The organism is Syntrophorhabdaceae bacterium, from assembly GCA_035541755.1.
Classification (GTDB): domain Bacteria; phylum Desulfobacterota; class Syntrophorhabdia; order Syntrophorhabdales; family Syntrophorhabdaceae; genus PNOF01.
Genome location: DATKMQ010000066.1, coordinates 1 through 57,671 on the forward strand (window position 1 = coordinate 1; position 57,671 = coordinate 57,671).

51 protein-coding genes, 1 tRNA gene and 1 riboswitch (1 of these 53 running past the window's edge) are annotated in these 57,671 nt (G+C 52.5%); of the genes, 33 read left to right on the top strand and 19 right to left on the bottom strand.

The window, feature by feature from the left end; translation table 11 throughout:
- The 8 genes from VMT62_05835 to VMT62_05870 all read left to right on the top strand — a co-directional run.
- A partial coding sequence (locus tag VMT62_05835; GenBank protein HVN95929.1) for an ABC transporter ATP-binding protein occupies positions 1-729 on the top strand: 729 nt, incomplete at its 5' end.
- 29 nt (positions 730-758) lie between these two features.
- The gene (locus tag VMT62_05840; GenBank protein HVN95930.1) at positions 759-1,997 is read left to right on the top strand and encodes a Glu/Leu/Phe/Val dehydrogenase dimerization domain-containing protein; all 1,239 of its coding nucleotides are present in this window, start codon (positions 759-761) and stop codon (positions 1,995-1,997) included.
- A gap of 84 nt (positions 1,998-2,081) precedes the next feature.
- Positions 2,082-3,464: a tryptophanase gene (locus VMT62_05845; protein HVN95931.1), complete on the top strand. Its 1,383-nt coding sequence runs from the start codon at positions 2,082-2,084 to the stop codon at positions 3,462-3,464.
- Positions 3,465-3,644: 180 nt separating this feature from the next.
- Positions 3,645-4,826 carry an HDOD domain-containing protein gene (locus tag VMT62_05850; GenBank protein ID HVN95932.1) on the top strand — a complete coding sequence of 394 codons (1,182 nt, stop codon included), beginning with the start codon at positions 3,645-3,647 and terminating at the stop codon, positions 4,824-4,826.
- A gap of 71 nt (positions 4,827-4,897) precedes the next feature.
- Positions 4,898-5,434 (top strand): (2Fe-2S)-binding protein, encoded by a 537-nt coding sequence (locus tag VMT62_05855; protein HVN95933.1) that lies wholly within the window; start codon positions 4,898-4,900, stop codon positions 5,432-5,434.
- Between the two features lie 3 nt (positions 5,435-5,437).
- Complete coding sequence (locus VMT62_05860; protein ID HVN95934.1) at positions 5,438-7,741, top strand: xanthine dehydrogenase family protein molybdopterin-binding subunit; 2,304 nt, start codon at positions 5,438-5,440, stop codon at positions 7,739-7,741.
- Positions 7,738-8,733 (top strand): FAD binding domain-containing protein, encoded by a 996-nt coding sequence (locus VMT62_05865; GenBank protein HVN95935.1) that lies wholly within the window; start codon positions 7,738-7,740, stop codon positions 8,731-8,733. Before VMT62_05860 ends, VMT62_05865 begins: the two co-directional genes overlap by 4 nt.
- Before the next feature lie 1,820 nt (positions 8,734-10,553).
- Positions 10,554-10,820, top strand: a complete 267-nt coding sequence (locus VMT62_05870) for a hypothetical protein (protein ID HVN95936.1) — start codon at positions 10,554-10,556, stop codon at positions 10,818-10,820.
- 296 nt (positions 10,821-11,116) lie between these two features.
- Here the strand turns inward: VMT62_05870 and VMT62_05875 are convergent, their stop codons facing one another.
- Positions 11,117-11,263, bottom strand: coding sequence for a hypothetical protein (locus VMT62_05875; GenBank protein ID HVN95937.1), 147 nt, complete (start codon positions 11,261-11,263; stop codon positions 11,117-11,119).
- A gap of 4 nt (positions 11,264-11,267) precedes the next feature.
- Positions 11,268-12,158 carry an IS1595 family transposase gene (locus VMT62_05880; GenBank protein ID HVN95938.1) on the bottom strand — a complete coding sequence of 297 codons (891 nt, stop codon included), beginning with the start codon at positions 12,156-12,158 and terminating at the stop codon, positions 11,268-11,270.
- Between the two features lie 1,597 nt (positions 12,159-13,755).
- Here VMT62_05880 and VMT62_05885 point away from each other — a divergent pair.
- Positions 13,756-13,831: transfer RNA gene (locus VMT62_05885), tRNA-Ala, on the top strand.
- 565 nt (positions 13,832-14,396) lie between these two features.
- On the opposite strand, the gene VMT62_05890 is transcribed toward VMT62_05885, so the two are convergent.
- Complete coding sequence (locus tag VMT62_05890) at positions 14,397-14,846, bottom strand: DUF3237 domain-containing protein (protein ID HVN95939.1); 450 nt, start codon at positions 14,844-14,846, stop codon at positions 14,397-14,399.
- A gap of 1,281 nt (positions 14,847-16,127) precedes the next feature.
- Here VMT62_05890 and sixA point away from each other — a divergent pair.
- Positions 16,128-16,595, top strand: coding sequence for a phosphohistidine phosphatase SixA (sixA, locus tag VMT62_05895; protein HVN95940.1), 468 nt, complete (start codon positions 16,128-16,130; stop codon positions 16,593-16,595).
- The gene (gene rmuC / locus VMT62_05900) at positions 16,592-17,962 is read left to right on the top strand and encodes a DNA recombination protein RmuC (GenBank protein HVN95941.1); all 1,371 of its coding nucleotides are present in this window, start codon (positions 16,592-16,594) and stop codon (positions 17,960-17,962) included. The genes sixA and rmuC overlap by 4 nt, the downstream gene beginning before the upstream one ends.
- A gap of 77 nt (positions 17,963-18,039) precedes the next feature.
- On the opposite strand, the gene ppdK is transcribed toward rmuC, so the two are convergent.
- The 4 genes from ppdK to VMT62_05920 all read right to left on the bottom strand — a co-directional run bounded on the left by ppdK (position 18,040) and on the right by VMT62_05920 (position 24,597).
- The gene (gene ppdK, locus VMT62_05905; protein HVN95942.1) at positions 18,040-20,814 is read right to left on the bottom strand and encodes a pyruvate, phosphate dikinase; all 2,775 of its coding nucleotides are present in this window, start codon (positions 20,812-20,814) and stop codon (positions 18,040-18,042) included.
- A gap of 11 nt (positions 20,815-20,825) precedes the next feature.
- Positions 20,826-22,898: a glycine--tRNA ligase subunit beta gene (gene glyS, locus VMT62_05910; protein ID HVN95943.1), complete on the bottom strand. Its 2,073-nt coding sequence runs from the start codon at positions 22,896-22,898 to the stop codon at positions 20,826-20,828.
- Between the two features lie 30 nt (positions 22,899-22,928).
- Entirely contained in the window at positions 22,929-23,804 is an 876-nt protein-coding gene (locus VMT62_05915) for a glycine--tRNA ligase subunit alpha (protein HVN95944.1), read from the bottom strand.
- A 280-nt stretch (positions 23,805-24,084) separates the two neighbouring features.
- Entirely contained in the window at positions 24,085-24,597 is a 513-nt protein-coding gene (locus VMT62_05920) for a GNAT family N-acetyltransferase (GenBank protein ID HVN95945.1), read from the bottom strand.
- A 414-nt stretch (positions 24,598-25,011) separates the two neighbouring features.
- Between VMT62_05920 and VMT62_05925 the strand changes: the two genes are divergently transcribed.
- The 3 genes from VMT62_05925 to hemW are packed head-to-tail and all read left to right on the top strand — an operon-like array spanning position 25,012 to position 28,275.
- On the top strand, positions 25,012-25,368 hold the full coding sequence (locus tag VMT62_05925) for a hypothetical protein (GenBank protein ID HVN95946.1): 357 nt from the start codon (positions 25,012-25,014) through the stop codon (positions 25,366-25,368).
- Positions 25,365-27,161 carry a translation elongation factor 4 gene (gene lepA / locus VMT62_05930; GenBank protein ID HVN95947.1) on the top strand — a complete coding sequence of 599 codons (1,797 nt, stop codon included), beginning with the start codon at positions 25,365-25,367 and terminating at the stop codon, positions 27,159-27,161. Before VMT62_05925 ends, lepA begins: the two co-directional genes overlap by 4 nt.
- Positions 27,154-28,275 (top strand): radical SAM family heme chaperone HemW, encoded by a 1,122-nt coding sequence (gene hemW / locus VMT62_05935; GenBank protein ID HVN95948.1) that lies wholly within the window; start codon positions 27,154-27,156, stop codon positions 28,273-28,275. The genes lepA and hemW overlap by 8 nt, the downstream gene beginning before the upstream one ends.
- Positions 28,276-28,353: 78 nt before the next feature.
- Here hemW and VMT62_05940 read toward each other — a convergent pair whose 3' ends face one another.
- Both VMT62_05940 and VMT62_05945 read right to left on the bottom strand, forming a co-directional pair.
- On the bottom strand, positions 28,354-28,791 hold the full coding sequence (locus tag VMT62_05940) for a DUF5661 family protein (GenBank protein ID HVN95949.1): 438 nt from the start codon (positions 28,789-28,791) through the stop codon (positions 28,354-28,356).
- Between the two features lie 62 nt (positions 28,792-28,853).
- Positions 28,854-31,040: a heavy metal translocating P-type ATPase gene (locus VMT62_05945; GenBank protein HVN95950.1), complete on the bottom strand. Its 2,187-nt coding sequence runs from the start codon at positions 31,038-31,040 to the stop codon at positions 28,854-28,856.
- 234 nt (positions 31,041-31,274) lie between these two features.
- Here VMT62_05945 and VMT62_05950 point away from each other — a divergent pair, with 234 nt between their 5' ends.
- Both VMT62_05950 and VMT62_05955 read left to right on the top strand, forming a co-directional pair.
- The gene (locus tag VMT62_05950) at positions 31,275-32,813 is read left to right on the top strand and encodes a methyl-accepting chemotaxis protein (GenBank protein HVN95951.1); all 1,539 of its coding nucleotides are present in this window, start codon (positions 31,275-31,277) and stop codon (positions 32,811-32,813) included.
- A gap of 159 nt (positions 32,814-32,972) precedes the next feature.
- Positions 32,973-33,617 (top strand): DedA family protein, encoded by a 645-nt coding sequence (locus VMT62_05955; protein HVN95952.1) that lies wholly within the window; start codon positions 32,973-32,975, stop codon positions 33,615-33,617.
- 54 nt (positions 33,618-33,671) lie between these two features.
- On the opposite strand, the gene VMT62_05960 is transcribed toward VMT62_05955, so the two are convergent.
- From VMT62_05960 to gatB, 3 genes are read right to left on the bottom strand one after another with little or no spacing between them, the layout of a single operon-like run.
- The gene (locus VMT62_05960; GenBank protein HVN95953.1) at positions 33,672-34,436 is read right to left on the bottom strand and encodes an SAM-dependent chlorinase/fluorinase; all 765 of its coding nucleotides are present in this window, start codon (positions 34,434-34,436) and stop codon (positions 33,672-33,674) included.
- Positions 34,437-34,442: 6 nt separating this feature from the next.
- Positions 34,443-35,471, bottom strand: coding sequence for an S-methyl-5-thioribose-1-phosphate isomerase (gene mtnA, locus VMT62_05965; GenBank protein HVN95954.1), 1,029 nt, complete (start codon positions 35,469-35,471; stop codon positions 34,443-34,445).
- Between the two features lie 10 nt (positions 35,472-35,481).
- Positions 35,482-36,933 carry an Asp-tRNA(Asn)/Glu-tRNA(Gln) amidotransferase subunit GatB gene (gene gatB / locus VMT62_05970; protein ID HVN95955.1) on the bottom strand — a complete coding sequence of 484 codons (1,452 nt, stop codon included), beginning with the start codon at positions 36,931-36,933 and terminating at the stop codon, positions 35,482-35,484.
- A gap of 376 nt (positions 36,934-37,309) precedes the next feature.
- On the opposite strand from gatB, the gene mtgA reads away from it, so the two are divergent.
- Together mtgA and VMT62_05980 are read left to right on the top strand one after the other, a co-directional pair.
- The gene (mtgA, locus tag VMT62_05975) at positions 37,310-38,137 is read left to right on the top strand and encodes a monofunctional biosynthetic peptidoglycan transglycosylase (protein ID HVN95956.1); all 828 of its coding nucleotides are present in this window, start codon (positions 37,310-37,312) and stop codon (positions 38,135-38,137) included.
- A gap of 49 nt (positions 38,138-38,186) precedes the next feature.
- Positions 38,187-38,462: a TIGR04076 family protein gene (locus tag VMT62_05980; protein HVN95957.1), complete on the top strand. Its 276-nt coding sequence runs from the start codon at positions 38,187-38,189 to the stop codon at positions 38,460-38,462.
- Positions 38,463-38,680: 218 nt separating this feature from the next.
- On the opposite strand, the gene VMT62_05985 is transcribed toward VMT62_05980, so the two are convergent.
- The 3 genes from VMT62_05985 to VMT62_05995 form a co-directional block, all read right to left on the bottom strand.
- Positions 38,681-39,106, bottom strand: a complete 426-nt coding sequence (locus VMT62_05985; GenBank protein ID HVN95958.1) for a single-stranded DNA-binding protein — start codon at positions 39,104-39,106, stop codon at positions 38,681-38,683.
- 232 nt (positions 39,107-39,338) lie between these two features.
- Positions 39,339-40,958 (bottom strand): radical SAM protein, encoded by a 1,620-nt coding sequence (locus VMT62_05990; protein HVN95959.1) that lies wholly within the window; start codon positions 40,956-40,958, stop codon positions 39,339-39,341.
- Positions 40,959-41,095: 137 nt separating this feature from the next.
- Complete coding sequence (locus tag VMT62_05995; GenBank protein ID HVN95960.1) at positions 41,096-42,640, bottom strand: sigma 54-interacting transcriptional regulator; 1,545 nt, start codon at positions 42,638-42,640, stop codon at positions 41,096-41,098.
- Between the two features lie 233 nt (positions 42,641-42,873).
- Between VMT62_05995 and VMT62_06000 the strand changes: the two genes are divergently transcribed.
- From VMT62_06000 to VMT62_06010, 3 genes are all read left to right on the top strand, one after another.
- The gene (locus tag VMT62_06000; protein HVN95961.1) at positions 42,874-44,430 is read left to right on the top strand and encodes a benzoate-CoA ligase family protein; all 1,557 of its coding nucleotides are present in this window, start codon (positions 42,874-42,876) and stop codon (positions 44,428-44,430) included.
- Between the two features lie 39 nt (positions 44,431-44,469).
- Positions 44,470-44,766 carry a hypothetical protein gene (locus VMT62_06005; protein ID HVN95962.1) on the top strand — a complete coding sequence of 99 codons (297 nt, stop codon included), beginning with the start codon at positions 44,470-44,472 and terminating at the stop codon, positions 44,764-44,766.
- A 284-nt stretch (positions 44,767-45,050) separates the two neighbouring features.
- The gene (locus tag VMT62_06010; GenBank protein HVN95963.1) at positions 45,051-46,217 is read left to right on the top strand and encodes a hypothetical protein; all 1,167 of its coding nucleotides are present in this window, start codon (positions 45,051-45,053) and stop codon (positions 46,215-46,217) included.
- Between the two features lie 25 nt (positions 46,218-46,242).
- On the opposite strand, the gene chrA is transcribed toward VMT62_06010, so the two are convergent.
- Genes chrA through VMT62_06030 form a run of 4 tightly spaced genes read right to left on the bottom strand, consistent with a single transcriptional unit; the run spans position 46,243 to position 49,200 of the window.
- Positions 46,243-47,394, bottom strand: a complete 1,152-nt coding sequence (gene chrA / locus VMT62_06015) for a chromate efflux transporter (GenBank protein HVN95964.1) — start codon at positions 47,392-47,394, stop codon at positions 46,243-46,245.
- Positions 47,395-47,396: 2 nt separating this feature from the next.
- Positions 47,397-47,957, bottom strand: a complete 561-nt coding sequence (locus VMT62_06020; GenBank protein ID HVN95965.1) for an isochorismatase family protein — start codon at positions 47,955-47,957, stop codon at positions 47,397-47,399.
- A gap of 50 nt (positions 47,958-48,007) precedes the next feature.
- Positions 48,008-48,520: a hypoxanthine phosphoribosyltransferase gene (gene hpt / locus VMT62_06025; protein HVN95966.1), complete on the bottom strand. Its 513-nt coding sequence runs from the start codon at positions 48,518-48,520 to the stop codon at positions 48,008-48,010.
- A gap of 23 nt (positions 48,521-48,543) precedes the next feature.
- Positions 48,544-49,200: an MBL fold metallo-hydrolase gene (locus VMT62_06030; protein ID HVN95967.1), complete on the bottom strand. Its 657-nt coding sequence runs from the start codon at positions 49,198-49,200 to the stop codon at positions 48,544-48,546.
- 87 nt (positions 49,201-49,287) lie between these two features.
- Here VMT62_06030 and VMT62_06035 point away from each other — a divergent pair, with 87 nt between their 5' ends.
- The 12 genes from VMT62_06035 to VMT62_06090 form a co-directional block, all read left to right on the top strand.
- Positions 49,288-49,560, top strand: a complete 273-nt coding sequence (locus VMT62_06035; protein HVN95968.1) for a hypothetical protein — start codon at positions 49,288-49,290, stop codon at positions 49,558-49,560.
- Positions 49,557-50,045: an MBL fold metallo-hydrolase gene (locus VMT62_06040; GenBank protein ID HVN95969.1), complete on the top strand. Its 489-nt coding sequence runs from the start codon at positions 49,557-49,559 to the stop codon at positions 50,043-50,045. Before VMT62_06035 ends, VMT62_06040 begins: the two co-directional genes overlap by 4 nt.
- Before the next feature lie 115 nt (positions 50,046-50,160).
- A riboswitch (cobalamin riboswitch) is annotated at positions 50,161-50,297 on the top strand.
- A gap of 41 nt (positions 50,298-50,338) precedes the next feature.
- Complete coding sequence (locus VMT62_06045) at positions 50,339-50,473, top strand: hypothetical protein (GenBank protein HVN95970.1); 135 nt, start codon at positions 50,339-50,341, stop codon at positions 50,471-50,473.
- Positions 50,466-52,004: a cobyric acid synthase gene (locus tag VMT62_06050; protein HVN95971.1), complete on the top strand. Its 1,539-nt coding sequence runs from the start codon at positions 50,466-50,468 to the stop codon at positions 52,002-52,004. The genes VMT62_06045 and VMT62_06050 overlap by 8 nt, the downstream gene beginning before the upstream one ends.
- A 74-nt stretch (positions 52,005-52,078) precedes the next feature.
- Positions 52,079-53,416, top strand: a complete 1,338-nt coding sequence (locus VMT62_06055) for a cobyrinate a,c-diamide synthase (GenBank protein ID HVN95972.1) — start codon at positions 52,079-52,081, stop codon at positions 53,414-53,416.
- A 14-nt stretch (positions 53,417-53,430) separates the two neighbouring features.
- Positions 53,431-54,426 carry a precorrin-8X methylmutase gene (locus tag VMT62_06060; GenBank protein HVN95973.1) on the top strand — a complete coding sequence of 332 codons (996 nt, stop codon included), beginning with the start codon at positions 53,431-53,433 and terminating at the stop codon, positions 54,424-54,426.
- The gene (locus VMT62_06065) at positions 54,423-55,175 is read left to right on the top strand and encodes an energy-coupling factor ABC transporter permease (GenBank protein HVN95974.1); all 753 of its coding nucleotides are present in this window, start codon (positions 54,423-54,425) and stop codon (positions 55,173-55,175) included. Before VMT62_06060 ends, VMT62_06065 begins: the two co-directional genes overlap by 4 nt.
- On the top strand, positions 55,172-55,495 hold the full coding sequence (locus tag VMT62_06070; GenBank protein ID HVN95975.1) for a hypothetical protein: 324 nt from the start codon (positions 55,172-55,174) through the stop codon (positions 55,493-55,495). The genes VMT62_06065 and VMT62_06070 overlap by 4 nt, the downstream gene beginning before the upstream one ends.
- Positions 55,492-56,247: a cobalt ECF transporter T component CbiQ gene (gene cbiQ, locus VMT62_06075; GenBank protein HVN95976.1), complete on the top strand. Its 756-nt coding sequence runs from the start codon at positions 55,492-55,494 to the stop codon at positions 56,245-56,247. Before VMT62_06070 ends, cbiQ begins: the two co-directional genes overlap by 4 nt.
- Positions 56,232-57,071 carry an ATP-binding cassette domain-containing protein gene (locus tag VMT62_06080; protein HVN95977.1) on the top strand — a complete coding sequence of 280 codons (840 nt, stop codon included), beginning with the start codon at positions 56,232-56,234 and terminating at the stop codon, positions 57,069-57,071. The genes cbiQ and VMT62_06080 overlap by 16 nt, the downstream gene beginning before the upstream one ends.
- Positions 57,064-57,582, top strand: a complete 519-nt coding sequence (gene cobO, locus VMT62_06085) for a cob(I)yrinic acid a,c-diamide adenosyltransferase (protein ID HVN95978.1) — start codon at positions 57,064-57,066, stop codon at positions 57,580-57,582. Before VMT62_06080 ends, cobO begins: the two co-directional genes overlap by 8 nt.
- Positions 57,579-57,671: the start of a cobalt-precorrin-5B (C(1))-methyltransferase gene (locus tag VMT62_06090; protein ID HVN95979.1), read on the top strand. The gene runs 1,002 nt beyond the window's last position; 93 of the gene's 1,095 nt are visible here — the first part of the coding sequence; the start codon lies at positions 57,579-57,581; its stop codon lies beyond the right edge, outside the window. The genes cobO and VMT62_06090 overlap by 4 nt, the downstream gene beginning before the upstream one ends.

A 57,671-nucleotide genomic window follows, 5' to 3' on the forward strand; every position in this document is an offset into this window, starting at 1 on the left:
TCCTTGAAGGGCGCGGCGCTTGAGGACTACCGCAGGGGCATCCAGGCCGTTCTTCAGAACCCTTACGCTTCCTTGAACGGGCGGATGAGGATCTGGCGCATCGTGGGCGAACCGCTCATCGTACGGGGAGAGCGGCTGAGCGCGGTCAAGAAAAAGGTAGATGAACTCCTGGATCTTGTCATGCTCCCTGCCTGTGGGGACCGTTTCCCGCACGAGATGAGCGCCGGACAGAGGCAGCAGGTGGCCATAGCGCGGGCACTTTCCATCAATCCGAAATTCATTGTGCTCGACGAGCCCACATCGCTCCTCGACGTCTCAGCCCAGGCCTCGATCCTCAACATGATCGTGGCACTCCAGAAGAAATTTTTTCTCACCTACCTGTTTATTTCCCACAACCTTGCGGTGGTCCGCTTTGTGAGCAATCGGGTAGGCGTCATGTACTGCGGGAAGCTCGTAGAACTGGCCGACAGCGAGGCACTTTATTCCAACCCCCTGCATCCGTACACCAACGCCCTGCTTTCATCCATCCCTGATCCAGATCCCGAGTCGGACAAGAAGGAGATGGTTCTCGAAGGGGATGTGGTAAGCCCAATCGACCCGCCGCCAGGCTGTCGATTCTATCTTCGCTGCAGTGAACGCATGGACCTGTGCAGGGAAGCTGAACCTACTCTGCTCCAAGCGGGACAGCGCCACCTCGTGGCGTGTCACCTGCGCAAAGCTAGCCCTTAGACCTGTACCGCAAAGGGAGGAACAAGGCTATGGAAGAGATGACGGTGAAAACGAAACTGGAGAGATACGAGAAAGAACCGCCGCTTGCGGTCTTTCATTGGAACGACAGCGAAACTGAGGCACGGGGCTGGGTGGTCATCAACTCATTGAGAGGAAACTCCTGCGGCGGGGGCACGAGGATGCGCAAGGGCTGTACCGAGCAGGAAGTCCTGGCACTCGCCAAAACCATGGAGATCAAGTTTACGGTCAGCGGTCCTCCCATAGGAGGAGCCAAGTCCGGCATCGATTTCGATCCCGCAGACCCTCGCAAGCGAGGCGTTCTCGAACGCTGGTATCGATGCATCAAACCGTTGTTGAAAGAGTACTATGGAACCGGCGGCGACATGAATGTGGACTCAAACACTGAAGTCATACCTGCAACCCGCGCCTGCGGCATCCTCGACCCTCAAGAAGGGGCGATCAGAGGGCACTACCATCCGGACGACGACCAGATGAAGGTTAAGATCGAGCAGATGGGTCGCGGGGTTCGCCTTCCTGTCACCGATGCGACTTTAGCTCCCCCCGGGAACCGGGTCTTTGAGACGGCCGACCTGGTCACAGGCTGGGGTGTTGCTGAGTCGGTGCGCCATTTCTATGATATATACGGCGGCACCATCAAAGGGAAGAGGGCCATAATCCAGGGCTTCGGAAACGTTGCCGCCCCGGCAGCATACTATCTTGCGCAAAGCGGCGCCCGCATCGTCGGAATAATTGACAAAGTCGGCGGCATCATTGAGCCTCAGGGCATCTCACTCGATGAGGTAGTACACCTTATGACGGCACGAACAGGTAACTTCCTTATCTCACCAGGTCTTATGAGCTATGATGAGGCAAACCAAAAGATCTGGTCCACCGGCGCCGAAATCTTCATACCCGCGGCCGCATCCCGGCTCGTAACCCAGGGCCAGGTGGACGAACTTCTGGCGCACGGTCTCGAGGTCATCTCAGCCGGAGCGAATGTGCCCTTCGCCGACCAGGCTATCTTCTACGGGTCCATCGCTCAATTTGCAGACGCTCGCGCGGCCGTCATCCCCGACTTCATCGCAAACTGCGGCATGGCAAGGACCTTCTGCTACCTCCAGGGAGACAATGTGGTGATGTCGGACCGGGCGATCTTCGATGACGTGAGCAAAACCGTGAGAATCGCCCTCGAGAAGACCTGCAAACGTAACCCCTCAAGGGTACGCCTGACCGAGACTGCGCTGGCAGTAGCTCTTGATAGAATGTGAAGACACACAGGGATTGATACATGCAGTATACACGCATACGTGGGATTTCGTCCGGCAGAAAAGCCTGACACAGGAGGAATTGGCATGGCCAGAAAGGCTGAACCTTATCGTATCAAGATGGTTGAACCCATTCGTCTGATTTCGAAAGAGCAGAGGATTGAGGCTTTAGAGATTGCGGGGTACAACCCTTTTGCCCTCAAGTCTGAAGATGTCTACATCGACCTTTTGACGGACAGCGGCACCGGCGCTATGAGCGACCGTCAGTGGTCGGCTCTGATGCTCGCCGACGAGGCTTACGCGGGGAGCAGATCATTCTACAAAGTCAAGGACGCGGTAAAAGACATTTTCAGCTACAACTATGTAATCCCCACCCACCAGGGACGCGGCGCCGAACAGGTGCTCTTTCCGGCCCTGATCAAGAAAAAGGGCCAGTATGTACTTGGCAACATGCATTTTGACACGACCATGGCCTGGATCGAGCTTTCCGGGGGGGTACCCGTGAATTTGGTGATTGAGGATGCCTTCAACACAGAAAAGGAACATCCTTTCAAGGGCAACTTCGACCTTAATCGTCTGGAGAGCTTTATCGTGGAAAAAGGCGCCGAGAATATCGCCTTTATTATACCCACCATCACGTGCAATTCAGCCGGGGGTCAGCCGGTCTCCATGGAGAATATACGGGGAGTCAAGAAGATCGCAGACAAATATGGGATAAGGATCAGCTTTGACTCTGCACGCTTTGCTGAAAACGCGTACTTCATCAAGAAGCGTGAGCCGGCCTTCTCAAACAAAAGCATCAAGGAGATCGTCCGTGAGATGCATGAGATGGGCGATTGTCTGACCATGAGCGCCAAGAAGGATGCTATCGTGAATATGGGAGGCCTGATCGCCATCAGGGAGGACGCGGAACTGCTCGCTGTGGCGAGCGCCACCTGCGTACCCAGGGAAGGCTTTATCACGTATGGGGGTCTCTCCGGACGCGATATGGAATGCCTGGCCGTGGGGCTTGAGGAGGGGCTTGACAACGATTACCTGGAAAGCAGGATCGGACAGGTCGAATATCTCGGGGAGGAGCTGCGCAAGCGGGGCATCCCCATTCAATGGCCGGTAGGGGGGCATGCGGTCTTTGTCGATGCCGGCAGAATGCTCCCTCACATTCCCGCAGAGCGTTTCCCCGCCCAGGCGCTCTGCAATGAGCTCTATATCGAAGCAGGGGTCCGGGCCACGGAGATAGGTTCGCTCATGCTCGGCCGTGACCCCGCTACGGGTGAGCAGAAGAAATCGGGCATGGAGCTTATGCGGCTCACCATTCCCCGCCGGGTCTATACGGACCTGCACATGGATGTGGTGATAGGCGCCCTGGAGAAAATCATGGAGCGCCGTTCCCAGATCGCCGGGCTCGATTTTGTGTACGAGCCTAAAGTGCTGCGCCATTTTCTTTGTCGGCTAAAGCCTCTTAATCGCTGATTAAGAGACCGTGGCCCCCTGACCCGCTTTTCGTACAGAATAAGAATCGTGCCGGAATGGCCGCGTGAGCCTCATCTCGACGACCCTTAAACGGCTGACTTCAAGCCCGCTTTGATCGTTTACGCTTGAGTAAAAACAAAAACCGTTTTATTATTGTCGGGGAAAAGGTTATCTGGCCGGATGAGCACGAACATCACATTGATTGTACTGCTTGCTGTCGTAGTAATTCTACTTATCGTCTATCGACGCGCCCGAAAGCAGAAGGTTAAGGCCCCGTCGGTTAAGACGGGAGCCGCAACTACGAGGCCGGCGCCCCCGCAGGGCGCGCAGAGAAGGGCTGAGCAAGCGTCAGTCAAGCCCGATCCTCCAAAGACGGGCGATGTTACATCCGATGGCAACCCGCAGACCACTGAAATCACCTACTCTCCCGTTCCGGAGGGGGTTTTACCCAAGCCTCTCAGTGAAATTGATAGCGGCGTAATGAGGGAGGTACAGGGAAAGATCTCGGGCGTGCAGCCCATACCCTCCAACTCGATGAAGCTTTTGGATCTCTTAAATAATCCCTTTTCAAGTTGGAATGAGATAGTGAAGGTCGTTTCCACAAACCCCATGTTCTCTGCGAGGGCCCTTCAGGCTGTCAATTCAGTATATTTTAACCTTCCGGACAAGGTAACTTCTATAGGAAGGGCCATAACTTTGCTGGGGTATAACAGCTTACGATCGCTCGTTATGGGCGATCTCCTCGAAGGATTGAAAGCGAGGGACAAGAACGACACGGCCGACGCATACGTTAATGCCTATACCCATTCGGCCGTTGTCTCTGCCTGTTCGGGATATCTTGGCAGGACCGTTTTTCAGAGTTCCGAGTATGACCTTGCTACCATAGGTCTTTTTCACGACATCGGGAAATATTTCATTGCCGAGCTTGATCCTTCCTCCGGAGCCCTGCCCAAGCCGCCGCTATACTGGCTGAAGACCATGCGGCCCAGACCTCCCCTCGTGATTCAAGAACAGATAGAGTTCGGCATAGACCATTCCATGCTGGGAAGCTTACTCGCCGAGAAATGGCAGTTGTCGGAGGAGATAAGGTATGGCATCGAGTATCACCACTATCCGTCGTTTGTCCCCCCCGAAAACATACCTGACGCCTATGTAACCAAGAGTTTTGTGGTTTGTCTGTCTGATCTTATCTGTAAAGCCCTTGGTTACTGTATGAACGATGCCGAGATACTGCCCATACGGCCGGAGTATTACGATAAATTTGGTCTGGACCACGACCCTACCAGGCTTATCACTCCCGGCCTCACGAAAGAGATCGCGAATGCATATTTCGCGGTCAGGAACTACATCGACACCACGTAGGGCGCTCGCAAGATTTCCTGAAAGGGACTTGAACTTTTCGTTGCATCCGATATGGACAGAGAGGAAAAGGTATGGCCACAACAAGAAAAGCCAGGCAGACTATACAGCATGGGGAGACCCAAAGCGTAGCACTGAAGATAAACGGTAACGATTACCAGTTTGCTGTAGGTTGCGGGTCGCTTGAGGTAGATCCCGCAGAGACGTTGTCATCTACCTTGAGAGACCGATTGGGCCTCACCGGTACCAAGGTTTCCTGCGATGAAGGGGCCTGCGGATGCTGCACGGTCCTGATTAACGGGAAGGCGGTTAATTCATGTATGACACTCACGGCTGAGTGCGGGGGCAAGGAGATAACGACCATTGAGGGCTTAAGCGATGCTCAAACCGGCTCACTCGATCCTTTGCAGCAATCGTTTATCGAACAGACTGCATTCCAGTGTGGGTTTTGCACACCCGGCATAATCATGAGCGCAAGGGCACTCCTCAACGAAAACCCCTCCCCTACGGACGAGCAGATTCAGGAGGGCCTGTCCGGAAACTTCTGTCGCTGCATCAGTCACTACCAGGTCATAGAGGCGGTTAAGGCCGCTTTCGGGAAAGGGAGATAGGGTATGGCTGAGCAGTACCGGTTTATCGGCAAACCCATACCCCGACAGGATGCTCGGCAAATTGTGACAGGCAAAGCCCGGTTTCTCGATGACATCACGCTCCCTGACATGCTCTATGGGGCGGTACTCCGAAGTCCACACGCCCACGCCTCGATCGTAAGCATAGACAAGACAAAGGCGTGTGCCCTGCCTGGGGTCAAGGCCGTGCTTTCATGGCAGGACATACCTGACTGGAAAGGTGGACAGGGCAATACCACCCGCGTTCTCGACCACAAGGTTCGATTTGTCGGTGATGCCGTGGCACTCGTTGCCGCTCAAACCAAAAAGATAGCAGAGGACGCGCTCCGTCTCATAGACGTGGAGTATGAGGTTATACCCGCAATCTTCGATCCTGAAGAGGCGGTAAAGCCCGGGGCGCCTCAACTCTACGAGACATGTCCGGGCAACATCATGCCCCCTGGTGTCCCCGCTTGGGGCGGACCGAAAAGCCTGCAGGGAATCATGATGGGAGATGTGGATCACGGGTTCGCGGAGGCGGACGTGGTCGCCGAAGGCACGTTCGTTTACGACAATATAGCCAATCCAACGCCGCCCGAGTCTCCCGGGGCCATCGCCCTGTGGGAGGAGCCAAACCTGCTGACGGTCTGGGTATCGGACCAGTCCTTTTACAAGCATGTGTTCTATCTCAAGAGGATTGTTGGAAAGGACGTTGAGGTCAGGACCTTTGGCGGGCCCTGCGGGGGAAGTTATGGTTCGAAATCCATGTCATGGCAGGTCCAGTTGTATGCGGCGCTCTTGAGCAGGGCTACTGAGAGACCCGTAAAGGTTATTTTCAGCAAAGAAGAGCACCTTGCCGCTTTTGTGCTTCGGCCCGCTTCACGCATGTGTGCAAGAGTTGGCATGAAGAAAGATGGCACGGTCACGGCTGTCTCGGGTGAGTGGATGCTCGATACGGGTTATTACTCTCAGACGACTCAGGCACAGGTTGCGGTCGGTTGTGGTGAGGCACAGCTCGCCGTTAGGTGTGCGAACTGGAACCTCAAGACTTCCATCGTATGCACCAACAGAAGCGCATCAGGTATTGTCCGTGGATTCGGGGGGCAGGAGCTCAAATGCACGCTCATCCCTGTCTTAAGCCTGGCAATGGCAAAGGTTAATCTGGATCCTGTGGAATTCTTCAAGAAAAACTATGTGAAGCCGGGCGACGGGTATTTCTGGCGCGATGGGCTATGGTATACGTACAGGGGCATCGATTATGCGGAGGCCATGGAAGAGGGCGCTCGCCGGTTCAAATGGAAAGAAAAATGGAAGGGCTGGCTCAAGCCGACCTTAGCCAATGGCGCGAAGAGAAGGGGTATCGGGGTGGGCATTCACGGCAATGCCGATATCGGTGAAGATGCTTCAGAGGCATATGTCCGTCTTGATGCAGACGGGAGCGCAAAGATTTTTACGTGCCTTGCAGAGCACGGAACAGGCCAAAAAACCAACATCACCCGGATGGCGGCGGAGGTGCTTCGATTGCCGCTCGCGCGCATCTTCCAGATTCCATCAGATTCTCTGATCAGTCCGCACGAGCGTGGGCCCGGTGGAAGCCGCATGACCTATGCAGCCGGTTCTGCCGTGATAAAAGCAGCCGAGGACGCAATACGAAAGCTTCTGGACATGGCTCAACCCCTGCTTGGCGCGCCATCGCATGAGTTAGAGACTGAAGATGGCATGATTTTTTGCAAGGACAAACCCGAAAGAAAGGTACCCTGGGAGGCGGTGCTCGGTGCAAGCCACACCTGCATGGGCTATGGACGGTTCGAGCAGGACTTCACTCTTGCCAATTGCATGATCTCCTTTGTAGAGGTTGAAGTTGACGTGCAGAGCGGCAGGGCATCTCTCGTGCAAGTTCTCAACGCCACGAATGTGGGGCAGATCATCGACCCGCCCGGTCTCAGAGGACAGATGAACGGGTGTCTCGGGTCCGGAGGCATCGACAGCGCTCTTTTTGAGGAGACTGTCCTTGACCGCCGCACAGGGCACATGCTTAATTCAAACATGATCGACTACAAATGGCGGACTTTTACGGATTTGCCCCCCATCGAGAATGTTGTGCTCGAGACGCCTATTGAAAGCCATCGGTTCCATGCGGTAGGCGTGGGTGAGGTAGCGACCGCCCCCGGGCCCGTAGCAGTCTTTATGGCGGTTTCCAACGCCATCGGGACGTGGCTGCATGAATATCCTGCTACGCCTGAGAGGGTGCTATCGGCGCTGAAGGCAGCGCCGGCCAATGTGGCAGAGAACAAGGGGGACGGCTTTTGAGATCTTTCACTCACATCAGTGCGCATTCTGTGCATGAGGTCTGTTCGATTCTTGCGGCACGTAAGGGCAGGGCCCGGATCAATGCGGGCGGGACCGATCTTCTTTCCGCCCTAAAGAAGGAGATTCTTAGGGAATACCCGGAAGTGCTCATCAATGTCAAAACCATCCCGGGCCTCGATTACGCTGAGGAACGCGGCAATCTCCTCAAGATCGGCGCGCTCGCCAGGCTCGCCGATCTCGCGACATCACCGCTAATCATTGACAGGTTCAGTGTAATTGCTGAAGCAGCACATTCTGTGGCAACGCCGCAGACGCGCAACGTGGCCACGGTCGGTGGAAACCTCTGTCAGGATGTACGCTGCTGGTACTATCGTTACCCACGGATTATCGGAGGACCCGTCATGTGTGCCCGCAAGGGCAAAGGGCCATGCCATGCGATTCAAGGCGATAACAGATATCATGCCCTGTTCGGGGGCAAAAAATGTTTTGCCGTATGCCCCTCCGATATGGCTACCGCCTTAGCCGCGTTAAACGGCGAACTTTCGGCGGTAAACGCGTCAGGTAACATAAGGAAGATACCCATAACCGAATTCTTCCATCCCCTTGGAAACGACCTTGCGCACGATGAAATGGTGACCGAGATAGAGATACCCGCTCTTGAGCAAACAACGACGCAGAAGTTCCTCAAATTTTCTTTGAGAAACCCCATAGATTTTGCCGTGGTAAGCGTTGCAGTGGTTTTGAGCGTGAAAAAGAAGAAATGCGCGGACGTCCGCATCGCTCTGGGCGCCCTATCCCCGGGGCCGCTACGCGCGGAAGAGGCCGAGGGCGCGCTAATCGGAGAACCCTTAACCGAACAAATGGCTGCCAAAGCGGCGGACATCGCCCTATCCCGGGTAAAACCTCTCAGTATGAATGCCTACAAGATAGACATTGCCAGGACACTGATTAAGGACGCTATCTTGGCCTGTTCTCGAGAGGCTTGTCGGTAACTCACATCCGGGTCGGACTCTGTGCGAGGGCGTGGCGCTCGCCGGGACGCGCCGAGATATCATATAACCTCCCAATGTAATTGATCCCTTTGGTTAAGTGGCTCGGCTCACGCCCTGATCGTATCGGCGGCTTTTTCGCTCATAACATATCGTAATCGTTATATTTGATACAAATCACACTTTCTGTGGCACAGATTGGCATTTATTCCATGTTTTGGGACACTTTTTGTGCCAATATCCTGGCTTGTCGGCGTATAATCTGTTGTAATTATTATAGTTGACACAAATCACACTTTTCTGTTTTGCATTTTCGTTCGCGATTATATATTTAAGAAACCCAAAACATATTGATTGACAATATCGTGTCTCGGTCTACAATAATATACAGGGAGGCACCGCTTCCCCATCAACCTATTGCTGGAAACAGCAAAAAGGAGGCTGCGCAATGAGTAAGTTGATAGCTTACTTAACGATGGGTAGGCGTTCGCAAGGTTCTGCACCCTTGAGGAAACAAGTGGAGGGGTAAGTGGATTAGTCACCCGCACCCCGAAGCACTTTCTCGACAGGCCATAACCGAGTGGCATCTCGAAAGAGGTGTTACGTAAGCGGCGAGTTGACTACTCGTTGGCTGCGTAGCGCCTCCCTGTATATTTTGTGGTTTTACAGAATCAAAATTCCTAATAGCAAGGGGGGCTTTATGGTGTGTAATTGGCCATTGGGTAATGGAGAAACCTTGGGGTTTACTGTGTATGATCCTAACGCCAACTGGAACCGGGTCGCTGGTCTGTATGTTTTTGCCTATAGAACAGACCCAACCCATTGGAAGGCCATGTACGTTGGGCAGAGCAACGATTTTAGTTCTCGTCTTCCTGCTCATGACCGATGGGATGAGGCAGCCCGACGTGGGGCAACACACATTCATGCTCTGGTAGTTCCGCTGGCGGCCAACCGGGACAATTGGGAGGAGATGCTAATTCAACATCTTCAACCGCCGATGAACGCTCAACTTCGTTAGCTGGTTGCATATAAGATCGTCTCCTTTAATATCATTGTAGCACATATGTTCTAATTGTCAAGCACAAACTGTATAATATGACAGTACGGCCGCGCTATCTATAACATACGATAGTTTAGTTAGCGTTTTAAGATTGACAAAGTAGAACATATGTTCTATAATGGGGTTATGGTTAGCGTGAGTTGTTTGACGCTGAAGCTAAAAGTTCCCGAAAATCTCTATTGTACGAAAGGAGGTTTTTTGGGTGGTTCCCCTCTTTTTAGTACGCCTTGCTGTTCAAGCCCTCGGATCAGATTTTCAAGAGAGTTGTATAAACCGATAAAAGCGTCTGGAGGCATCACCATGCGGCAAACTGGGTACCTTCTCCCAGTGGGTTTTTTAGGTGTTTGTGGCATATCCATTCTGGTAACACACAGTTCAATGCGAGCAGATTGGCCATCAAATGTAACCAAACCAACGGAGTCAGCAAATGTCTCAGAAACATCCGGTAAGTCAATGTAACGGACAGCGTCGTCGGGGAGCCTCATGGTTTTCCTCCTATGACAGTTATTTGATCGTTGTCTATAAAGACAACATTTATAGATCAGATAAAGGAAGATGGAAGGCCATTAAGTAATTACAGTTCTTTCGCGGCCCACTCTCGATTGCGATTTACTATGATTTTATCATTAACGGGTAAAAGATCAATCGTTTTTTGTCCCCGGATAAAGACAAACACAACATTTATAATAAAGTAATCTCCTAACTACCCGATTTCATTACAGTCAAATAGTTTCATTGTGCCCCCAACACGGCGATACGCTTTATGGCCGACACAGCCAATAGCCCCAATTGGAACAAAGCTCAAACAGTTTTCCTTGAGAATGGGAACAAGCCGCTGAAACTATCTGAGCTTGAAACTGAATTCCGCAAACGCAATTGGCCGATCAGCGAGAAGAACGCCAGGGAGGTGCTTAGGGCTACCCTAAACAGCAAGCCGTCAATATTTGTATACAACAGGGAAGATTGTACATATAGGATAAAAATAGATCGTCCCGAAACGAGAGGCGGTGTTCATGAAATAAGATCATAAAAAAAGAGGCTTTGTTCTGGTAAACAAAGTCTCTTTCAAACCCTATTCCCACTTGCGTCAACAAGTGGTTAATCTATGCCCCACATTCATTAGGGCGCGTTTACGTCTATTACTAGTATAGCGTGCTTCCTAACTGATGTCAAGGGCAAAAGGAGGTACGCTATGAAACAGCGTCAACCAACCCGTAAGAAACATACGGGCAGACGGTTTGTCGTAAGGCCCACAAAGCCTGTCATGGTACGGAAGCGCCTGTAAGGCATTAGCACAAACCAACGGGGAGAGCTTCGGCTCTCCCTTTATTTTTTACCTTTTTTCTTTCTCGGTTCAGGTGCTGTAGCCAAAAGTCCCTTAAGCACGGAATCGAAATCAGCTTTTAAGATTTCTTCTTCCTGTACTTCCTTTTCGCTCCCGTCCTCGGTCTTTGTTTTCTTTTCTTCAGTCAAATAATCAGTCCTTGTACGTTAACCTTCTTCCTTCAATTCCCTTAAGAGCCGCAACCGTCCGTGTCGCATCATTCTCATGTCTGTAATTATATCTCATATCGAACTCCGCAAGGTACCTGTGAAGGTGGTTGCTATCTACATGATGATACACCCCTATTATACCACGTTTCAGAAGGCTGAAGTATCCTTCAACCGTATTCGTATGAACATCGCCGCGAGCGTATTCTTTTGCGCTGTGACAGACAGTCTCATGAGAAGCGAACTCACAACCCAATCCATTGTAAGAGCCGAATTCATCAGTCATGATCTTAGCGGATTTGTCAACGTTCTCCCTTATGATCTGTTTAAGGTTCACGCTGTCTACGCGCTTAACTGGCATAGACCTGACTTTACCATTTCTCTCCACAAGGGCAAAGACGGGGGTTTTGTTGTCTGTACCGCGCCCAGTCCCCCCGCCGCGAACCTTACCCCCGACATAGGTTTCATCGGCTTCAATGATCCCCTCAAGAAGCCTTGTAGGTCTTTGTCGCATAGCGAAACGGATACGGTGAGCCATAAACCACGCTGACTTATAGGTGACACCCAATGTTCTGTGCAACTGATGAGAGGACATACCCTTCTTGGAGGAACATAGTAGATAGGTAGCCAACAACCACTTGTGTAAGGGTATGTGGCTACGCTCAAAGACCGTACCCACAGTCACGGAGAACTGTTTTCGGCACTCTTGGCATTTCCACAGTCCTTTCCGGTGAGCATCACCTTGTAGACGATAGTGTGCCTCCCTACTACCGCAATGAGGACACACAACAACATCAGGCCAACGAAGTTTTTCAAGATATTCGCGCGCTTTTTCTTCGTCCGTAAAGTATGGAGCAGAAAACCCTATCTTTTCCATGTCATATCCTCCATACAGTAATGATAGCACATGGTCTTGGGTTTGTCAAGTATATAATTGCGTTTTCGTTTGCCTGGTGATTTACCGCGATCTGTACGACAGATCCGCGGGGGCTCGCTAGCAATTTGCGGCGGTCATGCACGTGAGCACGCGAGTCGATTTCCGTACCGGCTTCTTCACCGCTCTGCCTACCAATTGGGATCGCGCCACTCGCCATTACCCTGTTCTATACCGGGCTCAGTCCGATCCGTGCAGAAGCTTTTTTCTATTATGGATCTTCCTCCTTCAGAGAGAGATACGGCTATCGCCACCGCTCGCGTATAATCCCAGACCTTAAGGCCTGTACCTACCCGGTCGGAACGCACACAGATCTAAATAATGGGGGTTCATTTCTAGGTGTATGATCTCGTAATCACAGGAAGTGATACAAATCACACTTTCATGTTTATTGTTCTCGTGTATCCCCGCGGTTTGAGCGCAAACATTTACCCCCATATTCAATAAAGATTATGGGGTAACATTATGTAATTATGTATATTAGCGGCACTGGAACCTCTGATTAACCGCCGAATCGGTTCTGCGAGTGACCGTCTCATGATAGTATAAGTCTCCGTAATCATAAAATATGATACAAATCACACTTTGGTGTTTCATATTTATTCTCTATGCTTCAGAGTGCCGGTGGTTCGCCAGGGGTGCGTGAGGGCCGTCGGGTCGCACGAATGTCGGGAGCCGGTAGATGAAGGGCCACCGATATCAGCATGCCTTGACTCCAAACTATCGGAACTTGCATCCCTCACCCCATCCCTGTTCTCATGATCTTACGGCGGAGCCCGAGCTCCCATGACAAGGGGCGCAAATGTCGGTTGCGCTTCTTACTGCCACCGTGTTGCGCGGCTCGCTCCGACGAGCGTCTGTACCTGGGATTTATTTTATATTATTCTTTGATTTTTGGGATTGATACAAATCACAGAGCCTTTAGCAAGCGTGATTGCAGAAACCCACGGGGGAGACGTCTATCGCTCCCGCGTAACGTACTGTAATCATAAAAGTTGATACAAATCACACATTGACTGCGTGGAATTGCGTTTTAGGACCCGATAGCGAGGTTTTGGGGCCGGATAACCCGTTGGAATGACGGCGTATCATTGTTTGGCAAGGACTTCTCGTCTAATCGCTTTTTTTGTTATGGTGAAGGCAAGTTTACGTGGTCTTAAGCGCCCTCGCCTTCTTGAGTTTGAGCCCTGCCTGTCAGGTCTCTTTATTCCCGCTGCGGTCCGCCGGAATCTCCCTACTTGTTATACTAGGCATTAGACGACTCTACCAGGGGTCAATGCTTTGAGGCTTTCGCTACGGTTCCTCACCCCCCGCGATGGCTCTCAAGTTTGTATTTGCGTTGCAAATCATCCGCGGCTCTCGCTGGTGACCGCATGTGTGGGCAAAATTCGGCGCCGAGATAGCTCGACCCTGTGTTTCAGGCAGGAACCTCTCTTTTGTCTACGCACGCCCATTCTGAGGTTTCCGGCTCTCTATTCAAGTCATGGCTTTGCCGAAACTGTTTGACATGCGGACAAGTTGCTGCTATAAAATACGCTACGGGGCTGTAGCTCAGCTGGGAGAGTACTTGACTGGCAGTCAAGGGGTCGAGGGTTCAATCCCCTTCAGCTCCACCAATTATTCCAATTAGCCAGGCCGTCTCTCCGACGGCCTCTTTTTTACCCGACCTGCCAACGCCCTCCTTACCGTGCACCCCGTTCACTTTTCGTAATGCCCTTATAGAGTTATCCAGCTCAGCGCAGATAGCGTAAGGCATCACGAAAGCCCGGCGCGTCCCATGTAAGGGGGGGGGTATCGAAAACTGTCCCTTTTTCTTGTTGACGAACTCGCGAGACGTGCTATAATTGAAATTACTCTCCTCCGCGCTCGCTGGTTGCCGGAGGGGTGTCGTACTCGGCCACCGGAACTGCCGTCAACAGACAGGTCTTCCGGTGGCTTTTCTTTTAAAAGTCGGCTAGTTAGCTCCCTTTTTCTGCTTACCGTCCCCGCCGTTATCAATCCCTCATGCTTTTTCCGCGTCTGCCTCGAAGCGTCTCGTGCGAACAGTACTTCTTGGTTAGCAATGTGGTAATGCGTGGAGCGTTCGTTCTTCCGGGTAACCATGAAAGAGACTCGCTCCATCTGGATACCGACGAAGACGAGTCGATTGTTCAATACACAGCGCCGCAGTAACGGAATTTGTCATATCACCTGATAGAACTCCAGGTGCACCTTGTCATCAACACCCTTCATCAGCGATCCGACAAAGATAGAATTGTTGATCCATGCGTACTTGTCATCGGCGACCAGGAATCTCGGGCTTGTTCTCGCGTAATATGCGCCCGGATCCACTGGCGCCTGATTTGCTTGTGAGAGATTGGGTGTGTAGATGAAGCCTTCGTTTGTGACTGATATGAGGACCTCGTCGTCCGTCTTCAGTGTGTATCTGGCCCAGGCTTTTCTAATTCCATCAGACCGTTGCAAATTCCAATCGGCCCCGCCATTTATTACGCTTCCTCTGATTCTCGGCCCCTCAAATGTTCCGCCGACGATTGGAATAATGCGTAACAACCCTTCTGGGGTGCGTCCTACTTCTATGGGGGTAGCAACATCCACAATGACCTTCATAAAATACTCTAATTGCAAAGACATGATTTAGCCCTCCCTTACCTATTCCGGCTGGATTTTCTATGATTCAGACTCCCTCGTGAGCGTCATGCCGCCTGGTTTTGGATACAGGGATCGACCGGCGATACCTTCACGATCTCTGGATTTATCGCCAGCAATTTTTACGCCCAATCCAAAATCTATCATGCAATGGCCAGAGAAACAATCCCGGTTCGCCACAACGCCATCCGCCTCTTCTCACTCACCGCACTTACCTCGCTTGATCGTGCCTTCAGAGTCAGCCTTTCTACAGAAGGAGCCACACTCCCTTTTCCCTGTTAATCCATTTGGCGAACCCTTTTGTATTTAGTTCCCTTTGATCATGGGCGCTCTGTTTTCTTCAGGTTTGCGATCAACCTCTTTTTCTTTCGAGAGGTTGGCACACAACTGTCATATACGACAGACAAATACCCGTTGGCTGGATAGGTGGATTCCACAACTGACGTATATGACAGATCTATGATTCAGATAGCCCACTACCGCCTTAAGGCCTGGTTACACAAGGGGAACCAGTCATCTTGGGCGTCCCGTCGGTCAAGCGAATGTACACTTCTTTATCGTTGATGAGATCCACGCGAACCATATAATGTTGCCTCCCCGTGACGCATGAAGGTAGAGCGAAAGGCTCTCGTTGCCATGAGCGGGTACGTGATTACTGCAGCAGGGGTTTTGGAAAGTGTGATTTGTATCACCTTTTATGATTATAGTAAGTTACAATGACAGAAATGCCCCGACATCGTGACATTCGGATGGGGACAAGCGACGAAGGTGTTCGTGCATAAAAAGCTTAATCACTATGGTTTCCGCGTGTTACATACAAGTTTTTGCAGAAATGCCGGACTAACGACAAGGCAAATTGAGTCACAGGCCAACGAAAGTGTGATTTGCGTCAGGTTTAAATATTACAATATGTTATGTTGGTGCATTGCGGTGTGATTCACCTGCAATGAAAGGTGGGCGTTCTCAAACGCGGGCAGCAGGGTTAAGGTCTGGAGGAGTCATCGCGTGGCACTCTATCTGGTCCCTCTTCCCAAGGACAGATGCTCGTTTCGACCGGGTAGGGCGTCCGGCTGATAAATGGCGGGCAGCCAATGGGGGTTGATGCCCTTAAATAAATCAGCTTCGAGCGGCGGAGCCACGTGTTCCGGCTCCGTCAGCCATCTTAGGAGGGTCACAAGCTTCCCGTTGAAAGACTATTGATCTATTGGTGAAATATGGTACCATAAGCTTTGCCGGATTGAATAAATCAGAAGGGGGTATGTGGGCATGCGACTCTATCTTGTGCAACATGCAGAGGCAAAAAAGGAAGAGGAAGATCCAGAGAGGGGTCTTACCGCCCGGGGACTCACCGACATACGCAAGGTAGCTGAATACGCGGCAAGGCTTCCTGTTGCCGTGAATGCCATATACCACAGCGGAAAGAAACGGGCCGCACAGACCGCTCAGATGCTCGCCGATTTCATACGGCCCAAGGTGCCTCTCTTCGCTGTGGAGGGGCTCTCGCCTCAGGATGATCCAGGGACCTGGTTTAGCCGCCTGAAGGCGAGCAACGAAGACATGATAATCGTCGGCCACCTTCCCCATCTCGCCAAACTCGCGGGGCTTCTGCTTGAGGGTGACAGCGAGAGAAACTGCATCGCTTTCAAAATGGGCGGCATGGTCTGTCTGAAAAGGGGCGACAATGACAGATGGACGGTTGAATGGGTCCTTGTGCCGGAGGTGGTTCGCGGATGACGGTCTGGTCGGTCATCTTTTTCATCCTGGGATGTGCGGCCGGTGCGGCCGTGGTCTGGTTTTTTGCGGCGTCGCGCCATCACCGGAGGACGTCCGAGCTTGAAAGTCGCCTGGCCTCCGGCGACGCAATCATCGGTGAGTTAAGAGAGCGCAGTTGCTCGCAGGACCAGGAAACCGAGAGGCTGAGAAACGAACTAAGCCTTGAGACGCAGGCCAGGGTAGAGGCGCTCACCAGGCTTGAAGCCTCCGAACAACACCTCAAAGAGGAAATGGAACGCATCGAAAAGGTGAGGGGCGAATTGAGCGATACCTTCAAGGCCCTATCTCTTGATGCACTCACCAAGAATACGGAAGAATTCAAGAAATACGCCGACGAATTCATCAAGCTCGCCGAAGAAAAGATGAAATCGCAGACCGCTGAGAACAAAAAAGAACTGGAAGGCAAAAAGGAGCTCATCGACAGGAATATCGAAACCATCGGCAAATCCCTCACTGAGGTCCAAAGAAGGGTAGAAGAGGTTGGCAAGGTGAGCGGCGAGAAGATCACCGAAGTCGCGACGCTCATCAAGAAACATGAAGAGGTGACTTCCAAACTCAAAGAGACCACCGAGCACCTGGGCCACGCGCTTGCAAGCTCGAAAAAGAGAGGGGAATGGGGCGAAAGAATGGCGGAAGACATTATCCGCCTCATCGGCATGGTAGAAGGCGTGAACTACATCAAACAGAAGACCCTGGAGCACTCCTCAGGAAGGCCCGATTATACCTTTCTTCTGCCCAATAGCTTAAAGATTAATATGGATGTGAAATTTCCGCTTGACAACTATGTCCACTATCTTGACGCCGAATCGGACCACGACAAGAAGCGTTTTCGCGACGAGCTCCTGAAGAACACAAAACTCATGATCAAACAGGTCACGAGCCGCGAATACATAAACCCTGCCGATAACACGGTCGATTACGTGCTCATATTCATACCAAACGAACAGGTCTACGGGTTCATCAATGAGGCAGATCCCACCATCATGGATGAGGCGCTGCGTCAGAAGGTCATTCTCTGCTCACCCTTTACCCTCTATGCAGTCCTCGCCGTGATCAGACAGTCCATTGAGAACTTCAACCTGGAACGTACGGCCTCGGAGATCCTTACGCTCCTTATGGATTTCTCCAAACAATGGACCGCCTTCAAGGACAAATTCAGGATCATGGGTGAGAGGCTCGACGCCGCGAAGAAGGAGTACGATGCGCTCCTCACGACCCGGAGCAACGTGCTTGAGCGACCCTTGCGCAAAATCGACGAGCTGGGGAAACAGAAGGCCATCTCGCTCACCGGGGATATAGTCCTCGGCGAAACATCATCTCCCGAATAGCACCGACAAGAGATCCTAATGAAAAGGGGAAACGGTGATCACCGCTTCCCCTTCTTTAATACTATTTTCCAGGCGTTCTACTTCTTTTTGGCCTGAGCCTTTTTAGCCGGTTTGTCTTTTATGGCCGCCCGCGCAGCCGCCAGTTTCGCAATGGTTACCCGATAAGGCGAGCAGCTCACATAATTGAGCCCGACCTTGTGGCAAAACTCAACGGAATTGGGCTCGCCACCATGTTCCCCGCAGATGCCGCACTTCAAATTCTTCCGTGTGCCTCTGCCAAGGTCAACACCCATCTTCATGAGCTTGCCTACCCCGCCCTCATCAATCCTCTGGAAGGGATCGAATGTGTAAATCTCCTTTTCCACATAAGGAACCAGGAATTTGCCTGCGTCGTCACGACTCATGCCCAGGGTTGTCTGTGTCAGATCGTTGGTGCCGAAGGAGAAAAACTCTGCTTCTGTGGCTATTTCATCCGCGGTAATGGCCGCTCTCGGTATCTCGATCATGGTGCCCACCATGTATTCGATCTTGGTTTTGTTGATTTTAAACACCTCTTCCGCCACCTTCACCACAACTTCTTTCTGGAGCGTGAGCTCTTTCACGTTGCCCACGAGCGGTATCATCACTTCCGGTTTCACGTTGATGCCTTTCTTCTTCACCTCACAGGCGGCCTCGAAAATCGCCCTGGCCTGCATCTCTGTGATTTCCGGAAAAACAATGCCGAGCCGGCAGCCCCGGTGTCCCAGCATGGGGTTTGCTTCGTGGAGACTATCTATCTTTAGCTGCACTTTTTCGGCAGAAATGCCCATCTTCTGCGCCAGGTCCTGCACTTCCCTGTCGGTATGGGGAAGGAATTCATGGAGCGGCGGGTCGAGTGTCCTGATTGTAACAGGGAGCCCCTTCATAACTGTAAACAGACCCACGAAGTCTTTCCGCTGCATGGGAAGCAGCTTTTTCAAGGCCTCTACCCTGCCCGCCCGGTCTTCTGCGAGAATCATCTCGCGGACCGCATCAATCCGGTCGCCCTCGAAGAACATATGTTCGGTGCGGCACAGGCCGATACCTTCAGCGCCGAATGCCACGGCAACCGCAGCCTGATCCGGCTGGTCGGCGTTCGTCCTGATGCCGAGTTTCCTTGCCTCGTCAGCCCACTTCATAAGCAGAGCAAAATCCTGATAAATCTTCGACTGTGCCGGCTTCAGGGTCTTTTCCAGGAGCACACGGAGGATTTCGGACGGTATTGTCTTGATCTGTCCGGCAAATACCTCTCCGGTTGTCCCATCGATAGAGACAAATTCACCTTCCCTGATGGCTTTATCCTTGACGCGGATGACCTTTTTTGCATAATCGATATCGAGTGAGCCGCAGCCGGCAACGCAGACCTTACCCATCTGACGGGCAACGAGCGCAGCGTGGCTCGTCATGCCCCCTCGAGAAGTGAGAATGCCCTGGGCCGCGTTCATACCCCGGATATCCTCCGGTGAGGTGTCGATCCTGACGAGGATCACCTGTTCCTTCCTTGCCGCCCAGGCTTCCGCGTCTTCGGCGCTGAAAACAACCTTACCTGCCGCGGCGCCGGGCCCCGCATTCAACCCTTTGGCCACCATGTCGCCGGCCTTCAATGCCCTCTCTTTTTCTTTGGGGTCAAAAATGGGGCGCAAAAGCTGATTGAGCTGATCGGGCTCCACACGCATAAGCGCCTCTTCTTTGGTAATGAGCTTTTCCTTTACCATGTCCACAGCGATCTTGAAGGCTGCAAAAGCCGTTCTCTTGCCGGTCCTCGTCTGGAGCATCCAGAGTTTTTTGTTCTGAATCGTAAATTCCACGTCCTGCATGTCGCGGTAGCTCTTCTCCAGAATGTTCCTGATCTTGATTACTTCCTTATATATCCCGGGCCAGAGTTCTTCCAGAGACTTAACCGAGGCATCCGTTTTCTGTTTCTTGTTAATGGGGAGGGGCGTCCTGATACCGGCGACTACGTCCTCGCCCTGGGCGTTCACGAGATACTCACCATAGAATTCATTTTCACCGCTCGCAGGGTTACGTGTAAATGCCACGCCCGTGCCGCTTGTCTCACCCATGTTGCCGAAAACCATGCACTGAACATTGACAGCCGTTCCCCAATCGCCTGGGATATTGTTGAGCTCACGGTAGGCGATGGCCCGATCCGTGTTCCACGAGTTAAAAACCGCGCCGATAGCCCCCCAGAGTTGTTCGAAGGGGTCTTCGGGAAAACTTATTTTCAATCTGTCTTTGATGGCCTTCTTGAAGCTCTCCACCAGGTCCTTAAGATCTGCTACGGTCAGTTCCGTATCAAACTTTATGCCTCTCGCCTTCTTCTTCGCATCGATGATCACCTCGAAGGGGTCGTGCTCTTCCTTGCTTTGCGGCTTAAGTCCCAAAACCACATCGCCGTACATCTGGACAAAGCGGCGATAGCAGTCATAAGCGAACCGCTCATTGCCGGAAAGACGCACGAGACCTGCTACGGTCTTTTCATTGAGTCCGAGATTAAGTACCGTGTCCATCATACCGGGCATGCTGACCCGCGCGCCCGAACGCACAGAGAACAGAAGCGGATTCTGGGAATCGCCGAATTTCGAGCCCATGATCTTCTCCGTCTTCTTGAGGTTCTCCAGGACCTGCTCTTTGAGACCCTGAGGGAGCTTCATGCCGCCTTTGTAAAAGAGCGTGCATACCTCAGTCGTAATGGTAAACCCGGGCGGTACGGGGATACCCCGGTTGACCATATCGGCGAGCCCGGCGCCCTTGCCGCCAAGCAGGTTCTTAAGACCCATATTACCCTCTGCCTTGTTGCCCCCGAAAAAATAGACATACTTCGCTTTTCCCATAACAATCCTCCTCATTCGACGCGGATTTTTGAAAAATCGGCAAACGTCAGAAACATATTCTTTATCTTTGCAAGTGCAGCAAGCCTGTTGTTCCTTACGGTCTCGTCCTTGTCCATGACAAAAACCTTATCGAAATAGTTGTCGATGCTCTCTTTAAAACCGACGAGCACTGACAGGGCCTTGGCATACGCGCGCTCTTCAATGAGCTTGATGAAGACCTCGCGGCTCGCTTCGTACAAATTGAACAGGTCCCTCTCTTCATTAAGAGCAAAGATTCGAGTATCCACAGCGGGGTCCGTCTCAATCTGCTTGGTGATATTGTACACACGTCTGAAACCAACCATGAGCCTGTCGAAATCTTCTTTGGACTTTTGCGTTTCGAGGGCGATCAGACGCTCATACCCGTCGTAGATGTCACGTGAGACAAGGTCGAGCACACTCTCCACGTAATCCTGGTCGTGGTTCTCTTCGAGCATCAAGAACTTGAAGCGTGTGACGATAAAATCGAGGATCGCTGCCCTGGTCTCTTCGAAGGGGAGCCTCTTTGGGATCTTCGATCCGCTGTCATACGCAGCTTTCAGCAGGCCCTCAAGGGAAATATGTAGTTTCTTATTAAGCACAATCCGCACGATCCCTAAAGACTGTCTGCGAAGGGCGTAGGGGTCAAGGTTACCTGTGGGCGCAATGTTAACCGAGAAGAAAGACATGATGGAATCGGCCTTGTCGGCGATGCTTAAAATCGCCCCGGCCCACGTTGCAGGCAGCTTGCCGTCTCCGCTTGCAGGCAGATAGTGTTCTTCGATAGCTTCTGCCACGTCTCTGTCTTCGCCTTCTGCAAGCGCGTAGATCCTTCCCATGGTACCCTGTAGCTCAGGGAATTCTCCGACCATATGCGTCGCCAGGTCGGCCTTCATGATTCGTGCTGCGTCAGCGACTTTGGCCCTAAGACCTTGATCGATCATTAAGGCAAGATAATCGCCGATTGCGATCACGCGATCGGTCTTGTCCTTCAGGGTGCCGAGCTTCACGTGAAAAACAATGGAGCTCAACCGCTCGGAGCGGTCGATGAGCCTTAACTTCTTGTCTTCCTCATAGAAGAACCGTGCATCGGCCAGGCGCGCCTTGAGCACCTTCTCGTTGCCATGCACCACGTTCTTGTCCTCTTTGGGGATCGTATTGGCGAAAAATATAAAGCACGGTTTGAGACCGTCTTTATCGTCTTCCACGGGGATATAGCGCTGATGACTCTTCATCACGTTCACCAGAACTTCTTTCGGGAGATTCAGGTAGGCCTCTTCGAAGGTGCCAAGAAGCGGGTAGGGATACTCTGTGATATAGATGATCTCCTGGATCAATTCCTCGTCGCCCACTGCATGGCCCTTGACCTCGTCTTCAATGCGCTTGACACCGGCCTTAACCGTGGTAAGCCGCTCGGCCTCGTCGATGATGACGTAGTGCTTCCGGAGCGTATCCATATATACCGAGGCGTCGCTCACAACCACGCTTCCTGTGGACAGAAACCGGTGGCAGCGTGTGGTGTTGCCGCTTGTCACATCGGCAACCGAAAATTCCACGGGTTCGTCACCTAAAAGACAGAGAACCCATTGAATGGGCCTCGCGTATTCGAAAGTTTCGGCACCCCAGCGCATCTTTTTCTGAAAGGGAACCCGGGCAATAACATCCGGGAGAATCGCCGCGAGAATCGTTTTCGTGTCTTCGCCCTTCTCGAATTTTTCTACAGTGACAAATTCGACGCCATCCTTTACGCCCTTTTTTACGGCATCAGGCTCAACGCCCTGTGATTTTGCAAATCCGAGCGCAGCCTTGGTGGGCTTGCCTGATTCGTCGTAAGCCCGGTTCCAGGGGGGGCCGTACTTGATGATCGTGGTTTCTTCCTGTTTTTCCGCCACATCGTGCACCATGGCGGCCATGCGCCGTGGTGTGGCCTTGACCGTAATCTCGCCATGCACAATGCGCGATCGGACAAGTGCCTCTTCGAGAAGTTTCTTGAACCCTTCTTTTGCGGGCGCGAGAAACCGCGCGGGGATCTCTTCTGTGCCAATCTCAAGCAATAACGTTCTCAAGCGGGACTCCATTGTTAAGAGCTAAGCATCTTACTTTTTCAGAAGCGGAAAACCAAGTTCCTCTCTTTTTTGCACGTAGAGCTCGGCGCACATCTTTGCGAGATTACGCACTCTGCCGATATAATTTGCCCGCTCTGTGACGCTGATGGCGCCCCGTGCATCGAGAAGGTTAAAGACATGGGAACATTTGAGACAGAAGTCATAGGAGGGATAGATGAGTCCCCTTCCCCTTACCAGTTTCTCCCCTTCGCGCTCAAAGGTATCGAAGAGGCTCCGAAGCATGGCCGGATCAGATTCCTCAAAATTGTACGTGGAGAACTCCCGCTCCGGATCGAGGAATACGTCCCCGTAGAGAACATCCTTGTTCCATCTGATGCGATAGACGCTATCCACGTCCTGCAGATACATGGCGATGCGTTCAATGCCGTAGGTGATCTCCACGGTGATGGGCGAAAGGTTGACGCCGCCTGCCTGCTGAAAGTAAGTGAACTGCGTGATTTCCATGCCGTCGAGCCACACTTCCCATCCTAAGCCCCAGGCGCCAAGCGTGGGCGATTCCCAGTCATCTTCCACAAAACGGATATCATGATATGATGTGTCAACGCCGAAGCTTTTCAAGCTTTCAATATAGATGTCCTGAATCTCTTTGGGCGACGGTTTCATCACAACCTGGAACTGATAGTAGTGCTGGAGTCGGTTCGGATTTTCACCGTAGCGCCCGTCGGCTGGCCTTCGTGAGGGCTGCACGTATGCAGCGTTCCAGGGCTCGGGACCAAGGCATCGCAAAAACGTGGCGGGATGAAACGTGCCTGCCCCGACTTCCACGTCGTAGGGCTGTTGCACGATACAGCCTTTGTCCGCCCAGAACTTCTGTAATGCCAATATCAAGTCTTGAAAATACATCATGAAAAACCCCTTTTTCTATACCACAAAAGAGACGTATTACGCCAATGATTTCGACGTACGGCTGTGCGGCTTTCATGGCCGATAATCATATTCGTCCGCTTCTTTTGTGAGAAGCTCCGGTGAGAAGAAGACGAGCTTTTATGCGTACAAGCCGGTTTGCGATTACACAAAGAAAGGAGATTGCAAATCCGTCACTCTCGTACGAAGCCGCGCGCACAGGCGAACCGGGATATCAACTGCGAGATAACGATCAGTGGACCAAAGAATCTGTATCGATGGCTCAGGCAGGTCTTTTGACAACGTAGACACGCCGTGGTCCACGCTCCTCCGTCCGGATCGTCTTTAAAAGCTTCATGCCGATCTTTTCCAAAGTGCGCAAAGACGCTCTGTTTTGCGGGTGGACGAGCGCAAGCAGACGATGTACGCTCAGGGTTTCAAACCCGTAGACGATTTGAGCCCTGCCGATTTCCGTGGCATAGCCCTTTCGCCGCGCATCCTCAATCAGGGCGAAACCCAGTTCAAAATCGTCCTCATAGAGATACCGGCACGGTAAGAGTCCCGCGAAACCGACAAAGCGCTCAGGCTTTTTCTCGCACAGCACGCCGAGTCCATAGGATAGCCTCCCAAAGGTGAAATGCTCCCTGATAAAACGTCCCGCCTCTTCTGCCGACATGGGGGTGCCTCCGAAAAGCCACTGCATGGTCGTCGGCCTGGCGAACATCTGAGCGAGCAGCGGCACGTCAGAATCGGTAAGCTCCCTCACGATAAGGCGTTCGGCCTCTATAGTATACATCTTTGACCCTCGCCGTATTGTATCGGGTTTTCCGATTCACTTCAAGGCATCCAATGCGATCGAGGCAGTAACGCACGAAATCTGCGCAAACGCGTATTCGGGGTTTACGGCGGCGGCATGCAGCACATGGCCCGGCAAGAAAACCCGCAATGGCATGTTGATTTTCCTCCGTAAGCTGCGCTGTGCGCTGCGAGGCATTGTACGGTTCAGATGCAATATCCGCGGACTATAGCAGGGTAGCTCGTGGCCGCGGGTGGAGTAGGCCACCATACAAACAAAGCGTTTCAGATTCGCAAGATTCGTGCTCGTAACAGACTGACCCGATGCCCTTTTTTTACCGGACTTGACTTTACAGGCGCAAACCATTAATGTAGTGGCTGGTCAAAGAACTCTTGAAAGTAAAGGAGGTTATCGATGGTGCGTGCAAAGCTCTGGTTTCGATGCGCAGCCATGCATGACCCTGTGACCCCCATGGTCGTGCAGCCGGCGCTTGTGGGATGGGAGGCAAAAAAGCGCAGGGTGGATCTCACCATAGAGCGCGCCTTCAGCGGCGAGGAACTCGTGAAGCGGATGAAGGGATGGGTGACCACAGATCCCTACAAGGTGATTGAGGTCGTAAAGAAATATGGTAAGCTGAAAGTCCTCGATGATCGCGAACTCGTTATTGAAATAGAGAAAGAAGAAGATGCAGCGACGCTTCAACAAGCGCTTCTTAACGATTTCGGTACGGAAGTTGATATAGAGATGGTGAAAAAGACCCCCCGCTCATGAAACATATTAGAAATTTCAGCATCATCGCGCACATAGACCACGGCAAGTCAACGCTCGCGGACCGTCTCATCCAGTACACGCACTTGATCGATGACCGGCAGTTTCGGGACCAGATCCTGGATAACATGGACATCGAGCGCGAGCGGGGCATCACCATAAAGAGTCAGACCGTTGATCTCCCTTATGTGGCTGACGACGGGGAGCCCTACGAATTGAATCTCATCGACACCCCGGGCCATGTGGATTTTTCGTACGAGGTGTCGCGGGCACTTGCTTCCTGCGAGGGAGTGCTTTTGCTCATCGATGCGGCCCAGGGCGTCGAAGCGCAAACGCTTGGAAATCTCTATGCCGCATTGGAGCACAATCTCGTCATCATTCCTGTTATCAATAAAATAGACCTTCCGGTTGCCGATATTGAGCGGGTGAAGCACGAGATAGACCACGAGCTCGGGCTCGACCCAGAATCGGCAATCCTCTGCTCGGCAAAAGAGGGCACCGGCATCGAAGACATCTTCAAGGCGGTCATTGAGAGAATCCCTCCGCCGAGCGGCGATTCGTCAAAACCGCTCACAGCGCTCATTTTTGACGCCCACTATGATCCATTCCGGGGTACGATCGTAAGCTGTCGCATCTTCGACGGTACGGTGAGACACGGGGATATCATCCGGCTTATGTCCAACGGCACTACATATAAGGTAGAAGAGGTGGGGGTCTTTCGGCTTGCCCGGGAGCCCCAGAAGGAGCTCACAGCCGGCATGGTGGGCTACCTGATCGCAGGGATTAAAACGGTAAGCGACACGCGTATCGGCGACACCATAACCCTGGATACACACCCGGCAGCTCATCCCCTACCAGGTTTTGTCGAGGTAAAACCCGTTGTGTTTTCTTCGATCTATCCCATCGCCTCCGATGATTATCCCTCGCTGGTGGATGCCCTGGAGAAATACAAATTGAACGATGCGGCGCTTGTCTACGAGAAGGATTCCTCCGCAGCCTTAGGCCAGGGCTTCCGGTGCGGCTTTCTGGGGCTTCTTCATCTCGAGATCGTTCAGGAACGGCTTGAAAGGGAATTCGATCAGTCCATCATCATGACGGCACCGTCCGTCCAGTACCGCTTCTACTTGAACGAGGGTGCCATGGTAGAGGTCGATAATCCGCTTTACTATCCCGACCCGGCCAAGATACGAAAATCGGAAGAACCGTACATACGCGCGAGTATCCTTGTGCCAGAGCGCTATGTGGGCGCGGTCATTAAGCTCTGTATGGACCGCAGAGGCGTGAACTCACACCTCAACTACCCCACGCCCGGCAGGGTTGAGATAACTTTCGACATGCCGCTCGCCGAGGTGATATTCGATTTTTATGACAGGCTGAAGAGCATCACCCAGGGTTACGGTTCCTTTGACTATGAAATCATCGATTATCGCGAGAGCGACCTCGTAAAACTCGACATACTGGTGAACGGGGAAAAGGTCGATGCACTCTCGATCCTGGTTCATCGTGATAATGCCAGGGAACGGGCGGTCCGGGTCTGCGAAAGATTGAAGGACGAAATACCGAGACAGCAATTCAAGATCGCGATCCAGGGCGCTATCGGCGGTAAGATCATTGCACGGTCCACCATCTCAGCCTACAGAAAAGATGTGACCGCCAAATGTTATGGCGGTGATGTGACGAGAAAGAGGAAGCTTTTGGAGAAACAAAAGAAAGGCAAGAAACGGATGCGTATGGTAGGCGATGTGGAGATACCTCAAAGCGCCTTTCTGGCGGCCTTAAAGACGGACGATGAATAGCGGGGAAGAGCCGGGACTCTATGTGCACGTACCCTTCTGCAAGACCAAGTGTGCATATTGTGATTTCTACTCCATTGCCGACGCCTCGGCTCACCGGGCATTCGTCAAGGCAGTGAGCGCTGAGGCGCTCTCATATAGAGAAATGTTCGGTCGTTTCGACTCGCTCTATTTTGGAGGGGGTACACCCTCGGTCATGACCGAAAAGGACTTCACAGACCTGGTAAACGACATCAGATCAACGTTTAACTTTGCCCCCGATACAGAGTGCACCGTAGAGATGAACCCTGATGATGTAACCAAAAAGAAGCTCAAACTCTATAAGGACCTCGGGATAAACCGGGTGAGCCTTGGCTTGCAATCGCTCAACGACAGGGAACTTGTCTTCCTCAAGAGAAGACATACGGCGGAAGGCGCGCGAAGGGCGATCGATCTCGTTCACGGCGCAGGATTTGTCAATTGGAGCATTGACCTCATCTATGGGCTGCCCGGCCAGACCGAGTCGGACTGGATGGCGACCCTCAACGAGGCAGCCTCACGCGGACCGGCTCATATTTCCTGCTATGAGCTCACCCTTCATCACGAAACGCCGCTCGGACGATTGGCGGCCAAAGGAGGCCTCAACTTGCCCTCTGCAAAAAAACAGGAGAGGCTCTTTTTGGCCACCTCTCAGTTTCTGCGCGACAAGGGATTCGACCATTATGAGGTGTCCAATTTCGCGCGGGGCAAGGCGTATCGTTCCCGCCACAATCTTAAGTACTGGCGTCACGCTTTTTACCTGGGGCTCGGGCCCGCCGCCCATTCCTTCTCCAATGGCACAAGGTGGTGGAACTGCGCTTCCGTTAATGAGTATTGCACGGCGCTCAGCGAGCGCAGAAGGCCGGTGGAGGGAAGCGAGACCCTTTCTTCGGAACAGCTCGAGCTGGAGAGGCTCTTTCTCGGTTTCCGTAATCTCGAGGGGGTTGAGATAAGAGGGGCGCTCGATAATCATCAATCTTCCCGGGTCATCGAGGATTTGATTGCGCGAAACCTCGTGACTAGAGATGCCGACAGAATCGTACCTACCGTAAAAGGATATCTCCTCGCGGATAGGCTTCCGCTTCTTATCCCCGCATAATCTTCTTTGGGACCCTTTAAGCTCTCAACGTTTTTTACCAAAGCATAAAGCGACCTTCATTCGAAGCCAGGGCCCGCTCTATCTGACCTGAGCGGCCTCGGCCTTCGCGAGCGTAATCCTGGCCTGGGCGAGCTTCTTGTATTCCTTCCTGATCTTTGCGACGTTGCCCGCGGCTACGGCCTTCAAGAGATCTCCCTCGAGCTCGGCCACGTCAAGGAGCTTGTAGTAATCGAGGGACTCCTTAAGGTGCGCCAGCACAATCATCCCGGTTATGATGGGATGGTTGTTGGTCACGTTGGCGTCTTTGAACCTGACGCCGTGTTCCAACTCCACCTCCAGGCCTTTGCGAAACTCTTCGGGGTCGATACCCATTCTGGCAGCGCTCATCTCGCGGAGGATCGTCCTTGCTTCTTTCGGCAGCACCTTCGCCTGTTTCAGCTTTGTCCAATCCCTGATCTTCAAAGTCTTGCAAATCTTACTCACTTCTTGCTTAGTAATGTATTCCGGTAACTTCATGACGTTCTCCTTTTTTTGAGGCTCTATAAACCTTATATGACCGGCCGATAGAATTCGATAGTTTAGTCCTTGAACAGCTTGAGCTTGAGCGAGTTGCTCACCACTGAGATGGAGCTCACCACCATGGCAAACGCTCCGAAAATGGGCTCAAATCTGATGTGAAAGAAAGGGTAGAGCACGCCGAAGGCGATGGGTATACCGAGGACGTTGTAAATGAAGGCCCAGAAAAGGTTCTGTTTTATCACGAGCAGCGTCTTCCTTGAGAGTCTCACGAGGCTCAAAAGGCGTGAAAGCTGCCCCTTCATAAGCACAATATCGGCGGACTCGATGGCGATGTCCGTTCCTCTGCCCATGGCAACGCCCACATCGGCTGCCGCGAGCGAAGGGGCATCGTTGATGCCGTCCCCCACCATAACTGTCACGCCGTTCTTTCTGAAATCTTCCACGATCTCTGCTTTCTTTTCAGGCAGGACTCGAGAGAAATATCTCTTTATTCCTACCTTTTCGCTGATCGATTGGGCCCCCTCCATGCTGTCGCCCGTTATCATGACAGCCTCAATCCCCATGGCCTTGAGGCTGCTTACTACCTCACGCGATTCGTCGCGCACCTTGTCGCTGAAAGCGAGAATACCCAGTATACCCTCATCCCCCCAGACAAGCACCGGGGATGCCCCTGCTTTAGCCCTTGCTTCATATTGTTCCGCGACAGCTTGGTCGAGCGTTCCTCCACGCTCTTCATAGAGGCTCCTATTGCCGATCACATAGCGTGCATCGCCAATCTTTCCGCTCACACCCTTTCCCACAATTGCGCGGAAATCCTCTACCGGAACAGGCATGAACCTCAATTCTTCGGCTTTTTTCCGAAGGGCGTCAGAAAAGGGGTGTTCGGACTGGCGCTCAAGATTGAATGCGACCTCCAGCAGGTCTTTTTCCGAGGCACCGCCGAGCGGCATCACATCGGAAAGAATCACCGTGCCCTCGGTCAACGTACCAGTTTTGTCGAAGAGAACGTATCTTGTTCTGTTCGTCAGTTCCAGGGCCTCGGCGGTCTTAATAAGGATTCCTCTTTTGGCGCCCACACCGGTCGCTACCATAATAGCGGTGGGTGTGGCGAGACCGAGCGCACAGGGACAGGCGATGATAAGCACGCTCACGAAGGAGAGCAGCGCATTCGTGATCCTGGGTTCAGGACCCAAAAAGAACCAGGCCAAAAACGCGAAAATACTCACGATGATGACTATGGGCACAAAGACCCCGGCGACTTTATCGGCAAGCCTCTGAACAGGCGCTTTTGTGAACTGCGCTTCTTCGACGAGACGAATCACCTTTGCAAGGACTGTATCTTTGCCGATACGCGTAGTCCTCACCGTTATGGAACCTTTGCCGTTTATGGTACCGCCGATTACCTCATCACCCATGCCCTTTGATACCGGGATGCTTTCCCCTGTAATCATGGATTCATCCACGTAGGTGCTACCCTGCACGACCGCGCCATCAATGGGCAGTCTTTCGCCCGGTTTCACGAGCACGAGATCACCCACCTCCAGCGTATCCGTAGGCACTCGCACCTCCCGGCCGTCTTTTATCACGGCGCATTCTTTGGGCGAGAGTTCGTAGAGCATCTTGATGGCTGTATAGGTGCGTGTTTTTGCCTTTGATTCGAAGTAGCGGCCGAGAAGGATAAGTGTAATGATCGTGGCACTCGAATCAAAATAGGTCATGGGCATAACACCGGCAGAGCTGATCGTTGATGGGAAGAATGTGACGACAACGCTGTAGAAGAAGGCCGCCGAGGTACCCACGGATATGAGCGTGTTCATGTCGGCGCTCATGTGTTTAAGACCGAGATAAGCCGCCCGATGGAACCGCATACCGAAATAAAACTGAACGGGAATCGCGAGCAGGAGCAAAACACTATTGTTATACGGAAGCGCCGCCCACAGGGACAAAATTAAAATTGGCACGCAGAGGCAGACAGCCCCGATAAAGGATTTCTTCAATTCCCTCTCTTCCTTCTGCGCCCTCACCGTTACATCGGCTTCCACGTCAACGTCGTATCCGATATCGCGAATGAGCGAAATAACCTTTTTCAGCTCAATATCGCCCCGCGGCACAATGACCGCTTTCTTGAGGGGAAAATTTACGTGGGCTTCTTTAATCTCATCCATCTTGTTGAGCTCCCTTTCAATGCGGGCAGAGCATGCGGCACAGCTCATGCCGGTGATGGGAAGCTCAATCTTTTCCGACATGTAGGTCCTCCTCGCTATTACCTTGAATCTAAATAGGAACTACATTATAGGACAGAAGGGCTTAAATAACAACGAGCCTGACAGGGGGGAGAGAATTCGTGTTCTGTCACAGAGCACAACGGAAGAGGGTGGCGCGCGCGTGCGCTTTTTTATGTTTAATATTTTCTGAAAAAGGTCGATAATAAACACAGGGGGCAGATGTGAGGTTACTCTGGTGATTGGCGGGCGAGCTTGATGATTGGAAGCACAAAGATATCAAAACGCATACTCAGTATACCGACTGTAGCATCAGGGTTTTTCGCGTTCGTCCTGGTGGCCGTGATCCTCGATTGGAAGTACGTTTCCCTGGGGATTGCAATCGCCGGCATTATCGTCTGTTTTCTCGTAGCAATCTTCGTATCAAAGAGCATACTCACGCCGATCAGAAAGATGAACGACGCCGTAGGGGCTGTGGCAGGAGGAGATCTCACCAGGCGCGTCCCCACCGGCGAGCGGGATGAATTAGGCCAGGTGGCGCTCAATTTCAACGCCTCCTTAGAGAAGCTGCATGGCATATTAACGCACTTCGCAAAAGACAGCTACGTTGTATCGAGCACCGCTTATACCCTGGACAAAGCATATAAGCTCATGATAGCCGGGATGAATGACGCCGTGGCTCAGGTCAACTCCGTGGCGACCGCCGGCGAGGAGATGTCCACCACATCTGCCGAAATAGCCGAGAATTGCGTGTCTGCGGCCAAAAGCTCGGAAAAGGCAAATCAATCAGCGCTCACCGGTCAGTCTGTGGCAGACGGGACTCTCGAGGTCATGAGCCGCGTACACACTATAGTGAACTCCTCTGCGCAGATCATAGAGGGCTTGGGTAGAAGGTCCGATGAAATAGGGGGCGTCATCAATCTCATTAATGATATTGCGGACCAGACTAACCTGCTCGCCCTGAATGCGGCCATTGAAGCGGCCAGGGCGGGTGAACACGGCAGGGGTTTCGCGGTGGTGGCAGACGAGGTCCGCAAGCTAGCGGAAAAAACAACTCAGGCCACCAAACATATAGGCGAAACGATCAAGGCCATGCAGTCCGAGACGCAACAGGCGGTGACCTCCATGGAAGAGGGGGTCAGAACCGTGGAGACGGGGACCCAGGAAGCCAAAAAGTCCGACGGTGCGCTCAAGGACATTTTGAAACAGGTCGGCACGGTTGCCGCCGAGATAAACCAGATTGCCGTAGCATCTGAGCAACAAACCGCCACGACAAATGAATTAGCCCAGAATATCCAGCGTATATCCGAGGCAATAAAACAGACGGCCGAGAACTTAAACCAGAACGCCGGTTCCATCTCCCAAATGGCCGAACTTTCTCTGGATATACAGAAAGTCGTGACGCAGTTCAAAATGGCTACCGAGGAAGACGGAAAAAGGATGGTCGAAAAAGCAGCCGCTTACATTAAGGCCCACGGAAGAGAGAAAGCATTTGAAGAGTTCAGCAATCCGAGGGGCGAATTTGTAAAGAACGGCCTGTACATCATAGCGCAGGATTTCAACGGAACCATACTGCTCAACGGCTCTGATCGTTCCAGGCTGGGGAAGAACTTGATCGACATGCAGGACCCCAACGGAAAATACTTCGTGAGAGAAACAATCCACGTGGCAAAAACCAAAGGTAGCGGCATGGTCGAATGCGTTTATCTTAATGCGGCCACCAAGACCCTCCACCCGAAGGTCTATTACGTGCAGGCAATGGAAGACTACGTCATCAGTTGCGGCGTATACAAATAAGCCTTCTTGCCGTCTCGTTTCCACCATCTTGTCTCACGATATAATATCCAAACAGTTTGAGCATAACCACGGGTCATCCGGCCAATTTCATTGACCGCCTCTCTATATCAGTGTACTATAGTAACATTTTTTCCTTAAGCGTCTTTACTGAGGTGAGACATGGGACTCATTAATATGGCGATCGATTTCGTCCTCCACATCGATGTGCATATGGGGGAGATAATCCGGTCATACGGCGTATGGACGTATCTCTTACTCTTTCTCATAATCTTTTGCGAAACAGGACTCGTAGTAACGCCCTTTTTGCCAGGGGATTCGCTCCTGTTCGCCGCTGGGGCCTTTGCCACGCGGGGCGATTTGAACGTGCTCGCGCTTTTCGGTCTGCTCGCCTCTGCTGCAATCCTCGGAAACAGCACAAATTACACAATAGGTCATTTCGTGGGGCCGAAAATCTTCCACAAGGAACGGGTTCCTTTTTTGAACAAAGAATATCTGAACAGGACCCATGAGTTCTATGAAAAGTACGGGGGCAAGACCATTATCATCGCCCGATTCATCCCCATTATCAGGACCTTCGCCCCTTTTGTGGCGGGCATCGGAAGAATGACCTACAGGCGGTTCATTAGCCGCGATCTGGTGGGCGGCATCTCCTGGATAGGCTCTTTTACCTTTGGCGGCTACTTCTTCGGCAATATTCCTATGATAAAACGGAACTTTACCATTGTCATCTTCGCTATCATTATTATCTCAGTCATGCCCGCGGTCATCGAATTCATCCGCCAGCACACGCTCAGGAAGGGATGATCCGTAAGGATGGCGGCTCCCGGATAGCGGGGGTGAGCCCGGGTCAAGCACCGGTCAGAGGAAGACCGAAACCGTCTCGCCCTTTTTTATATTCTTGATCGCCGCGAAGCTCCCCTTGAAATATCCGAATTCGATATAGCCCGAGCTGCCTGCGAGACAGGTAAATTGGCTTTCGTAGTAACTCCTGTTCAAAGTCGTGAACTTGAGATCGGCGATGGTCACAGAAAAAGGGCGGCCATTTGCGAAGTCTTTCAAAAATTCGCCTTTAATGTTGGTGATGGCATTGCCGAACCGGTCGATCCGGACGACCTGCCCCTTGAGGGCATTATTCTCCACCCGGGGTGTAAGGTCAAGGCGGACGGGATCATGCACGACTTCTCCCGCAGACGAAGGTGCAATTCCCTGGGCGAGATGCGCGGCTGCCGGTGCGAAGACATCCCTGCCATGAAAAGTCCCGCTTACCTTCTTGAGCATGAACTCGTTCTTTTCAATAGCATAAACCTCTGACGCGCCATCCATGATGAGGGTGAAGATGCCGTTGTCCGGGCCAACGAAACAATGGGTATCCCTGCGTACCACGATGGGTCTTCGTTCGCTTCCGACCGTAGGGTCGACAATAGCCACATGCACCGAGTCAGAAGGGAAGAATCGCCAGTAATCGTCTACGACAAAGGCCGCCTCGCGTATATCCCCAGGCTCTATCTCATGGGTAATATCGACCACGGTCACGTGAACATTGATGGAGAGAATCACGCCCTTCATGATGCCCACGTATGGGTCGTGTAAGCCAAAATCGGATAAAAGGGTAATCGTGCTCAACGTTCTTTACCGAAAGAGCATGGGGATGTACTTCTTGAAGGGCTTTGCGATAATTCCTTTTTCGGTAATAAAATTCGAGATGAGCTTGTGCGGTGTTACGTCGAAACCGAAGTAGCGAGCCTTGGCGTCCTTTACCGTAAGCAATGCGCCCTTAAGGTATTTTACTTCATTGCCATCCCTTTCCTCGATATCGATGTACGTTCCGTTCTGTGTGCGCGGGTCGAAGGTAGAAACCGGTGCGGCAACAAAAAAAGGAATCTCAAACTGGTGTGCACAAAGGGCCAGCATAAATGTCCCGATCTTATTTGCTGTGTCGCCATTTTTGGCGATACGGTCTGCGCCCACGATCACCTTATCGATGCCTTTCCTCATGGCCATGAGTCCCACGTGGTTCTCAGGGATAAGCTCAACAGGGATCTTTTCCTGCATGAGCTCCCAGACGGTGAGTCGTGCGCCCTGCATGTAAGGGCGCGTCTCCGTGGCGATGACCTTGATCTTCTTTCCCGATTCGTGGGCCGCCCTGACCACTCCCAGCGCCGTGCCATACCCTCCGGTCGCCAAGGCCCCGGCGTTGCAGTGCGTAAGGATCGTGTCGCCGTCATCGATTAGTTCAGCACCATACAGGGAGAGCATGCGGTTGTTTTCGATGTCATCGACGTGGATTGCGATTGCCTCTTCAAGCATGGCTTGAAAAAGATCGTCGCCCCCTTTGTAGTTCTCATAGGCCCGGGCCATCTTCTGCAGGGCCCAGAAGAGGTTCACCGCCGTGGGCCGCGTATGGCCGAGCTTGTTCAGGATTGTCTGTATGTTGCTTTCCGTGACAGGCTTTTTCATCCTCATGACTTCTTTAATGCCGAGCACAACCCCGTAGGCGGCCACGATGCCGATGAGCGGAGCACCGCGGACGGTCATATTGCTGATGGCTAAAGCCACGTCTTTTAAGTCTTTACATTTTACGTAGGTCACCTTGAAAGGCAGAAGCCTTTGATCAAGGAGGTATAACACCCCGTCTTTCCAGTAGATGTGATCGGTCATGCTTATAACCTCACTCGCCCTTCAAGCGTCTTAAGAGCAGTTCGTTGAGTAACTTGGGGTTTGCTTTTCCCTTGGTCTCTTTCATGACCTGGCCCACAAAGAAGCCGATGAGCTTATCTTTGCCCGCTCGATAGTCGGCCAGCTCTTTGGGAGAGCGGGCGATGATCTGATCAATCGTGGCTTGAAGGGCGTTCTCATCGGATATCTGAATGAGGCCCTTTTCCCTAACGATCGTCTTGGGAGAGGTGCCGGTTTTGAAGGCTTCGGGAAATATATCCTTTGCTATTTTGTTACTGATCGTACCATCTCTCACGAGCATAAGCAGTTCTGCAAGATGCTCTGGCGCAAGCGGCGAATCTTTGGGTGATATGTTCGACTCCTTGAACTCTCTTAATAGTTCCGTCATAATCCAGTTGCTCACGGTCTTCGGTTCAGAAAAGAGCTTTGTGGCTGCCTCAAAATAATCGGCGAGGTCTTTATCCGATACGAGGATCTCCACGTCATATCGCGGAAGGCCGTAGTCGTTCATGAACCGTTCTATCTTCTCGAGCGGCAATTCCGGCAGGGTTTTTCTCACCTCTTCAACCCATTCGTCACTGACAATAAGGGGCAACAGATCGGGTTCCGGGAAATACCGATAGTCATGGGCTTCCTCTTTTCCTCGCATGGAATAGGTGACGCCCTCATCAACGTTATAGAGTCGCGTCTCCTGAACAACCGTACCCCCTCTCTTGATGAGCTCTATCTGGCGGGCGATCTCGTAATCGAGAGATCTCTCTATGTATCTGAAAGAGTTGAGATTTTTCATCTCCGTGCGCGTACCGAGTCCGCTTGTCCCCTTCTTGCGTACCGATACGTTCGCATCACATCGGAAGCTGCCTTCTTCCATATTGCCGTCGCAGATCTCGAGATAGATGAGGATGTCACGGAGCGCCTTCAGGTAGGTCGAGGCCTCCTCCGGTGTGGATATATCGGGCTCAGTGACGATCTCAAGCAGGGGCGTGCTCGACCGGTTGTAGTCTACCATGCTGTAGGAGCTCGTCTCGATGGTATTTTCGTGGACGAGCTTTCCGGCATCCTCTTCCATGTGGATGCGGTTGATCCTGACCCGCTTCTTCTCTCCGTTCATATGGATGTCCAGCCATCCATTGGTGCAGATGGGCTCTTCGTACTGAGAAATCTGATACCCCTTGGGAAGATCGGGGTAGTAATAGTTCTTTCGTGCAAAGATACTTTTGTTGCTGATACCGCAATGTAGTGCAAGGCCAAGCCTGATGGCAAAGTCCACGACCTTCTTGTTGAGCACCGGCAAGGCCCCGGGTAGTCCCATGCACGTGGGACAGGTGTGGCTGTTCGGTTGAGCGCCGAATTCCGTGGAACAGCCGCAGAATATTTTGCTCTTGGTCAAAAGATGGGCATGTACCTCAAGCCCCATCACGCCTTCATAATCACCATAATCCACAATGCACCCCGAAAATGTATTGACGGTTGTTCTATAAGACTCTGAAAATATACACCAGTTTTGGTTGTTCTTTCAAAAAAATTATGAAGAGGGCCATGGCACGAGTTGTCTTTTTCCGGCAATTCAATTATGTTAATAGATAAAATCCATGGGCAGGGCGCAAAAAAGAGGACAACAAAACGGGCGAGACGCGTGGTAAACATGGTTAAGGCTGAGGGACAAAAAAGGCAGATTCCCACCAGGAAGATCGCCCATGAAGGAAATAGAAAAATGCGGCGGCCGTCTGCCCCATGTGACTTCGCGCGCGGGGCCGTTCGTTGATGTTAAGAGATTTGAAAACCAAAAGTGACCCTCGCCGGTCTGAGGATTGCCTTTAATGGCAAAAAGGGGCAGGTCCACGCCAGGGCGTTTTGGCTTCATCAGGCTTTTTATCGTCCTTGTCCTTGTCTTTGCCGTATGCTTTGCCGGGTTTTATTGTATGTATCCCGACGTATCGCGACTGAAGAAACAAAACCCGAACAAGACCTCCTTTATGGAATACCGCGAAAAGGAGTGGAAAGCCAAGGGCAAGCGCACAAAGATACAAAGGAAATGGGTTTCGCTCCCGAATATCTCACCTTATCTGATCAAGGCCGTGATCATTGCCGAAGACGACAAATTCTGGTCTCACCACGGGTTTGATCTCGATGCCATTGAAAAGGCGTTGGAAAAGAATATCGAGAAGGGAAAGTTCACCTTTGGCGGAAGCACCATCAGCCAGCAGCTCGTGAAGAACCTCTACCTAACCCCCGCAAAAAACCCCGTAAGGAAATTGAAAGAAGCGATTATCACCTGGCGGGTCGAACGAACACTTTCAAAACGGAGGATCTTGGAAATCTATCTCAATGTTGTCGAATGGGGCGAGGGAATATTCGGCGCCGAGGCCGCTTCCATGCACTATTTCGGGAAACCGGCGAGCGGCCTGTCTGCCGAGGAGGCCTCGCAATTGGCAGCCATACTTCCGAATCCCATTCGCTACCGGATTGACGGAAAATCAAAATACGCCGAACGACGCGGGAAAATCATTTACGATATTATGGTGAGACGCGGTATCGTGATCCCCGAATACGACGAAGTTATCAAAACCCCGCAGGTAGACACCTGGGACAACGAGAGCCCTCGACAAGAACAGCCTGGGCCGGACGGCAGGCTGAACCGCCAATAATTCGGTTGAGCCGTAGAGCAAAAGACGCAACTTTATCAAGGAGGTTAAGATGGCGAGAGATCCTGAGATCGGTTACAAGGTTGTAGGTACGGTGACAGGCGTCAAAGCAAAGTGTAACGCGGGTCATAGCGTCGGAGAAACGTTTGAGATTAGCTGTCACAATCCGGCGGGGCTATGCGGTTTCTTCTATCATGACCTCTTTCCAACGCTCAGCACCTTTCAGTTCGGAGGTGCAATGCCCTGGTGGAGCTCAGATACTATCGAGGTGCAGTGCCCCGACAGTTATAACCTCGTGACCATGAAACTCACGCGAACCAAACGATAGGACGCGCATATCCGGGGCTTTCCCGCAGCTCTTTGTGTTGATTTGAGTAGGAACGCTATACCGGTCGGCGCATCTTGTTGGCGTGAAGAGTCTTATTGTCCACCTGTCGCTCTCCGTGAGATAACCTGACCGGAAAGGCGCGAGACGACCGGCGCGGGGCGCTAAACCATGCGAGTTTCTCTCCGGGTTAGGCTCCCTCTCCTGCCGTAAGGTCTTCGTTATAGAGGCACATCATCTTCTTCAATTTCAGGCACAAATTCGTCGTCACTATTGTGGTTCGCATAGGGTTTTCGTTCTTCGCCCTGAGGGGCGCCGCCACCACCTATCATCTTCATTTCCGAAGCGATGATTTCGAAGGTTTTTCGTTTCACGCCGTCTTTTCCCTCATACTCCCGTGACTGAATTTTGCCCTCGATGTAGACGAGTCTCCCCTTCTTCAGATACTCGCCGGCTATCTCCCCGAGTTTCCGCCATGCCACTACCCGGTGCCATTCGGTTTTTTCCTGTCTCGTGCCGCTCTTGTCCTTGCGTGATTCCGATGTGGCAACGTTGAAGGTCGCCACGGGCACGCCGTCGGCCGTATAGCGAAGTTCCGGGTCTGCACCCAGCCTTCCGATAAGCAACACTTTGTTTAGGTTGGACATCTCTACCCCCTTAAGGAACCCTTTCCGTTATTTTTGATAGGTAAACATTATAGGAAGGGAGCATAAATGTCAATGCACATGTTCCGGGGTCGTTGGACACTGCACACACCAGATCCGGCCGTTCTAAAGCGGAAAATCGAGAGAAAACCTGCTGTAAGATAGCCAAATTTGCAAGGGCGGGCTTGCCTCAACCAAAGCGGATCGAACTAAAGGGCACGCGAGAACGAGAGATCTACGCAAGCGCGGCCACGAGTCGCTGCCAGAGTTGTTTCTTTGACGCGTCTGTTGTGATGAAGTCCCAGGGAAAGACCTCTTTTTCGCTTCTTTGGCGGAGGGCATAAAAATTGAGATTAACCGGGCTATCGGTCAGAACCCTGGAAAACGTCTCTCCTGCTGCCAGGCGCGAAATCACGTCCCCTACCTTTCTGTCGCCCCGCGATAGGACCGCCTGGAGAAAGCTAAACTTTACCGATTCGTGCGTAAAATATGTGTTATCTATGGCCCCGAATGCCTTTTTGAGCCAGCCAATCTTCTTTTTCAGACTTTCCATGTGGTCCATGGGAAGCCACTGGAATGGCGTCGCGGGCTTGGGCACAAACGGGCTTACATGAACCGTTATGGCGCCGACAAAGCCTTTTTTCGCGCCGCCTTTGACCATTATGTGTTTGATCTTCTTTGTAAGCTCGGCGATCCGTTCGATATCTTCCCCGGTCTCCCCGTACAAACCAACCATGAAGTAGAGCTTGAGATGAAACGGTTTTATGTCTAAGATCGTATTGACCCTTTCGTAGATTGCTTCATCGGTCAGTGGCTTTCCAATGAAACGCCTCAGCCTCTCGGTTGCGGCCTCTATACCAAAGGTGAGCGTCTTTATCTCATCTTGCATGAGCCGTATAAGCTCCAGGGGAACCTTGTCGATCCTCATGGAGGGAAGGTGGATCTTTATTCCGCCTTCTCTGGCTTTTTTCACTATTTCCTCAATGCCGGGATAGAAAGAGACCCCTCCCCCGAGAATGCCCATATTGGGTACGTCAGGCGTGGTGCAAATTGTGTTATCGTAAATAAAATCATAGACGTTACCGATGAGGCAGAAAGGGCATCGCGAAGGGCACCCACGCGTTCCTTCCACGAGGAACATGCGGGAGAACTCGGTTTTGTCCGTAACGATAGCTGATGCGCCAAGCGTCTTTCCCCGATAGTGCGACATTTTCACATGGAACGCTTCGGGGACAAAGCTCCTCACGGTGCCATCTTCGTTATACGTGACGTCAAGGCGCGTCGGGTTGTAGGCCCACTCAAACGCGCTCAGCTCATCGAGGATCGCCTGCCGGTCGGCGCCGCGTAAATCAGCATACGTTTCCATAAACGGCTCCACGGTTGTTTCAATGTCGCCCATGATGAACAGATCGAAGAGATTGTGCAGGGGCTCCGGATTTGACATGACGCAGATACCGCCTCCCACGAGGATCGGTTCTTTGTCGGTCCGTTCTCGGGCATTGAGGCGTATCGACGAGGTCGCGAGCATTTTCGGGATGTTTATATAGTCAAGCTCAAAGGAGAGGGTGAAGAATATGATATCGAATGACGAAAGTGGACGTGCGCTTTCAAGAGAGAGAGGCTTCGTTGCCCCATCGTAGAAACACCGCTCGCACACCACGTTATCCATCTGGTTGAGTTTCTTGTAGAGCATGTGCACGGCAAGATTGGACATACCCATGTAATAGGTATTGGGGAAAACCACGCAAACCGGGATTTTGCCGGTCCATTTCTTTTGAATGGCGCCTGCTTCGGAGCCAGAAAGATCTCCCTGGCTCGCTCGCTTTCCCTTGGGCGGTCTTTTTAGAGTAGCCATGTAATTACATTACCACAGATCGGATTCTCGATCATTCGGTAAAGGTTTTGAGCCCTGCGGAGCCGTTTGGGATAGCGGCGAGCAGCCTCCTCAAGGGGCTTAAAGAGGGTGGTTCCGGCGGCGGTCTTTGGCGCTCGTCACCTTGGTGTTTTCCGCGGTCGACCGAAAGGGATGCCGAGCTTGCGCATTCTGTGACGCAGCGTCCCGGGGTTCATGCCGAGCGCCAGCGCTGCGCCCTGCTCCCCCTCCACCTTGCCCCCTGTCTGTTCCATAATACGCCTGATGTGTCTCGCTTCGACTTGATCGAGCGTGAGACTGTCGGCCACATCATTGGAGACACTCCGGACGCTGGCCGGTTTAAGGTTCGGGATACTGTCCAGGCTGATGGTTCCACCCCCCGATTGGATCAAAGCCCTTTCTACCACATTGCCGACTTCCCGCACGTTGCCCGGCCAGTCGTAATCCATGAGCAGATCAATGGTTCCGGGCGCAAGGGTGGGAAGCGATGTGAGACCCATCTCTTTGGTCTTTTCCCTGATGAAGTGTTCCACAAGCGCGGGGATGTCGGCCTTCCTGTCTCTCAACGATGGTATGTGGATCGGATAAACACCGAGCCTATAGTACAGGTCTTCCCGAAAGGAGCCGGCCTTAACGAGCTCAGTAATGTCCCTGTGGGTCGCGGAGATGATACGTATGTCGACTTTGATGGGTTCGGTTCCGCCCACACGCTCGATCTCCTTTTCCTGTATCACCCTTAGGAGTCTCACCTGGGCCTGCGGCGGCAATTCTGCTACCTCATCAAGAAAGACTGTGCCGCCCTGGGCTCGCTCGAATCTCCCTCTCTTCTGAGAAAAGGCGCCCGTAAAGGCCCCCTTCTCATGGCCAAAGAGTTCGCTGTCCATAAGGGATTCCGGTATGGCCCCGCAATTCACCTTGATGAGGGGGCCGCGAGAGCGTGAGGACAGGTTGTGGATCGCGTTGGCGATGACCTCCTTGCCTGTTCCTGTTTCCCCCAAAAGGAGCACGGGGCTCGATAACGCGGCAACGCGCAATACCTGGTCCATAACACCCTTCAGACCGAAATTCGCCCCCACGATCTCATCACCGAAGTTTTTTCTCAGTTCGTCCTGGAAATACCTGCTATCATCAGCCAGGAGGTCTTTGAGTCTTAAAAGTTCCCGATAGCGACGGCTATTGGTGAGCGCGATGGCTGCCGGCTCGTTGACGAGTGTCCAGAGCCTTTCGTGCTCTCCCGTGTACCGGCCTTTCCCGTCTGCCCTTATTATAAGGGAGCCTATGAACTGATCCTCTATAATGAGCCGGGCGACAATAATAGATGACGCGGGCCAGTCGAAGTGCTTGGCCACGAGCGCGATGATGGGGTCCTGCAGCACGTCATCGGACCTTCTGACTCGCGGATAACGAGCTACGTCCTCCAATTCTCTTCTCAAATGTGGCGGCATAGGGGTTTTCCCTGATCTCAGCACGCCTCCTGCCGCATCGGCCGTTGCAACGACCTCAAGAACCCCAAGCCCCAGGTCATAGACGGTGAGGATAAGCTCATCGGCAGGCATGATCTCTTCTACATAGAGAAAACTGAACCACAGGGCCTTTTCGAGTTCAAGGCTGCCGCAGAGGCGCAACGTAAACTCTCTGAAGAACTCGTTTTCATCTGTTTTCATAGGGCATCCTCGGGCTTAAGATTATCTATCACATATAACAGTTTAACACACATCTGACAAATATGTGAGTATATTTCTGTCTTATATGATAGTTTAATTTCGGATCATTCTGGAACATGTTGTAATTGTTCAATTTTACTTTTGGCATTCTTTGTGCAATGTAGTCGCAATGTGGAAACACGACATGATTGTTCCCCGATGCGAAACGAGCGCACACAAAGGTTGAGGACGTGATGGAAACAAGGTACAGATACCAAGATCATATCCCCCAATACTATAATATTACGAGCAAGCTGGTTGACGAGAACGTGGCCAAAGGTTTAGGCGATAAGATCGCCATTTACTATCGAGACAAGACATACACCTACAGCAAGATCCAACAACTGATAAATAAGGTGGGAAACGCGCTGCTCCTTCTTGGTACACATATGGAGGATCGGGTGGTACTCGCTATGAACGATTCACCTGAGGCCATCGCGAGCTTCTATGGCGCAATCAAGATCGGGGCAGTGCCTGTTCCTTTGAATCCTCTCTATACGGCCGATGAATACCGGCTTCTTCTGAATAACAGCAGGGCTCGGTGCATGATCATACACGAGGAGTATCTCGAGGAAGTCAAAGTCTGGAAGGAAAAGCTCCTCTATTTGCGCAATATAGTTGTGGTTTCCCAAAAAAGAAACGGCCACATATCCTTCTGGGACTTAGTCGACCACTGCTCTGACGAACTGGACGTGGCCTACACGACCATGGATGATCAGGCCTTTTGGAATTACACATCGGGGAGCTTAGGCGTACCCAAGGCTGCGGTCCACCTCCAGCACGATGTCTTCTCCTGTATCAACAACTACGCCCGGGCAGTCTTAGGACTCAGATCGGAGGACATACTGTTGTCGGGATCAAAGTTTTTCTTCACGTACGGGCTCGGAAACAGCGTGTTCTATCCTTTTGGCCTCGGAGCCTCGGTGGTCCTCCTTCCCGACCGTTTAACCCCCGATACCCTGCTATCTGCCATAGATACGTACCGGCCAACCGTGTTCTTCGGTGTCCCCTCCCTTTACGCGAGCATGCTCCAATTCGAAAACCTTGACAAATACGATTTATCTTCCTTGAGGATATGCACATCCGCTGGTGAGGCCCTGCCCAAAGACCTGTTTGGCAGATGGAAGGAGCGTTTCGGTACGGAAATCCTCGACGGCGTTGGTTCCACCGAACTTTTGCACATATTTATTTCCAATCGCCCCGGTGATGTAAAGCCGGGAAGCTCGGGCAAGCTCGTTCCGGGATATTCCGCAAGGATTGTGGACGAACAGGGAAAAAATGTGGCCGACGGCCAGGCCGGAACCCTATTTGTAGAGGGCGAGTCCACCGCTGCCTATTACTGGCGCCATCACGAGAAGACAAAGAAGTCGATGCTCGGCGAATGGTTCAATACAGGGGATAAGTATTGCCGTGATAAAGACGGCTATTTCACCTATCGCGGTCGGGATGATGATATGCTCAAGGTTTCCGGCGTTTGGGTCTCTCCCGTAGAGGTCGAAGATGCCCTTCTCGCCCACCCCGCCGTTCTTCGGGCGGCCGTGGTACCATTTCGCGACAAAAGCGACCTCGTCAAACCCAAAGCCTACATCGTGCCCAAACCGGGATACAAACCCGGCGAAGAACTGGCAAAGGATATCCAGGGCTTTGTAAAACAGACCGTTGCGCCCTTCAAGTATCCACGTAAAGTTGAGTTCATCAAAGAAATGCCCGTGACCTCAACCGGAAAAATACAGAGATACAAGCTTCGCTGACTTAGGGGACGTACTATATTGGCTATGCGCTGGTTGGAAATGATAAGGCTACGTACCACACAGGATAAAGTGGAAGGTTTGAATAACTTTCTGTTTGAATCGTTACGGCAGATTGGTACCGAGAACGGGCTCGTAGAGGCTCGCGTACTGGCGAACATCACCTTTCAGGGCGATCTGGCCATGAATATCCTGTGGAACACCCCGCTCGCGGACCACCGCGGAAGCAGGGCTGGCCTCGGCATAGCCCAGGCGTTACGAACCTTTGGCCTTGTCGAGCATTCTATTTGGATGGAAAATGGCGCCCACTCCGAGTGCGCGCCGGTCGCGAGAGCTTGAAAAACCCTTCGGGCTCTCCGTAGGTAAAGGATTCTTCTGGCCTTCAGTGCCATATCCCTAAGAGCTCCGAACCATGGAGCTTTCATAACCCCCCTCATACACCGGATGACGCCCCTCATCCGGTGTTTCTTTTTTGTTACCTTGCCCATGTTCAAGTATCCCTTCGCGTTGCCCTGAGGCTCACCGGAAATTTGACTTTCTTCGCGGCTATAACGTATAATCACTGGATGCGAAAGATTATCATTATTTTATTGGCGTCGGCCGTCGTATGCTCGTGCAGCTACATGCCTTTTGGCAAGAAAAAGGATGAGGCCGCCACGAAGAACGATCAGAAGAAAGCGGTGAATATAGAGGATGTGAAGACTCCTAATCCTGGTGACATCAAGGTAGTCGACGGCGTGGAGTACATTTATGCCCGCAATAGAAGATACCACTATAACGAACAGGAACCGGAATATATATGGATAAGGAAAGACCAATTCTCGCCCGGTCTCCTTGAATCCATTGCTCAAAGGGCCACCGCCGGCACCAAGAAAGAAAGAGATGCAATGGAGCAGAGGATAGCAAAGCTCGAGGATGAACTGAAAAAGAAGAACACGCCTCAGGCGGCCGCCTATCCTTCCGGCACAAGCGCGCTTCCGGGTACCATAGGTTTTCTTACGGGGACCTCCCCCGTTATGTTCGACTATCCGTCGCCAAGGATGAAGAGGCGTGTAGTGGTCCTGCCCACTGATGACCAGACCAATTACAAGAGTGAGTACCTCGGGGATCTGGCCACAAAGCGGCTCATTTCTAGGCTCGAAAGCACGGGAACGATCATTTGCGTTGACCCGAGCACGACCGGCATAAAAGGCTCTCTTACGGATCCCGCCAATATGAAGGCCCTCAATGAAGTGTTCGGCATACAGGCCGTCATAAAAAGCGGTCTCGCCGACGTTTACACCACGACTTCCAAAATTGAGAACTCGAACGCAAAGGAAGCCTCTTTCGCCCTGGCCAAACTCAATGTGGAAATCTACAATACAGACACAGGCCTTCTGCTCAAGCAGCTCTCCGGAAGAAACCCCGTATCCTTCTCCAAGGAGCAGGGGGATTTGAGCGCTGAAAAGGCAAAAAACAAGTCCATCGATCTCGCGATAGAGATAATCGCCGATGATATGCTGAAGGCTATCCTCTACATTGACTGGCACACACGGATCGCGTCGATTGACGAAGGAAAAATCTTTATAAACGCAGGACGACTTTCCGGACTCGAAAAAGGAAAGATCCTCGAAGTGTACGGCCCGGGGCAAAAAGTGGTCGATCCGAAAACAAAGGCCCCGCTCGGCACCACCAAAGGAGTCTTCAAGGGAGAACTTGAAGTAGTCGAGCTCTTCGGGGTCGACGCAAGCTGGACCACGCCAAAGAGGGGTACCGGTTTCTCGCCCACCGACCTGGTGTACGTCAAATAGTAAGACCTGGGTGTCACGTTCAAAATCATCTGAAAAACAGTACGGACAAGAACGCTCCGCCAAGAACGACATAGAGGATGTCGATCTTCTTAATGAGCGCCAGGTAAGATGCGCAAAACAAGAGTCCGCTCAAGGCCGTTAAAGGAACGGAAAGCGCAAATTTTACGGCCACATACAGAAGAAGCCCCACGAATGTAGCGAGTATTCCCCGCACGGCCCGTAGGAAAAATCGAGAGGCTTTAAGTCTCTGAAAGAACGGCGCGGTCAAAAGCACCATAAGAAAAGAAGGGGTAAAGATAGCGATAGCGGACACAAGGGCACCCAAAGAACCGTGGAGCACGTAACCCACAAAGGTCGCGGTTATGATGATGGGTCCGGGCGTTACCTGTCCCAACGCCACCCCGTCCATAAAAGTCTTGCCGTCGATCAGGCCGCCCGCTTCCACGACCTGGTGGAGCATGAGGGGAAGAGAGGCAAAGCCGCCGCCGAAGGCGAAAAGGTCGATTTTCAGCATCACCGCGGCAAGTCGCAATAGCCCGTAGTCCGTATAATAGAGCAGGACCATTAAGAGTAAGACAAGCGTACCGATCAACGCTATTGCTCTTATATCCGGTGATCCGTTGCGCACCCCCGCGCTGCCCGACGGCCTTATCGCACGAAACAACAGGCATCCCGCGCAGGCTGCCGCTGCGATCACAACGAAGGGGCTCGCGCCCTGCCAGAAAAGGATTGCCGAACAGAGCGCCATGAGAAGGTCCCGATAATCCTTGACTGCGCCTTTGGCGAAGGCGGAAGCCGCATTCACGATGATGGCCACAATGATTACCTTAAGCCCGGAAAAGAGCGCCGCCACCTCGGGTATCGCGTGAAACCTGACGTAGAGACCGGAAAGAACTGTCATGAAAACGAAAGCGGGCAGTCCGAAGCCAATAAACGCGACAAGTGCCCCCGGAGTCCCTCTTACCGTGAGGCCAACAAAGGCGGCCACCTGCATGGCTATTGCCCCGGGGATTGATTGACACAGGGCCACACCGTCAGCGAAGGTATCCTCATCAAGCCAGCGTCTTCGTCTCACCACAAGTTCCCGGATGTAGACAACCATGGCCGGTCCACCAAAGGCATAGGACCCAAGTGCAAGAAAGGAAAGGAATATTCTGGCAAGGGGGGGCCGCTGCATGCTCACTTTACAAGCGGGAGAGCTGCCTTGAATTCGTCAGTACCTGCTTTTCGTAGGATCTCATATATAAACATTTCTGTGGAGGTTACCGTTACGCCCGCACCACGCAGACGCTCAAGGGCAACATCGCGGTTATCGCGCGTCCGCGATGAGATCGCATCGCTCACGACCTGCACGCGATAGGAGGGTAATGCGTTGAGCGCGGTTTGTGCGACGCAGATATGGGCTTCGACACCCGCGAGGATCAGCGTTTTTCTTCGGAGCTTTTTGATTCGGTGGGCAAACTCTTCACAGGAAAAGGAATCAAAGTGAACTTTGGGAACAATCGAGTGCGGCGGCAACCCCTGTCTGATTTCCTGAACCGTGTCCCCGAGTTTTTCCTGCTCGGTCGTAATCACGGGAATGCCCGTGAGAAGGCAGAATTTGAGAAGGCGGCTAATATTCGATATTACCTTGCTATTTTCTGTAATGACCGGCATGAGCCTCTCCTGTACATCGATAATAACCAAAACAGGATCTTGCCGCGTTATGAGGTGGGATACAATTTTCTTACGGTTTGCCATGATAACCCTTGTTTCAACGAGAGCTCGCCGCGTCCTTTCCCGGGCATAGCTTATGGTTCAACCACATATATATCCGGATAGTTTCTGTATTGCTCGGCGTGGTCGATGCCATAGCCCACGACAAAGCCATCCTCTATGGTAAAGCCCACGTAATCGGCCTTAATGCTGACCGTTCTGCGGACCTTCTTATCGATGAGGGCGCAGATCTTCAGGCTTTTGGGGTTCCTCATCATGAGCATGTCACGTATCGCTTTTAACGTAAGGCCTGAATCGATGATATCCTCGACGATGACCACGTTGCGTCCCACAATATCTTCCTCGAGGTCTTTGGTAACGGCTATTTCTCCTCGCGACTGCATTTCGTTCCCATAAGATGAAACCCTCATGAAATCGACCTTGGAGGGATTCTTAACCTGTCTCACAAGATCCGAAGTGAACATGAAAGACCCCTTGAGGAGGCAGACGAACAGGATCTCCTCTCCCCGAAAGTCCTCTGCTATTAATTGACCGAGACGTTTTACGGCACGCCCGATCTGTCTTTTTGAGAACAGTCTTCTCAGCATTCGATGTCCAATGCGGGTCAAACCTAAAGGGCGTGTTGCAAAACAACGATCTCTCCCGTTTCCGGAAGGGTTGACGTACTGATCACGATCTCTGAGGAATTGGGCCGTTTCACATTCTTTTTGTCTCCGGTAAATTCATCGAGTGGGGCAATGGGCAGGTTGCTCCCTGCGGTTTTATAGTGCATGGGTATGGTAATGGGGGCCTTTATGTCGTTCATGATCATCGTGGCATCTTTCGCGTCAATGGTAAAGAAGCCTCCCACAGGCAGAAGCAGAACATCCACCTTGCCTATCTTCTCAAGCGTCTTTTGATCGAGCGTATGCCCCAGGTCCCCGAGATGCGCTATGCTTATCCCATCGGCGCTTATCACGAAAACAAGATTCTTGCCTCGTTCGTTTCCCTTCGAGGTATCGTGATAGGTTGGCACGGCCTTTATCTTAACCCCCTTCTCCTCATGCTCCCCTGCCTCTCTTAGTCGAGTGAATTTACCTTTAATATCATTAACATAGTTGTGGTCACTGTGGTCGTGAGTCGTGAGAACAATATCGGCCTGGTCGGTTATTTTCCCGTAGGAAATAGCCCCTCCGAAGGCGCCCGATTCGTACGGATCGATAATAATTCTGGTTCCATTATCGGTCACTATGTAAAAGGCCGAATGCCCATACCATTTTATCTTCATATCGGTCCTCCTCTTTTCCTTGATAATACAACGCGATATTGCCCAAGTCAAGCCTGTGGCCCGCTTAACTGCATGAGGGTGCTGAAAGTGCTTGATAAAATCCATTGGACGCTCTACAATCTTACGCGGCTCTTGCTCTCCGGGCTCGTCTCTCAAGAGGATTTTATGGATCCCGTAAAAATTACAAAGAACATCTATCTCATAGGGAACTCGGATATGACGGACGGTAAGGATTGTTCCATATATCTCATAGACTTGGGCGAGATCGTACTTGTGGACGCCGGAGCGGGGGCAAGTGTGGACGCTCTTACAAGAAACATCGAACGGATAGGCCTTGATCCCGGGCTATTTCCTCGGTGATCCTTACGCATTGTCATATCGATCACGTCGGGGGCGCTGCTGAATTGAGGAGGCGTTTCGGTGTACGTCTTATCATGCACGAGCTCGATGCCCCTGCGGTGGAGGTTGCAGACGCAAAAAAGACCGGTGCTTCGTGGTATGGGATCGCATTTGCGCCGCTGCCCATAGATGTGCATTTGACCGGGGAAGAGAAAGTCTTACGCTTTGGCGATCACGACGTAGTCTGTCTTCATACGCCCGGCCACACCCCCGGCTCAATCTCGGTTTATCTCAACATAGACGGAAAAAGGGTACTCTTCGGCCAGGATATTCACGGCCCCTTTCTCAAGGAGTTTGGCGCTGACATGACTGAGTGGAGCGCATCGATGCAAAAGCTGCTCGCGCTCAAGGCCGACATACTGTGCGAGGGTCATTTCGGCGTGTATCAACCGGCGCATTCAGTTACCGATTACATTGAGCGCTACCTCGACGAATACGGTGAGTAGCGCGCTCGCACCGTTTGATCCCGGTACCATTCGATGCTCATACGGCTACCCGTGCGCACTTGACAATATCTCTCCGGCGTGATACATAGTGAGCTGTGATGTAAGTCCGATCTTCAAGGGAAGTGAAGTGGAAGACTTCTGCTGTCCCGCAACTGTGATGGGTTCACGGTTTCCCATGGTGAAAACCAGCCACTGTTCCGAAGTACGCTGAACGGGAAGGCTCGAACCGGAAGGCCCTCAGCCAGGAAACCTTGGGTTGGATTCTCAACAACACTACCTTACGAGGTATAAGGATGTTGCGCGAGGCAAGAAAATACCCCCATTATTACGTCTTTCCTGCATATAACAGGTTTGGTGGCGCTCAGCGCGCCCGTTTTCCCCATGCACTCGTGGCAGGCCGTGAAGCCTTCAAGGTGGCCCGTGGCTAAAGCGCTCATGATACAGGGCACAGGGTCCGGCGCCGGAAAAAGCGTTATCGTGGCCGCACTCTGCAGGATCTTTAGGGACCAGGGCTTATCCGTCGCCCCTTTTAAGGCCCAGAACATGGCGCTCAATTCCTTTATTACGGCCGAAGGAGGAGAGATAGGCCGGGCGCAGGCGCTCCAGGCACAAGCGGCGCGCATTGAGCCCACGGTCCATATGAACCCTGTCCTGCTCAAAGCCTCCGGTCAGATGTGCTCGCAGGTAATCATACAGGGGGTGGCCCGGGCAACCATGCAGGCCAGGGAATATTACGGGTACAAGAAAGAGGCGTGGAAAGCAGTAAAATCGTCCTATAGAAGGCTCTCAGACACCCACGATCTTATCATCCTGGAAGGCGCCGGTAGCCCCGCGGAAATTAACCTTGTCGAGAACGACATTGTTAACATGGCGGCGGCCAGGCACGCGAAAGCCCCGGTAGTGCTCGTCGGCGATATCGACAGAGGTGGTGTCTTTGCTTCGCTGTACGGAACCGTTAAACTCACCGGCAGGGACGCAAAACGCATAAAAGCATTTATTATCAATAAATTCCGGGGGGATGTGGATATATTGAGGCCCGGACTCAAAATGATCCAAGACAAAACCGGAAGGCCCGTCATAGGGGTTCTGCCTTACGTGACAGACATGAATCTCCCTGAAGAGGATGGCCTTGCGCTGACTCACAAGCATGCGGCGAAAGGTGCAGGAGATATCCGGGTGGTAGTCGTGAGGCTCCCATTTATCTCCAATTTCACGGACTTCGACCCCCTGTCTCAGGAGCCGGACGTGGAACTCGTCTACTCCTTCAATCCGGTCGACGTGGAAAATGCTCATATCGTGATCGTGCCCGGGACCAAGAACACGGTTCAGGACCTGCTCTACATGAGGCGAACGGGCCTTGAACAGAGCATCAAGAGGGCCTATTCAAAGGGCATCCAGATTATCGGCGTCTGCGGCGGATATCAGATGCTCGGCACCAAGATTTCTGACCTTCTCGGCGTGGAGAGCGGCCATAAGGAGATCGCAGGCATGGGTCTTTTGAACATCGAAACCTCGTTTGCCGCGCTTAAAACAACCTGTCAGGTTCGAGGCTCCCTGATTAAGGAGAGCTGGCGGATAGGCGCTTACGGCACCTATTTTACCGAGTCGGAACTTCTGCTTCAGGCAGAGCAAACCCTCACGGGCTACGAAATCCACATGGGCTCAAGCACGGGAGACATTAACCTCTTCTTATTGCAAAGACTCGCCCGCGGAGCATGCGCGACCGTGCTCGATGGATCGAGAAACGGCAACTGTTGGGGTACATATATTCACGGTCTCTTCGACAACGACGCCTTCCGGAGGGGTGTACTCAACCACGCAAGAAGGCAATACAACTTGCCGGCCCTTGAGTCCCAGGTGAACTACGCTCTTATTCACGACCAGGCGATAGATAACCTGACGAGGATGCTCCGCGAGAATGTTGACATGAATTTTCTCTTGAGAATGGCAGGCCTATGAGCGAATTTTGCGCACGCGTTTGTAACGGCCAAAATCAACAAAATCAAAGGAATAGGCGTTGCGGTGGTGTGGTCATGGCCGGTACCCACAGCGGCTCTGGCAAGACCACGCTCACGCTGGGGCTTCTTGCCGCGTTGAAAGAGAGAGGTTTTGCGGTACAGCCCTTCAAGGCGGGCCCCGATTTCATCGATACAGGTCTTCACGGGGCCATTGTGGGAAGGCCTTCGAGAAATCTTGACCTCTGGATGTGCGGCGAGCAGTACGTGAGAGAGACCTTCGTGAAGCATACAGTTGACGCTGACATAGCCGTGGTGGAAGGTGTCATGGGCCTCTACGACGGCCCCTTGAGTACGGCCTCGCTTTCACGCGTATTGCACCTTCCCGTAATTCTCGTTATCGACGCTTATGGGCTTGCTGAGAGCGCCGGTGCCATCGCTCACGGGTTTAAGGACATGGGAGAGCGTGACCGCCAATGCAATATCGCGGGCGTGCTTTTCAACCGGGTGGCCTCGCCCGAGCATTACCGGCGGTTAAGAGGGAGCGTGAGCGGCCTCAAGGTTTTCGGGTATGTCCCGAGAGACCCCGATTTCGAGATCCCCGAGAGGCACCTGGGGCTCACGGTCGCCGAAGAGCGCCCCTTGAGCCTTCAAAGACAAGCAAAACTCGCAGGCACGGTTCTCGAACATGTGGATATCGATGCCATTGTAAACGTCGCGCGACTCCAAGCCCCTGTGAGACCGGCCCATACCCACGCGGATAGAAAGATAGCGCCTCCCGTCGGCCGTATCGCCTTTGCCTACGACAGGGCCTTCTGCTTCTATTATCAAGACAACCTTGATCTTCTTCGGGAGGCAGGGGCAGAAATGGTAGCCTTTAGCCCGCTTGATGATGCGCAGGTCCCTCAGGGCTCACAGGCTATCTACATAGGGGGCGGCTATCCGGAGCTTTATGCGGAGGCGCTCTCACGGAATAAGGCTATGCGAAGCTTCATTCTGGAATGGGCAGCGGGCGGAAAGCCGCTTTACGCCGAATGTGGCGGGTTGATGTACCTGTCGCAGGGTATCCACTGCGATAGAGGTTTCGTGCCCATGGTCGGCGTATTCCCCTTTGAAACAGAGATGAAAAGCCGCAGATCCCGCCTCGGTTATCGGGAGATTACGCTAAAACAAGATTCACTTCTTGGCCAAACCGCCTCGCGCTTGCGTGGCCATGAGTTTCATTACTCGGAAATACGGGCCGCCGACAAGCTTGATCGGGCCCTGGCATACGAGGTAAAAGACGGCTCCGGACGCCCTATGGTCGGTGAGGGCTACCGCTTCAAGAACACCCTTGCGAGTTACATTCACGTCCATTTCGGTAGTAATCGCGGCGCAGCCGGGCATTTCGCACACTTCAGGGAGGATAAGGGATAGCATTCCCATTACGCATGGAAAAGATCATACTCGTCGGGCATGGCAGTCCACGAAAGGACGCAAACAACATGGAGCTTGTGGGCCGGCTTCTCCATCAGGCTATTCATCCGGGTTGCAGTAACAACTGTGTAGGGGCTGCATACCTCCAGTTCGCCAAGCCTGACATTCCTCAAGTCATAGAGGAGGCCGTCTTCAGCGGGGCCCAAAAGATCGTCATACACCCCTATTTTCTGACGAGCGGCATGCACGTCACCAAAGACATACCGGCCATCGTAGCGGAAGCGAGACAGATGTATCCTGACCGAGAATTCATCTTAACGGAGCCACTCGGCATCCACGACAAGCTCGTTAAGCTCGTGGTGGAAAGAATATCGGCGGCAAAAGGTCTCTCTCCCGCGGAAATTGAAAAGCATAGTTTCGAAATCATCTCGGAGGAGACAGACCTGAGTGGTCTCCCCTTGGAGCATAAACCGATCGTGGAGCGTGTGATCCACGCCACGGCCGATTTTGAATTCAAAACGTCGCTTATGTTTCACGCTCAGGCGATAGCTGCAGGGATAGCGGCCATACGGGCAGGCAAGGATATTCTCACCGATGTGGAAATGGTAAAGACCGGGATCAACAAGAAGCTTTTGGCGCCATGGGGTGGAAAAGTAATATGTAACATCGGTTCGCAACCGAACCCGGCGCATGAGGCGGCGCTCACCAGGGCACAGATGGGCATTGAGGCGGCGCTCACCCAAATGAACAATATTGGCGTTGTTGCCATCGGCAACGCGCCAACGGCCCTCATCAAAGTCATCGAGTTAGTCAATAAGGGCGGGGCGGGCAGCGACCGTCCTGCGCTCGTAATCGGCGTGCCTGTGGGTTTCGTAAAGGCCCTGGAAGCAAAAACGCTCCTTTCTGCGCAACAGTTTCCTTTCATCACGAACATAAGTAGAAAAGGCGGCACGGCTGTGGCTGTGGCGATTGTGAACGCCCTCTTAAGAATGGCCGGAGAAAACGAGTGAAGGTTTCGAGAACGTTTTGTTATACCCTGCTCATTGCCGCGGGTTGCCTTATACCCGCGAGAGCCTATGCCATGCATATCTCCGAGGGCATACTCCCCATGAACTGGGCCGCCCTCTGGTCGATCATTGCCCTTCCCTTTGTGGCCTGGGGTCTTTATGACCTAAAGAGACGCTCAAGCTCCGATATCTCCTTCAAACCTCTGGTCGGCCTCATGGCAGCCGTGGTCTTCATCATCTCCTGTATGCCTGTGCCTGTGCCTGTGGCGGGGACGTGCTCCCACCCCTGCGGCACCGGATGTGCTGCCATTCTCCTTGGACCGCCCTTGAGCATTCTTGTAGCAACGGTGGCACTTCTCATTCAGGCCCTTTTTCTGGCCCATGGGGGATTGAGCACGCTCGGGGCAAATGTCGTGTCCATGGGGATCATGGGCTCTCTGACGGGTTATGCTTGCTTCAAGGCTCTTAAATTATTAAGAATAAATATCATCGTCGCCGGTTTTGTGGCAGGCGTTCTTGCAGACTGGGCCACATACCTTACGACGTCTTTCGAGCTCGCTTCAGGCATCCGGGGCAGCTCCGCGCTCACCCCCCTTCTCTTGAAGATCGCCCTCGCCTTCGTTCCCACCCAGCTTCCCCTGGGCATGCTTGAGGGGGCCATTACTGCGGGCATGGTCGGCCTTCTCTATAAGAAACGGCCTGATCTTTTGGTCAGGATGAGGGTCTTGAGGGCCGAGGAGGTGGATCCATGAGGCGTTTCACCCTTGGCTCTTTCGAACTGATTTTGGGCGTTTCTTTCCTCTTGTTCCTATCTTTTTGGCCTTTTTCGGGTGGGCCGTGCCTCGCACATAGTGGAAACTGGGCGGGCGTAGACGAGTCGGTAGTGGAGAAATTTGCCAAAGAACAAGGTCATGAAGCGCGTGCCCCGTTTATCAACACCGAGGGTGACCTGTTACCTTTTCTTTTTCTTCTCGCCGGGGCGGTAGGCGGCTTTGCTGCCGGCTATTACTGGCGCGCGCTTTTTGATCAAAAGGGAAAGGGCTCCACGCTTAAGACCGGGGGCGCACCATGAGACCTCTTTCCGTTAAGGTAAACCAGGATCATCCCCTTTGCAGGATGGATGTGCGGGTAAAGATGATCGCTGCGCTCATTCTTCTTGCCATGGTCTTAAGTTATAAAGGGTTTTTCTTTCCGATTATGGTTTCTATAACGGGCGCCGGCGTGTGCATAGCAATGGGCGTACGCATTAAGCCAATGCTAGTGAGGTTCTCCGAGCCGTTCTTCATCGTTCTCGTAATCCTCGTGCTGAAGGTCTTCTTCGCAGGAAACAAAATGTTCTTTTGTTTCGGCATCTTCGGTTGTACCTTCACGGCCCACCTCGACGGTCTCATGGAAGGACTGGCCATCGGTTCAAGGATCGTTGGTGCGCTCGCCGTGGTTGCGGTCTTGAGTTTCTCCACGCCGTTTAACCGGTTCATGGCCGGTCTTTCGTGGATGCGGGTTCCTCGTGGTTTCATCGAGGTCTCTCTTTTTGCCTACCGTTATATCTTTATGCTCCTGGATGACGCGTACGTCATCTACAACGCCCAGAAGAACAGGCTCGGCTACGCCACCATACGGCGGGGGCTCGATTCCTTCGGGATTTTATCGGGATCACTCGTGCTTAAGGCCTTCGATCACAGCCAAAATATAGCGGTCTCCATGGCACAGCGGGGATATGACGGTAACATACCGGCTTTGAGACAGAAGCCTTTCAGCATCGGAGAGGTACTTATCGCTTTGTTCGTGATCACGGTTATGGGGTATGTATGGAAGACGCTCTAACACTCAGCGCAAAGGTAGATTCCTTCGCATACCCTGACGGCACGTTAGCCCTTTTTGGAATCAATCTGACGGTGAAAAGAGGCGAGTTCGTGGCAATCCTCGGTTCCAACGGCTCCGGAAAGACCACCTTGCTCAAGGTGCTCGATGGCCTTTTCAAAGATTTCCAGGGCACGGTGCTTCTTGAAGGGGCGAATATGAAAAAGCTCTCGCCAAGGCAGATCTACAGGATCATGGGCCTCGTATTTCAGAGCCCGGACGAACAGCTCTTCGCCGCCACGGTCTTTGAAGACACCGCTTTCGGCCCCACAAATATGGGCTATTCTGAAGAGGAGATCGCTCTCCGCGTGAAAGGGGCCCTCGCAGCCGTTGACATGGAGTCCTATGCAAACAAGTCCATCCACGCGTTAAGTTTCGGACAGAAAAAACGGGTTTGTATCGCCGGACTTCTCGCAATGGGGCACAGGGTGTTACTCCTCGATGAACCTACGGCCGGATTAGACCCCATGGGGGAGTACACCATGATGAAGCTTTTGACAAAACTCAACAGAGAGCAGGGGGTAACTGTGGTCATGGCCACCCACAATGTTGATTTTATTCCCCTGTTTCTCGACAGACTTTATATTCTAAGCAGGGGACGACTGGTCAGGGGCGGGACCCCGGAAGAGGTGTTTACCGCACCTGAGGACATGGCAGAGGTGAAGCTCAGGCTTCCTCAGATTGCAGAATTGATCTACCGGCTGAAACACGAGGACAAAATGCCATTTGAAAGGCTGCCGCTCACCATCGGGGAGGCGCGGCGTCAGATTGTGAGGTTATATGCGTAAAGGCTACATACAGGTGTATACGGGGAACGGTAAAGGAAAAACCACGGCGGCCCTGGGACTGGCTTTTCGGGCGGCAGGCGCCGGGCTTAAGGTCTTCATCGGCCAGTTTGTAAAAAAGAAAGTCTGCAGCGAACATCGCGCGCTTGCACGTTTTGCCGACCTTATTACCGTCAAGCAATACGGCACCGGATTCTTGAGCGGGGAAAGCCCGCCAGAGGCCGCTGTCAGGGCCGCTATGAGGGGGATTCGGGAGGTACGCGACCTTATGGTAAAGGGAGGGCACGATGTGATAATTCTTGACGAATTATCGGTGGCGCTCCACTATAAACTCCTCACGCTCGACTCTGTAATCGGTATAATAGATGCCAAACCGCCTCATGTGGAACTCGTGATCACGGGTCGATATGCCAACGACGAGGTCATCAAAAGAGCGGACCTCGTCACGGAGATGAGTCAGATAAAGCACTATTACCAGGCAAACGTCAAAGCACGTAAGGGCATAGAGTATTGAAGAAAGATCTGCGCTTCGGATACACTACGGGTACTTGTGCGGCTGCGGCTGCGGCTGCGGCCTTAATCGCGCTTTTCACAAGAAGATGC

Coding starts and splice junctions, on each gene's coding strand:
- VMT62_05840 (HVN95930.1), top strand. CDS start 759: ATGGAAGAGATGACGGTGAAAACGAAACTGGAGAGATACGAGAAAGAA.
- VMT62_05845 (HVN95931.1), top strand. CDS start 2,082: ATGGCCAGAAAGGCTGAACCTTATCGTATCAAGATGGTTGAACCCATT.
- VMT62_05850 (HVN95932.1), top strand. CDS start 3,645: ATGAGCACGAACATCACATTGATTGTACTGCTTGCTGTCGTAGTAATT.
- VMT62_05855 (HVN95933.1), top strand. CDS start 4,898: ATGGCCACAACAAGAAAAGCCAGGCAGACTATACAGCATGGGGAGACC.
- VMT62_05860 (HVN95934.1), top strand. CDS start 5,438: ATGGCTGAGCAGTACCGGTTTATCGGCAAACCCATACCCCGACAGGAT.
- VMT62_05870 (HVN95936.1), top strand. CDS start 10,554: ATGGCCGACACAGCCAATAGCCCCAATTGGAACAAAGCTCAAACAGTT.
- VMT62_05880 (HVN95938.1), bottom strand. CDS start 12,158: ATGGAAAAGATAGGGTTTTCTGCTCCATACTTTACGGACGAAGAAAAA.
- VMT62_05890 (HVN95939.1), bottom strand. CDS start 14,846: ATGTCTTTGCAATTAGAGTATTTTATGAAGGTCATTGTGGATGTTGCT.
- sixA (HVN95940.1), top strand. CDS start 16,128: ATGCGACTCTATCTTGTGCAACATGCAGAGGCAAAAAAGGAAGAGGAA.
- rmuC (HVN95941.1), top strand. CDS start 16,592: ATGACGGTCTGGTCGGTCATCTTTTTCATCCTGGGATGTGCGGCCGGT.
- ppdK (HVN95942.1), bottom strand. CDS start 20,814: ATGGGAAAAGCGAAGTATGTCTATTTTTTCGGGGGCAACAAGGCAGAG.
- VMT62_05915 (HVN95944.1), bottom strand. CDS start 23,804: ATGATGTATTTTCAAGACTTGATATTGGCATTACAGAAGTTCTGGGCG.
- VMT62_05920 (HVN95945.1), bottom strand. CDS start 24,597: ATGTATACTATAGAGGCCGAACGCCTTATCGTGAGGGAGCTTACCGAT.
- VMT62_05925 (HVN95946.1), top strand. CDS start 25,012: ATGGTGCGTGCAAAGCTCTGGTTTCGATGCGCAGCCATGCATGACCCT.
- lepA (HVN95947.1), top strand. CDS start 25,365: ATGAAACATATTAGAAATTTCAGCATCATCGCGCACATAGACCACGGC.
- hemW (HVN95948.1), top strand. CDS start 27,154: ATGAATAGCGGGGAAGAGCCGGGACTCTATGTGCACGTACCCTTCTGC.
- VMT62_05940 (HVN95949.1), bottom strand. CDS start 28,791: ATGAAGTTACCGGAATACATTACTAAGCAAGAAGTGAGTAAGATTTGC.
- VMT62_05945 (HVN95950.1), bottom strand. CDS start 31,040: ATGTCGGAAAAGATTGAGCTTCCCATCACCGGCATGAGCTGTGCCGCA.
- VMT62_05950 (HVN95951.1), top strand. CDS start 31,275: ATGATTGGAAGCACAAAGATATCAAAACGCATACTCAGTATACCGACT.
- VMT62_05955 (HVN95952.1), top strand. CDS start 32,973: ATGGGACTCATTAATATGGCGATCGATTTCGTCCTCCACATCGATGTG.
- mtnA (HVN95954.1), bottom strand. CDS start 35,471: ATGACCGATCACATCTACTGGAAAGACGGGGTGTTATACCTCCTTGAT.
- mtgA (HVN95956.1), top strand. CDS start 37,310: ATGGCAAAAAGGGGCAGGTCCACGCCAGGGCGTTTTGGCTTCATCAGG.
- VMT62_05980 (HVN95957.1), top strand. CDS start 38,187: ATGGCGAGAGATCCTGAGATCGGTTACAAGGTTGTAGGTACGGTGACA.
- VMT62_05985 (HVN95958.1), bottom strand. CDS start 39,106: ATGTCCAACCTAAACAAAGTGTTGCTTATCGGAAGGCTGGGTGCAGAC.
- VMT62_05990 (HVN95959.1), bottom strand. CDS start 40,958: ATGGCTACTCTAAAAAGACCGCCCAAGGGAAAGCGAGCGAGCCAGGGA.
- VMT62_05995 (HVN95960.1), bottom strand. CDS start 42,640: ATGAAAACAGATGAAAACGAGTTCTTCAGAGAGTTTACGTTGCGCCTC.
- VMT62_06000 (HVN95961.1), top strand. CDS start 42,874: ATGGAAACAAGGTACAGATACCAAGATCATATCCCCCAATACTATAAT.
- VMT62_06005 (HVN95962.1), top strand. CDS start 44,470: ATGATAAGGCTACGTACCACACAGGATAAAGTGGAAGGTTTGAATAAC.
- VMT62_06010 (HVN95963.1), top strand. CDS start 45,051: ATGCCTTTTGGCAAGAAAAAGGATGAGGCCGCCACGAAGAACGATCAG.
- chrA (HVN95964.1), bottom strand. CDS start 47,394: ATGCAGCGGCCCCCCCTTGCCAGAATATTCCTTTCCTTTCTTGCACTT.
- VMT62_06020 (HVN95965.1), bottom strand. CDS start 47,957: ATGGCAAACCGTAAGAAAATTGTATCCCACCTCATAACGCGGCAAGAT.
- hpt (HVN95966.1), bottom strand. CDS start 48,520: ATGCTGAGAAGACTGTTCTCAAAAAGACAGATCGGGCGTGCCGTAAAA.
- VMT62_06030 (HVN95967.1), bottom strand. CDS start 49,200: ATGAAGATAAAATGGTATGGGCATTCGGCCTTTTACATAGTGACCGAT.
- VMT62_06045 (HVN95970.1), top strand. CDS start 50,339: ATGTTGCGCGAGGCAAGAAAATACCCCCATTATTACGTCTTTCCTGCA.
- VMT62_06055 (HVN95972.1), top strand. CDS start 52,079: ATGGCCGGTACCCACAGCGGCTCTGGCAAGACCACGCTCACGCTGGGG.
- VMT62_06060 (HVN95973.1), top strand. CDS start 53,431: ATGGAAAAGATCATACTCGTCGGGCATGGCAGTCCACGAAAGGACGCA.
- VMT62_06070 (HVN95975.1), top strand. CDS start 55,172: ATGAGGCGTTTCACCCTTGGCTCTTTCGAACTGATTTTGGGCGTTTCT.
- cbiQ (HVN95976.1), top strand. CDS start 55,492: ATGAGACCTCTTTCCGTTAAGGTAAACCAGGATCATCCCCTTTGCAGG.
- VMT62_06080 (HVN95977.1), top strand. CDS start 56,232: ATGGAAGACGCTCTAACACTCAGCGCAAAGGTAGATTCCTTCGCATAC.
- cobO (HVN95978.1), top strand. CDS start 57,064: ATGCGTAAAGGCTACATACAGGTGTATACGGGGAACGGTAAAGGAAAA.